The organism is Paenibacillus lacisediminis (assembly GCF_046567315.2).
Window position 1 is genome coordinate 1 of sequence record NZ_JBKIAX020000012.1, and the last position, 57671, is coordinate 57671.

The following is a 57671-nucleotide window of genomic DNA, read 5'->3' on the forward strand; positions in this document are numbered from 1 at the left end:
ATCTACATGCCCGTTGATGAACGCAGCGAGTTCGTGACGGTTTGCCCTTTGTCCGTCTCCTCTTTTATGCGGCACCAGGCGGATTTTGACCTGCTCCGGCTCGCCCGACTCCGTGACCGTGCAGCCCGCTACGACCGCCGAGGCATACGGATGCGAAAGCTGACACCGGGACGGGTCACGCCCATACAGATCGCTGTTCACCTTCACGTCTCCGCTCAGCAGTTCCCGGGCATCGAACTCCCCGACGGCATGGCGTATTTTGTGCAGCATCAGCCAGGCGGTTTTGTAGGTGACCCGGGTCACCTGGCTCAGCCGCATCGCCGAGATGCCGCCCTCAAGCAGGAACAAATCCAGGGCCTCGAACCACTTGAGCAGGGGCAGATGTGTTCCTTCAAAAATCGTACCGACCAAAGCCGACGTTTGATGCTTGCACTTTCCGCATTCGAACAAGGGGATATGCCTGGAAGTCAGACGGCTGCACCGGGTGTGAGCGCAGCGCGGGCAGACAAAGCCGTTCGGCCACTTCATCGCGATCAGCGCCTCCATGCAGGACTGCTCGCTGTTAAAACGGCTGGTGAATGGTTGAAGTTCCGTTCCCGTATTGACCTCCATGTTCATTCGCCCCCGAATCAAGAATTTACGAACATACGTTCTATTTACTTTATTATACCAAACGTACGTTCCTTTTTCAAGCCAAAAATCTCACCTGAACCGCCTCATTTTTTCCTCCTCTCTTTTTCTTCTCTCTTTTTTGGGAACCCTTGCTCTAGCTCCCCCCACCCCCAGCTCCCTGAACGAAAGGTATAATCGTGCAAAGGCAAGCAGCAGGCAGGGACATCTAGAAATCAAGACACCAAGACACGGCAATGGAATGGATTGCTTCTTTACCCAGCTACATCAAGGCTTGACTGCCGATTTTTTGCCGCGAAAGTTGAATTATTATTTATTGCTTTCAAACTACTGAATGTCCAAAGAGCACTTCTAATGAACATATTCATTGCACCAGCAAATTCTTTTGTGGTAATTGTCTGTTATGGGGGATTATCAAATCAAAGGAATTGGGAGCGGAATGCAAATGGTGTACCCACAAAATGCCTCGGCTATTGAAAAATACGCTGTTCTCGTATCCGGAGTAGGCAAAACTTTGAATCACAGAAGGATCATTAATAACGTATCTTTGGCTGTTCCCTGCAACAGTATATACTCAATCATTGGTCCAAACGGAGCAGGCAAAACTACGTTGCTTCGCCTGATGAGCGGGTTGTTAACCTTGGATGAAGGTACAATCCGTTATGCTAATGATGAGCATCAAATTGCGGCGCTGCTGGAGAACGATTATTTATTCGAAGCCAAAACCGGACGAGAGAACATTCGCGATTTTGGCACCTACTTTTCGCTAGATCTTGGACAAACTTCTTCGGCGGTGGAACGTTACTCCTCCTTGTTGCAGTTGGACTCAGCGCTCGACAATAAGGTTGCTACCTACTCAAAGGGTATGAAAAGAAAGCTCTCCTTGCTGATTACATTGCTTAGAAATACACCGATTTTGCTGCTGGATGAGTTGACCTCCGGCGTTGATCCCGAATCCAGACGGGTGATGCGCAGCGTGTTGAGCCAACTGAAGGAAGAGGGCCGAACGGTCATCCTTACCTCGCACGATCTGGCCGAGGTTCAAAAGATCAGCGACTGGATTACAATCTTGAACGGTGGTACGGTTGTGGAAACTATCAATAATCAGGAGTTTAATGGAGATCTGGAGAACAGATTTTTTGCTGTTTTGGAGGAGATCAAATGATCGGCATTCACCCGATAAATAAACTCAATATCAGAGATGTTCTTAAAAGTCCTTCCTATTGGGCCATGCTCATCATCATGTTGGTTGTACCTTTTAATTCTATGCTGCAAATTCTGAAAACGAATTCCGGCCCGCTGGAATTTATCGTGATTTATATTTTTTTAATTTTGAATGTCTCCATCTACTTCTTTTTAAATATGCTCACCATCAGTCTAATTGTAATATCCGAAAAAAGCTCGGGGCGCTGTGAATATTACCTGGCTAACCAAGTGGATGTTCGCCGGCTTACCGGCATATACAGTCGTTCCTCCTATAGTTTAAACATCTTCCCCATCCTTTTGTTTGACACCCTTATAATAGGTTATGCTATTGCCAGCAACGAGACCGTGCTGCTCCATTTGTTCCAGGGTGTGTCTTTCGTTTGGTTTGCGGCAACATACCTTCTTTTTACATATCTCGTTACTAGTACATTGACCTTCATCTCCATGCTGTCTAAATCCCCAGAGCGGATTCGAACATATCTTTCGGTCAGTTCCGTTTTGTTTATTTTTGCCGCTACGCTTCCTGCTGCTTTAATTAAGAAACTTGGTTTCATTCCCAGTGGCGAAACAATTGTATGGTTTACCGGCAGCACCCTGCTTGTTCTGGCGATGATTTGTGCATCCGTACGCATGTTCCTGTCAAATAAGCTGAACAATGAGATCGTTATCTTGTCATATAAACAGTAGCTTTCAATTGAAAAAAGGTTCATGACGTTTCCGCAACGCCATGAACCTTTTTAACACTCAATTATCCATTCCGGGTGTTGCCTACTTCACATATTCCAGAAGCTTTACAACGAGCGTTACGGCTTCCGCCCGGGTGGCAACTTGCTTAGGAGCAAAGCGATTGTTGCCGACTCCGTCCACAAGTCCGGCATCAACGGCGGCCGCCACATACGGCGCAGCCCAGGCCGGTATATCCTTCGCATCGCTAAAGGCAAGCTTGGCTTGCGAAGCGGGACGGATCCCGCCGGCGCGGACAATCATCGCTGTCAGCTCCGCCCGGTTGAGCGGCTTATGCGGACCGAAAGAGCCGTCCTTGTAGCCGCTGATAATGCCTGCCTTCACGGCCTCAGCTACTGCATCCTTCGCCCATGAAGGAATTTTGCTTGCATCCGTAAATGAAAGCTGCGTGCCGTCCGCGTTCAGTTCGAATGCGCGTCCCAGCAAGGTAACGAATTCCGCACGCGTAACTTGTTGATTCGGCCGGAAGGTTTCGTCGCCGTAGCCGTTCACGAAGCCTGCCGCCACGGCCTGATCAATGGCCGTTTTTGCCCAATGCTCTTGAATATCCTTAAGCACCGGTGGATACTCAATGCCCGATCCGGTACCCGGATTGCTTCCGGGCTTCGCTCCTGCATCTGCCCCACTATCCGGATTTGTCCCATTCCCTGAATCCGCATCTTTCTCCAAGCCCGCTCCTGATCCGCTTCCCGAGCCGGGACTCGAAACCGGGTTATTCCCTTTTCCTGAACCGGAATTTCCCGAACCCGAATTCCCCGAACCAGGGTTTGGCGTTGTGGCATCCTTCTTCACGATGCCGAATTGATCAATAATAAATGGCTGCGCTCCATTCAGGTTCTGATCAATTTCATACGTAACGGCTGTCAGCTTGCCGCCGTCAATCGAAATGCCGACGAAATTTTGCACCTGACTGCGTTTCGGACGCCGGTTATCTTTCGGATCGGGGCCGTATTTGGCCGCATGATTTTCTTCCGCACGTTCGAACAAGCTGTAATACGCATCCCCAAGATCGGGGCTTGGGTTTTTATAATAAACCTTGGGACCTGCGGTAGCCGGGATCAAATAGATCGTACCGTCCGGGTTTACCGAGTATTCCAGCTTCTCCCCATTCAGCATTTCCGTAATTTTGACAGGCCCTGTTGCTTTACCATCCGCTTTGATCGGTTTAGTACGCGCATAAATATGATCATGACCCTGCAAAACAAGATCGATATCCAGTTCCGCCATGATCGGGGCAATTTTGTTGCGCACACCATTCGCGCCCATAATATCGGAATCCGTTGCATGATTCGAAGTGGTGTACGGACCTTTGTGAATATTCACGATTATCCACTGAGCTCCGGCCTTTTTGGCTTGCTGAACATCTTGTTTGAGCCACTCTACTTGCTCTACCGAGAAATTATCATACGTATCCGAATTCTCGTTGGAATTCAAAATAACGAAATGCGTTTTGCTGTAATCGTATGAATAATACGCGCCGGTCTCGGTTGCCGAGTTTTCCGGAACCTGCAAATTAAAGTGCTCAATAAACGCGTAGTTCTCATCCTCGTGATTGCCCGCGGAAGGCGCTAGCGTCGTATGAAGCAAGCTTTCCTGCGAGTGTCCAAGCAGCCAATTCCACTGTTCTTCCTTGACGCCTGTATCGACAATATCGCCATTGTGCACGACAAATTGCGCTTCCGGCACGGCAGCCAAAGCTTTGGCCAGCGTCTCGGAGGAAAGAACTGCTTCCTCCTCATCCTTCGCCTGCGTGTCGGCCAGATCGATAAACGCGAACGCGCCCTTCTCCGGTGCGGTCCGGAAGGTTCCCGTTTCGCTCCAAACGCCAAGCGCCGCATCGCCTACCCGGAAATAATAGGAGGTACCTGGCTTGAGTCCTGCTGCCTCCGCTTTATGCACAAGTTCTGCCGGCGAATTTGTGGAAGATGCGGAGCGCCCTTGGAACGAGATCGCCTTCGTAAAATCAGGGGCGGCGGCGGACTTCTCCACAACCTGAAGATCGCTGCCGGTTACCCGCTGGGAAGTATACCAGGTGAAGCCCTTGGAGGTTGTGGCATCGCCGTGGAACGTAACCGTCACTTTGCTCACTTTTTCCGGAACAGGATTCGGCTTCGTCTCCTTCATAATCCCAAACTGATCCACAATGAACGGCTGTGCGTTGTTTTGATGCTGATCGATTTCGTACGTCACGGCCGTCAGCTTGCCGCCGTCAACTGAAATGCCAACAAAGTTCTGAACCTGGCCTCTGGCTAAGCTGGTGGTATCTCCGTACTTGCGGGCATGGTTCTCTTCCGCGCGCTCGAACAAATTGAAATACGCCTCACCCAGCGCCGGCTTCGTGTTCTTGAAATACACCTTGGCGCCTGCGGTAGCGGGAATCAGGTAGATCGTTCCATCCGGTTTGACCGCATATTCGATACTCTGGCCATTCAGCGTCTCGGTAATTTTAATAGCATCTTCTGCGGTTCCGTCTTGTTTGATCGGCTTCGCCCGGGCATAGATGTGGTCATGGCCCTGCAACACCAGATCAATCCCAAGCTCGTTCATCAGCGGAGCGATTTTGTTTCTTACCCCGTTCGCGCCGATGATGTCGCTGTCGGTTGCGTGATTTGAAGTCGTATACGGACCTTTATGGATATTGACGATGATCCATTCCGCTCCCGCCGCCTTCGCTTGCTCTACATCCTGTTTCATCCAGGCTACTTGCGCTTCGGAGAAGTCGGCGTATTCCGCCGAATTCTCATTGGAGTTGAGCACGAGGAAATGCGCATTGCTGTAATCGTATGAGTAATACGCGCCGGTAATCGTCGTTGCGTTGTCCGGCTGTTTTACATTGAAATGCTCGTAGAAGGCATAATTGTCGTCCTCATGATTGCCTGCGGCCGGCACAATCGTTGTATTCAAAAGACTAGGCTGCGAATGGCCCAACAGCCAGTTCCATTCCTGCTCCGCTGTGCCATGCTCCACCACGTCCCCGTTATGAACGACAAATTTAGCGTCAGGGATGGTGGCAAGCGCCTTGGACAAGGTGGCTGCGGACAGCATGGCCTCGCTTTCGTCTTTGGCTTGCGTGTCCGTCAAATCAATGAATGTAAAAGCTCCGTCCTCCGGCGCTGTCCGAAAGCTGCCCGTTTCGCTCCAGAGGTTCAAGCTGGCATCGCCGACTCTGAAATAGTAGGAGGTATCCGCCGCTAAACCTGTCGCCTCCGCTTTATGAACATGCTCTCCCGGGGAATTGGAAGAGACGGAAGTACGTCCGCTAAATGTTTGGGCCTGACTGAAATCCGGCGCTCCCCCGCGATTTTCCACCACCTGCACATCGCTCTGGGAGGAATCGAGCGGCGTATACCATGTAAATCCTTTCGCACTTGTAGCATCACCGTAGAAAGTTACGGTCACCTTGCTGATTTCAAGCACCGGAGCTTGAACTAACGCTTTCAGCTCCATATCGAAATAGAGGTCCGAACTGCTGTCGCTTTGTTGATGAACCTCGACCGCAATTTCGTTGTCGCCGTCCTTCAAATAGGACTTCAGCGGTGTGGTCAAATCCACATCTTCATACAATACGGGAAGATCTTGGCTTGAGGTGGCTTTGGTAGAATACGTGATCTCGCCTGCCGGCATACCGAAACGAACCACCTCATGTCCGTTCACATAAACAACGGCCCCATCGTCTATGGCGAATGTGCCGAGCAGTTGACCGTACCCGTCGATCTCATCCTTATTGACTTGCAGATGCGTACGGAAATATGTGGTGCGATGCTTGAGACTTTTATCCGGACCATAGGTAACCTCCGTATTGGGCGGTCCAAAGGTAGAGGTTTCAATACCGCTGCCGTTATCCTTGTATCCAAAAGGAGCAAACCCCGATTCCCAAGAGGAATCATCGTACGTGGCTCTCCATACGGACATTAAATCTTGACCCTGATCAAAATATTTCCACTCGCTGTTTCGCTGCAGCAGAATCAAGGGTTCGTCTGGCTCGTCTTGCGCGGCCGCTTCGGCTACGGGCAAGGCTCCGAATCCTGCCCATAAACCAAACGTCAGCGCTGTACATAACAACATGGATAATAGCTTTCTAGACACGTAGTTGATCATCTCCTTCGATTTTGTTGGATATGTACCCACACTCCAAACAGGTTTAACATAACAAAAGGAGATTAATCGCTTGTCATCCCAGCGTAAAACTTATGTAAAAATGATTGCACCATTTATCGCATGTAAAAAAAATTTCTTTTTTGCACATGACGCCTCCTTGGCTATTAGGGAAATTCTTCCTCCCCTATTAAAGCCGCCTATGTTATATTTAAGAGAATAGTCCTATGATTTTGAAACCAATTACATAAAGGAGATGTCATGAAAAAAATAGTTTACTTAACGCTTACGGGGTTCCTCGCTGCATTTATCGGTCTTTTCGCTTTCACAGCCCCAACTTCAGCCGCCGCACCTGCTTCTTACATGCTTTATGTGGACGGCAAAGTTTCGTCGGCCAAATTCCCGACGGTTGTAGAAAAAAATGTCACCCTCATTCCGTTGAAACCGGTGCTTACCGATCTAGGTTATAACACGACCGTCGATAGCAAGGCGAAGGCTATTACGGCCAAAAATGCAGACGGCTCTTCTATCACCGTCAAGACGGGAAGCAAAAAAGCTCAAATCAACGGGGCCGATGTTACTCTGCCCGCCGTGGTCAAGACGTTGAAAGGAACTACGTATATCCCTTTATCGGCCATCAAGCAGTTAACCGGAAAATCGATCGGACTGGACGCCTCTCAAGGAATCGCCTGGATCGGGGAAAAGCCGGCGGAAACCGTCGCTACTCCGCCATGGGGAGCGACCCCGGAGCAAATGAAGGCGGTCTTCAGCCATAAGCAGCTGATCGAGGAAGGGCAAGAGGGCGATATTTATATCCTATGGTACCAGGAAGCACCCGATTACACAGATGAAATGTACGTGTTTTATAAAAACAAACTGGCCAAATGGATGTATAACCCGCAAATTCCCAGCTATAACGAAGACGAGTTACTCAGTTTTTACGAAGGTATGGTCGCTAGTGTAGTTGACAAATATGGGGAACCGGAAACCAATATCGCTGCTGCCGATAAGAACAATCAGCCAATACCTCTGGCCAACGGAGGTTACCTCATGAGCGAGTGGAATCTGGGAAGCACAAAAATCACTCTCTTTTTAAAACCAGCGGACACCGGATACGTTATAAGCATGCAATTTGTGGATTCGTCGGTGGAAACAAAAGTCGATGCCGCCTTGGATGCGATTTAATCAAAATAAAAACGCTGCTGACATCCATTTGTCAGCAGCGTTTTTTTATTTATCGCTTAATTCGACGGATGGACCGCCCCGTGCGACACGATAACGCGGCGGATAAACAGCGCCATCACCAACCCGATCAGCGTCACGATCATGGCGAATTGGAACACGCCGTGCGAGCCGAATGTCATCGCTTTCGCCACCTCGGTGACTTCGGTCGGGGCCGCGGACGCGCCGAGATAACGCTCCATGCCGTGCGTCAGGATGCTGATCGCAACGGCGGTGCCGACCGCGCCCGCCACCTGCTGCAGCGTGTTCATCACCGCGGTGCCGTGCGGGTACAGCTCCGGCGGCAGCTGGTTGAGGCCATTCGTCTGCGCCGGCATGAACACCATCGAGATGCCGATCATCAGGCAAATATGCAGCGCAACGATGAAGAACACCGATGTTACCGGAGTAACGCCGGAGAAAAACCATAACGCGGCCGCCACAACGGCAAGTCCGGGCAGGACGAGCCACTTCGGACCGTACTTGTCGAACAGCTTGCCCATCCGCGGCGACAGGAAGCCGTTCAGCGCGCTGCCCGGCAGCAGCATTAGGCCGGCGGCAAATGGCGACAGCTTCATGCCCTGCTGCAAGTACATCGGCAAAACAATCATGCTGGACAAGATGATCATCATACAGGTGAGCACCAGCAGCAGCCCGACGATAAACATTGGGTACTTAAACACGCGCAAATTCATCATCGGCTCGCGCATGAGCAACTGACGCAGCACGAACAGCACAAGGGCAGCGAGACCAACGGCGACCGATGCGATGACGACCGGACTTGTCCATCCCGCGTCTCCTTCCCCCGCCTTGCTGAAGCCAAACACGACGCCTCCAAAGCCAAGCGTTGACAGGATGACGGATAGCAGGTCGATGCGCGGTTTCGTCACTTCGGTGACGTTTTCCAGGTACTTCAGACCAACGAGCAAGCCGAGCACCAGGAACGGCAACGACAGCCAGAAGATGAAATGCCAAGTCAAATATTCAATCAAAAGCCCCGCCACGGTCGGCCCGGTCGCCGGCGCAAACATGATCACGAGACCGACGAAGCCCATCGCCGCGCCGCGTTTTTCCGGCGGATAAACGACCAGAATCGTATTGAACATCAGCGGAATCAAAAGGCCCATGCCGATCGCCTGCAGGACGCGCGCGGCCATCAGCATCTCGAAATTGAATGCAAGCGCGGCGATCAAGGTGCCGATGATCGAGCTCGTCACCGAGCCGACGAACAGCTGCCGCGTCGTGAACCATTGCAGCAGCAAACCGGACAGCGGCATGAGAATACCTAAAGTCAGCAGAAAGCCCGTCGTCAACCACTGCGCCGTCGCCGCCGAAATTTGGAACACTTCCATCAGATTGCTGATGGCGATGTTGAGCGCCGTCTCGCTGAACATGCCGATAAAACCGCAGATAAGCAGGGACGCCATAATGGCGCGTGTATTATACTGCTTCATAACTCCTCCTCTTCACTATCCGTAGGTGTCAATAACACGAGGAGTTTTTGTGCCCCCGCTATCTGCTTATTATACATGAAATGCGCAGGTGACATTTCTTATGGATTGCGGAATTAGAGCAGTTTTGCGCTAACGGTTGTAATCGCCGCTATTTGGCCGAAAAGGCAGGGGTTCAAGTTTTAACGGTTGTAGACGCGCTTATTGGGCTGAAAAAGGCTCGAATCCACAGAAAAAGCACTAGCGTTGCATTAACTTTTGCTCAAGGTTTCTTTACAAGCGTTGGCTTTCGAATCGATACTGTCCGCCCGCCGGAAATCTAACGGCTGCAGCAGCGGTTATTTGCCGAAAAAAGACCTTTTCTAAATTCTAACGGTTGCGAGCGCCGTTATTTGCCTGAATCCAAGCAAAAATTATCGGTTTTCAGCGAAATAAGCTCCATGGCAACCGTTAGAATATTGGTGTGCCCAGAAAATGTATTTTTGAGGATCGTATACACTTTAAATCCCTCTGCTTTCCCTCCGAGCAACTCTGTCTTATTCACTATACCGAACTTTTTTCCTAGCCTCTATATAAAATGAAGCCAAAAATGCCGACATGGTATAGGTAGAAAAATAGAATGCTGGAGTGAGACTACCATGAAACAGTTACTGGGAATAGGTGGCGTATTGCTGATCGCCGGCATGCTGCTGGGGGCGTGCGGCCGGGCGGATGTGCCCGGGAATAAAGCTCAGGCGGACGAAGATGCCGCGCTGAAGACAAATTTCAATGCCGCGTCTTCCGATACTAAAAAGCCTGCCGAAACTAAAGAACCAATCGCTGCTCAAGAAAAATGCGAGTCTTTTTATCCGCAAGGCGGAGGGACGGCCGATACCGATATCGTGTTGGATGACGAGGGGCCAACAGTCATACTAAAGGCCGAGGACGGCACTCGAACGGAATACGGGATATCCGGTGCGGCAATGAACGCAAGCGTGGAAGCTTTGAAGAAGCTTAAGGCCTGCGGGGTGAACTTGAATACGCCGGACGAACAAGGAGAAACGGCCTTGATGTTGGCCGTTGGAAACAAACCGTTTGCATCTGATAGTCAGGAAGCGGCAAAGTATGACCAAGCTGTGGATTATTTGCTGGAGGAGAAGGTGAATGTAAATGCCAAATCGAAAGCCGGCAAAACCGCCTACACGGTCGCTTATGTCAACCGGGATCAACGAAATGTAGAGAGATTGGAGCCCTATGCAACCAGTGAAGAACGCGCTACGGCAAAATTGTACACCGAGCTCGACAAATTGACCCTAGAAGAGGTAACTAGGTTGGTAGAGCAGGATCGCGCCGACGTGAATGCGGGATTCGGCCAACTGGAATATCCGTCCATTTTCGTTGCCGTGGAGCATGGCCGGACGGATATCGCGGCCTATCTGATCGGGCACGGAGCCGATTTGTCCCTGCGGCCGGGCGACGAAGGCGGGATATCGATCCTCCATTATGCGGTGTCATTTGGAAACCTGCCGCTAACCAAGCTGCTGCTGGAAGGAGATTACGGCTTTGATGCCAATGAGACGGATGGCTTGGGAATTCCCCTGTTATCCCGGGCCGTAAGCCAGTCGGATTATGAGATGGCAGGCTATCTGATTGAGCAAGGGGCCGAAGCTAACGTGACGTATTGGGATTTTGGCGAAGAGCTTACGATTCTGCAAGATGTCGACGAAGAAAATCCGGACGGACTTAAAATCAAACAACTGCTGATCGAACATGGCGCCAAATAAAGGAATGACAGCCGCTTCGCAAATCTAAAGCAGACTTGCGAAGCGGCTGTCTCGCATTTATCAAGATTGCAAAAATGACGGGTAACGCGCTCCCGCCGCAGCCCCTTTCGGCGAAATGCGTTCGATTTCCGCCAGTTCCTCTGCGCTAAGGGTTACCTCCAGGGCACCGAGATTTTCCCGAACTCGGTCCAGCCGCTTCGTACCGGGAATCGGCACGATCTGCTCTCCCTGCGCAAGCAGCCAGGCGAGCGCCAGTTGAGACGCCGTACAGCCTTTGCTTGCGGCAAACTTTTCGATGAGAGCCACGACCTCCAGGTTTTTATTGAAGTTTTCGCCCTGAAATCTCGGGTAATAGCGGCGATAATCATCCTCGGGCAGATCGTCGAAGGAGCGGATTTGTCCGGTCAGGAACCCGCGGCCAAGCGGACTGTACGGAACAAAACCGATGCCGAGTTCACGCAAAACGGGCAGCACCTCATCCTCCACTTCGCGGCTCCAAAGCGAATATTCCGTTTCCACCGCAGTAAGCGGATGCACCGCATGCGCGCGGCGAATCTGGTCGGCCGTCGCTTCCGACAAACCGATATAGCGTACCTTGCCGGCCTGAACCAGCTCCGCCATAGCGCCCACCGTCTCCTCAATCGGCGTATTCGGATCAATGCGGTGCTGGTAATACAGGTCGATATAATCGACGCCAAGTCCCAGCAGGCTCGCGTCTACCGATTTTTTTACATAGGCGGGGTGTCCGTGTGCTTTCAGATCCGGCGATACAATGCCAAATTTGGTCGCAATTACGGCCTTGTCCCGGCGTCCTTTCAAGGCGCGGCCAACCAGCCGCTCATTGCCGCCGAACTTTCCCTTCATAAATTCCTCGCCGTAAATATCCGCCGTATCGAACATCGTAACGCCAAGATCAAGCGCGCCGTGTATGGTACGAACCGACTCTTCGTTGTCCGGCATCATCATCGTGCCCAGGCCAAGGGCCGACACTTCAAGCCCAAGGCTTCCGAGTTTCCTTTGTGTTATCGTATTTCCCAGCTTAATCCCCTCTTTTCCGCAACTTTAAAAATGGATCGTTAAAACATGATCTTATTCTAAAACGCGGTTCAAAGCGCAGCCACAGTACGCTTTTACTGGTAATGGCATTAACAGGCTGACACCGGGGTATAAATGCAAAGGTGCAGATCAGGATGATCCGTCATAAACGATAGCGAATTGATATCGTAAGCAAAAACTTGATTTTCGTTAGATCCACGGTAAAAAGCCCGGATTACTTTTTTCACTTCCACATGATGCAGCTGCCAAAGGGCCGCAAATTCAGCGCTTTCCCTAGATAGCTCGGCTACGAACTGCGCGAACCACGGGTCATGCGCGTATTTGTCATAGGAGGTGCGGAAAATGGCAACCGAATGCACCGCCATTTCTTCCCAGTTGATCAGGCTCTTCCGCATCTCCGGATCGGTGAACAGCAGGGTCATCATATTCCGCTGTCCCTGCGGCCGCGCCAAAAAGTCCGCTAGGCGTTCATCGACCGCACGGTTCCAGACCAGCAGTTCGGCCCGATCATTGCTGATAAAGCAAGGGAAAGCCATCGCGCCTACGATCTCTCTCCACTGCGGTTTTACTTCCGTCGTAATCGTCGTCACCGCTTCAGGCTCGTTGGCATTCCACAGCTCAAGCAAATGCAGATGCTCGTCCCGGTTCAGCTGAAGCGCCTTGCCGATGCTTTCGATCACATCCCGGGATACGGCAACTTCCCTTCCCTGCTCCAGCCACGTGTAATAGGTTGCGCTAACGCCCGCCAAAATCGCGACCTCTTCACGCCGCAAGCCCGGTGTCCGGCGCTTGCCGTGCGATCTTGGCAAGCCCGCCTGTTCCGGCTGCAGCCGGGCCCGGCGCGATTTCAAATAATCGCCCAGCGTTTTGGCGCGGGTGCTGTTCAAGTCCGTTCTTACGAGATTACCGTTAATCCCGTTTTGGTCGAGCATGGGATCCACCTCTTTCTCTTGACTTGGTTCTTAAACCAAATTGTATCATGGCTTTATGCACCGACAACAGCGTTAAGGAGAAGGAGGTCACGATGAAAGCGCTATAAAAAATCCCATTTTCAAAAAATTCTCCTATATCCTAAGCTCTCCCCTTCTTAAATAATGAAGGAAGCGCTGCAGAACGCTAATTTTGGAAGTGCAAAGGAGAATGCAGATCATGCCGCAATCGTTTCAATCCATCAGCGAAGCTTTGGCGCAGCCCAAAAGCCGTTACTTTGGCGTCGTCTACGAGAACGGGCAGTTTGCCGCAAATGACGAGTTGAGTTTTTTTGGGCGCAAGCTGCCCGACCCTGAACTGACTTTCGACATTTCCAATAACAAAACACTCGTCAACGTGAACATGAACGGTTCGATCAAATACGTTACCGTTTATAACGGACAATACGCCAGCGATAATATTCCGGGTGTATGGATGTGCAAAGACTTCCGCCAAACGGGACCATACGCTTTTGCGTTGAAGCTGGGTGAACAGCGGGTTGACCTGGGCCGGGACGATCTTCCTTACGCCACCTCGCTGCTCGATAATTTGTTCCCCATTACCGAATACCGGCTCGGAGACGTAAAGGCAACGCTGCTCACCTACGCCCCCATCTCCGCCGACGGTACGGCGCGCTTACGGGGAGCGGTTTACGGCCTGCATGTGGAAAACCGGTCCGGGCAGGATGTGGATGGCGAAGTGACACTGCCGCGCCCGGATACCGAAGAGGACCGGTTATTTACCGGGCCGGACCTCTGCATTCATCCTTTGGAAATGGATGATTGGAACGCAGCTAGCGGAGCAGTTTCCTTTCATCTTGCTCCAGGGCAAAGCATCTGGGTTCCGACGGTGATTTGCCCTCCCGGGGAAGAGACGCTCCGGCTTGTCGGCGAGAAAGGTACGCTCTATTGGCTTAATGAGACCTGGGCGTATTTCCGCAGCATGTTTGGTCGGCTTGAGCTGAGAGACGACCCGTTCGCGGCGGAATTCCATGAACGGGCGTTGCTGCAATGCTTTGGCTCGATCGCCATGGATCGCCGAGGCGCTGTCATCGGAGCGAACTGGGGTACGTATCCGACGATGGAGTTCACCTGGAACAAAGATATGTACTATTCCTTCCTCCCCTTTCATACAGCCGAACCGAAGCTGTTCAAGCAAGGTATGTTGTGGTTTCTGGAACACGGGGTACGTCCGCCCGGCAACCGCTATCCCGGCGGCGTTTCCCACTCGCTTAGCAACTCCCTGTCTTCCGTAGTCATGGCCGGTCTTTACTACCGAACTACTGGGGATAAGCGGTTTTTCCTGGACCATCCGGATATCGATTTAAGCATTCGCAGGCTGTTGAAGGAGACGCTTCGGACCCGCAAGCAAGACGGCCCATGGTTGTTTCCCTCGGTTTGGCTGTCGGACGCCTATTCGCTCGGCGATTATCATACAGGCTCAAACGTCGTGGCCTGGGCTGCTTTCTACCATTACGCCCGCATCGTCGGCGAGGTGTTCGGGGATACGGAAACCGCCAAGCAATACCAGACTATCGCCGCGCGGATCAAGGAGGATTTGCAGCGGATCAATACGGTGGAGGGCCCTTTTGGCCTTCAGTATACGGAAGGAACGAGTTCCGGGAGTAATGCATTAAAAGACGACGCGAGCAGATACGCTGGGGATTACGCGGATTTCGGCATGCAGTTCATCGGCCATTTGACGAAAGGCGGCTCCATCGACTTGTTCCATCATGACGGAGAGGAATCGGATACGATTCTCATGCCGCTGTACGGATATGCCGCCTATGACGATCCGGCGTACCGGCATTATATGCAATTTTCGCTAAGCCCCCACAATCCGACCTATAATCCGGAATCCAGAGGCATTCAGTGGGGCGATCACGCCGCCTGCACATTTCCCGGTTATATGAGCGGCCTGGGCATGATTACGGACTTCGCCGCCATGTCCGGGAAGGACGGCTATTTTACGCAAATCCGCAAGCTGACCGACGCCGATGGCTCGCTCTGGTGGTGGCCTTATCTTAACGGCGCCCGGTACGGGGATGTGGTCCGGCACCACAACTGCGGCAAATGCGGCTGGGCGTCAGGGGTATTTTCCGGTTTGTTCGTCTCGCAAATTCTGGGGATGGCCTATGATGCTCCCGCGCGCCGCTTGTCTTTTCGCCCTCTTCGCGCCGCCGGCTCCTTCGCCTGGGATGGCATCAGGCTCGGCAGCGGCGTGTTTAACCTATCCTATCGCCAGGAGGGGAACGTTGCGGAAGCGATCGCGGCCAACTTCGGCGCCCAGGCGGTGACCGTGCTAGTGGAGCTTCCCTGCGAACAAGCCGCGAGCGCCCAGGCGTTCGTAAACGGCAAGCCGGCTAACGGAAGCGTAGAAAAAGGCTATCACAACGGCAGCGAGACCGTCATTTTTCAAGACACGCTGCTGCCGGAGGAAAGCAAATCCTTTATCATTATCCTCAGATAATAAGATGATTTGCGGCACGGATTTTTGCTATAATGACAATATTAAGGGAGGTGCTTACCATTGGAGAATCTCTTAAGATTGTCCGCTACTTTGTCCACTCATGCAAAGCCTGTTATTAGGAAGGCGATACTTTGCATGGGGCGAAACAACTAGTTCATCGCCGAACAAGCTTTTCTAATATTTTGGCTTTGCACCTTATTTTTTAGAAAACTAAAATAAGGGGCGGGCAAAATGAAATATACGAATGCAACGAAAGTTTTACCCGAAAAGCTGATCGTAGAGATCCAAAAATATGTCCAAGGGGAAACTCTTTACATCCCCAAGCAGACAACAGAATATAAACATTGGGGTAGTTTAAGCGGCGGAAGACGGATGCTGGACCGCCGAAATGCCGCCATCAGAGCTGCTTTTAGGAATGGCTGCCGTATCGAACGGCTAGCGGACGAATATTACCTTTCAACGGAAACGATTAAAAAAATTGTTTACTCGCATAAAAAATAACAAAAAGCACTGGTGAAAATGTTGTTCATCAGTGCTTTTCATATTATATCAAAGTAAATTCAAAGCTTTCAGCAGGGCGTATTCGCTTGATTCGGCACCTTCTTTGGAAAAATGCGCATCTGGAAACATCGGGGACAAATGATGGTACCCGGGATAGACATACAATTCCGTTAAGACTCCATCAAAGACAAGTTGTTTTGCAAAAAGCAAGGCCTCCTCGATAAATAAATCAATAGTACCTATATTTATATAGGTGGGGGGTAATCCGGCCAACGATTTTGCACGTGCAGGCACGTAGTATTCGCTTACCTCCTCCTGCCCCGGTTCATGCCCCAACACCGATTTCCAGCCAAAATAATTGCTTTGTTGGGTCCAAACGAACTCACCCGCATACGGATGCTCCGGCCCAATACTCGTGCGGTCATCCAGCATCGGCCGCAATAATCTTAGATGATGGACCTCGAATTCCTTCCGATCGCGAATGTATAAGGCTAGACCGGCAGCCAAGCCGGCGCCGGCGCTGCTGCCGCCAAGGGCGACTTTTTGCGTATCGATTCCTAATTCCTCCGCGCGTTCAACACACCATTTCAGCCCTGAATAGCAATCCTGCAATTGACTTGGCTGAACATGCTCAGGCGCTAATCGGTAATAAACGGACACACAACAAAAACCATGCTGTGCGGCCAGCGCCGCGTTCCCCGGACGATCCCCGACCGGACTCCCTAAAACCATGCCCCCGCCATGAATCGAATAATATAACGGCATTTTAGGATACTTTGGCTGGATTGGCTTAATGATTTCTATTTGAATATCCGGACCGCCAAAATAACTTGGCACCGCCTTTTTTTCAAACGTAACCGGGAACATCTGCGTTACATCCAGTTGCCGCATCATTTGCGCTTGATTCTTTCGCGACTCCATTAGCGTAGATGCAGTGAGATTGGTTGTCGGGATTAAATCAATCGCGCTAATAATCTCCGGATCAACCAGATGTCTGCTTCTGCTTGTTTTCTCTTTCATAGTTAATGACTCCCCGCTTTCCTTGCTTTTCAGACACTCCTATTTTAAAACGTGCACAAAGCATCCAAAATATCAACATTGACTTAGAATCATTTTTGCCATACAAAACACGGAAAGCTCTTTGACCCCAGCGAAAAAACAGCGGCAAGTCGGGAATTTCCCGGCTTGCCGCTGCTTTTAACTGTTTAACTTAGAACGTGCGGTAGAACAACCTGGCGCTTTCCTTCTCCGGAATCGGCAGGCGCTGCGAGACGGGCAGCATCTGCGGAAAAGCCTTATGCGGCTCGCGCTGATACCAGTAGGCGACCGACGCATAGTCGTTCGATTGGGAGTTTCCGTGCCCGTGCTCGATGCTGAAGCGCAGTGACTTGCGAAAGATAACGGGATCGACGATATGAAAGCGGTATTGCGTCATTTTGCCGGAATAATCGTTAAACGAAATCGTGTTGCTCTCTTTCCAGGCATCGCCGTTTTCCCGGATCGGCGCGTACAGCGACAGGCCGTGATATGGAGCATCATATTTTCCGGCGGGATAACCCCAAGCGGCGCAGAAGTAATCTTCCGTTCCCGTCCCGTGCAGGCGGGGCGGCCACGGTTCGCCATCGATAAAGAACATATCGTCCCCCTCCCCCGGCCAACTAAAGCCCGGCATCGGATTGAGGTGGTCGATGCTTAAGTTGCAGCCCACATAGTGACCTTCGCCCACCGCATCCAGCAGCACGTAATTGTCGTCTCCGGTCAGATTTTTCAGCTCATATACTTTCTGGTCGGCATAATTGGCCTTGTCCTGCTGATCGTGTTCCACTTTCAGCGCGGCCAAGTCCACCAATCCCTGCGTCGGATTCTCCCTGCGCCACGAAGCGTGAAAATAAAAGCTGTCGTCCGGCACCTCTTTTTCCACATAGTCCACGTAAAAGTACAAGACCATCTCGTCCTCGCACTCATTGACAATTTCGATCCGGGCTCCCTTGCGGAACGGCATTTCAAAAAAGCAGTTCATCGCCGCTTTATCTTCGATCACACCCTGGGTCGTGATCATATTGAGCGGCGCGGACACATAGTGGCTGGCCACACCATGCCCGACCCCGAAAAAGTCACCGACCGGTGAGTCCACGCTTGGTTCCTGTTCGTCATCCCAAAACATGCGGATCAATACTTTGCGGAACGCGTATTTGTTTTTGGCCGCGATGGTCATCCAAATATGCTGAATCACGCCCGAACCGGCGATTTCCGCAATCGCCGCCGTTTGCCCGGCCCCAATCACAATGAAGTCCCTGTTGCCTCCCGTTTGATCCCAACTCGACAGCCGCCGGGATGTCCCTTCCTTACGCAAATATAACTGGTTCATTTCGCTTCCTCCCACTCATTTAAAATCAAATCAAGCCTTAATCCCCGTTAACGTAATCCCTTCGATGAAATATCGCTGCCCGATGAAAAATACGATAATCGCCGGCAGCAGTACCACGGTGGCCGCCGCCATCATCAGATGCCACTCCGCCGAATACATGCCTTTGAACTGCTGCAGACCGAGAGCAAGCGTATATTTGGTTTCGTCGTTCAAATAAACGAGCGGACCGAGAAAATCGTTCCACGCCGCCAAAAACGAAAACAAACCTACGACAATCAGCGCGGGTTTGGTGAGCGGCAGGATGATCGACCAGAATATCCGCAAATGGCCGGCACCGTCCACGTAAGCCGCTTCATCCAGATCCCGGGGGATGCTGAGGTAGAACTGGCGCAGCAGAAAAATGTTGAACGCGCCGCCGCCAAACCACGCCGGAGCGATCAGCGGGATAAAGGAATTGGTTAACCCCACTTTGCTCCAGCCGATAAACGTCGGGATCAAGGTGACCGCGTACGGCAGCATCATGCTGGACAGCAGCAGGCCGAACACCAGGTTCCTGCCTTTCCAGGTCATCCGCGCGAAGCTGTAAGCACTGATCGAGCTGGTCACGACCACGCCCAGCACCGAAAAGACGACGATGATCGCGGTGTTCACGAAATACCGGCCAAAAGGCAGGATGGTCAGCGCCTCACCGTAATTGGAAAATTGCACGGGGTTTGGAATCCACACCGGCGGCAGCTCGAAAATTTGCCCCATATTCATCAGCGAACTGCGGACGAGCCACACCAGCGGCAGCAGGCTAAAGATTCCCCCGGCCGCCAGCACCAGGTAGATTAGTCCTTTTTCAAACCAAGCCTTGGCTCTCATCGCGCGCCATCCCCCTCGTAATAAACCCACTTGTTCGAAGTTCTGAACACGACGTAGGTCAAAATCATAATGATGGCGAACAGCACCCAGGCGATCGCGCTGGCACTCCCCATCCGCGAGAACTGAAACGCTTCCCTATACAAATAGAACACATAGAACAAGCTGGCGTTATTAGGCCCGCCGTTCGTCATAACATAAGCCTGCGAGAACACTTGAAAGCCGTTGATGATGCCCATGATCAGGTTGAAAAAAATCGTCGGCGTCATCAGCGGGATCGTAATATGCCGCAGCTTATCGAGCCGCGTTCCGCCGTCCATCTCGATCGCTTCGTACAGCGATCTGGGAATGTCCTGCAGACCCGCCAGAAAAATAATCATCGTCCCGCCCGTCGTCCACAGATTCATTAAAGCCAGGGAGGGCACGACCGTTTTCTCGCCGAAAATCCATTGGCTTCCCGGCAGGCCCAGCGAGCGAAGCAATTCGTTGGCGAGGCCGAGATCGGGATTGAGCAGCCACAGCCAAATAAACGAGATTGCGATGATCGGCACGATCGACGGCAAATAAAAGATCGTGCGGAAGACCGCTTTCCCTTTCACGTTCTGATTCAGAAGTATCGCCAGCAAGAAGGAGTAGATGATACCGGTTGGTACGCTAAGGACCACGAAATAAAAAGTAACGGCCAGCGACTTGTAAAAATATTGATCCTCGCCGCTGAACATTCGTCTATAATTGTCGAGACCCGTAAAGGTCGGCGAATTCGATCCGGTGTAGTCGGTAAAGCTCATATACAGGCTGTAAAGCATCGGGCCCAGCGTGAAGATCAGCAGGCCCAGAATCGCCGGCATGGCAAACAGCCAGCCGTAAAGGTCTCTTCGGTTTGCGCGCACAAGCAAGTCCCCCTCCGTCGAAACGCTTCCGAAGTCCGCCGCCGCTAGCAACGTGCTTTACGGCGACGGCGCTTCGGGGCAGCGCTTCGTTATTTCAAGTAGGTGCCCTGTACCAGCGGCTTCACTTTCGTCTCTACTTCTTTCATCGCCGCTTCGGCCGTTTTCTCGCCAAGCCACACCTGATCGAGCGCGGCCGATACCGCGGCGTCGATTTCCACGAAGTTTTTGACGTTGTTTTCCGGCGACGGCTCGGCATGTTCATAGGTGGAGCGCATCACGGCATCCTGGAAGCCGGCCGGTCTTCCGGGCAGCTCCTCATTAGCCCACTCATCGATCAGCTGCGGATCCTCGTACCATTTATTGAGCTGCGGCATCCACAAACCTTGGTGCAAGTCGAGTACGTTTTGCGGATCGGTAAGGAATTTGGAGAACTCCCACGCCTCCTTAGGGTGCTGCGAACTTTTGAAGATGATCAGGGAACCGCCAAGGAAAAACGTTTTGTAGTCCTTGATGACCGGAAGAACGCCGACGCCCCAGTTAATGTTGGTTTTGCTTAAATCGAGGTGGTTCCAGCTGCCGTCGATGACCATCGCCACTTTTTTGGACTGCAGCGCGGTCGCCGGAGCGGGAATGCTGCTGGCCTGCACCGGCGATGGCGAGACGTGGTGCACGTTAATTAAATCGGCTATTCTCTGCAGCGCTTCGGTCGCCTCCGGTTTGGACAACCCGAATTCCTTGCCATCCGCCGTCAGATAATCCCCGCCGTTTGAGAGCACCATCGGCATATAAGACGACCAGCCGAGGCTGAGTTTAACGCCGTATTGCTTGATGTTCTTCGGATCGAAGCCCGGATCGTCCGGATGCTTGCCGTTCCGGTCGAGCGTCAGCTTTTTGGCCGCGTCCACGAATTCATCCCAGGTCCACGCTTCTTCCGCTTTTGTAGGCGGAAGCTCCACTCCCGCTTCCTTGAACATATCCGCGTTGTACATCAGAGAGGGAACCACGGACGCCTGATACGGCCCGGCGCTTTTATCCTTGTCCCAGTTCCACCAGGCATACTCCAGGTAATCCTCTTTTTTGATGCTCGGATCTTCTTTCATTAAATCGAAGAAGTTGTAGATCAGACCCTCCTCGCCCATTTTCAGCTTCCAGGCGGCCGAATAGCTAATATCCGGCGCTTCATTGCCGGCGACCATGGCATTGAGCTTTTGCAGAAAATCCGTGCCCGGAATGTGGACCGGGTTGATGGTGATGTTCGGATGCTTCTGCTCAAAGGCTTTGATCGCCGATTCCACCGCTTTCTTTTCCTCCGGACTGCCCCAGAATGTGAACTTCAGCGTTACTTTTTCTCCGTTTTTCCCGCCGTCCGCTTTGGTGTCCTCGCTGCCTTGTTCTCCCTGGTTCGCTTGCGAACCGCTTCCCCCCGTTCCGCAAGCGGTTACAAATAACGCCAAAATGGTTAGGAAAACAAACATCACCTTTAATTTGCCGGATTTTGCTTTCATGTGCTGATCCCCCCGCTTAGAAATGTAAGCGCTGCAGTCGCTTGTTCTTATTGTAGAATCGCCGCTCCCGTAAGCCTATGGGACGTTTTTTCGTTTCCTGGACGATTTTTCGATCAATCCGTTTTCTTTAAGTGCAAGTTCAAAAAGTCGGGTTTCCAGGACCGAGAAGGTTGGATGAAGCTAGGGACTGAGGAGCGCAGCGTACGTATTGGGTACGTGAGCACCGGAAGGCCCGGCTGAATTCAAGATTCGACGTCGATTCCGCTCCCTGAAACTACTTCGTCATGGGAAGACGACTTTTTGAACATCCTCTTTAAGGCTTTCGGTACGGGATAACCAGCTTTACCCGCGTCCCCAACTCCGGAACGGATTCGATGCCGATGCCGTAACGGCTGCCGTAAAGCAGCTTGACCCGCTTATCGACGTTTTTGATCCCGATGTTGGCGGAGTTTTCCGCCAGCACCTCCTTGAGGCGCTCCGGCGTGATCCCGCAGCCGTTGTCCTCCACGCAGAACTCAATATCGTCCCCCTGCCGGCGCCCGTAGATCGTAATCAATCCGCCGCTCTCCATATCCCCGAACCCGTGAATGATCGCATTTTCCACCAGCGGTTGCAGAAACAGCTTCGGCACGCTGGCTTCGATCAGCTCCGGCTCGATGTCGAAGTCGACCCGGAAACGGTGTTCGTAACGGTTGGACATGATGACGATATAATCCTTTAGCCAGCCGATATCCGCGGAAAGCGGCATCGAATCCTTGCGGTTATCCGTCGTATAGTGCAGCATGCGCGACAAGCTGACCAGCATTTTGCTCACCTGCTCCTTCTCCCCGTACACGGCCATCCAGTTGATGATATTCAGCGTATTGTACAGAAAATGGGGGTTAAGCTGGACATTAAGCGCCATGATTTCCGTTTCGCGCTCCCTTAGTTTGACGACATAATTTTCTTCGATCAGCCGCTTCACTTTCTCGTTCATGCTGTTGAACTTCATCAGCACATGCCCCAGCTCGTCTTTCCCTTCCACCTTGATTTTGGCGTTGAAATCGCCGCCCCCGACCCGCTTGATCGCAAGCAGCAGCTTGCTGACCGGCGAAGAAATCCGCATGGAAATCAAATAGGCAAACAACAGCGAAAGCAGCAGCAGCGAAGCGCCCAACGTGATGATAAAAAAGGTGATCGTTTGTCCGATATCCTTCGTCAGCGCGCCGGGAGGAATCAGCACGACCGAGGTCCAGCCCGTGGTCCCGGATACCGCGTAACAGGCGATCATCCGTTTTCCGTCCACCGTAACGTAGGAAGCTCCGCTGCCGCGGCTCCGCACTTCGGCCAGCCAGGGAATGGACAGCTTGTGTCCGACGAGCTCCGTTTTTGCATGGGAAATGATCGTGCCGTCTTGGCTAGCCACCAAAAATACCGCGCCTTCAATCGGAACGCTATCCCGGAAAATATCGGCATAGACGCCGTCCCGGAAATTCATCACGAGAATCGGCTTCTCCGTCCCTTCCCCGGCCCGCACGATCGCGTCATTACGAACACAGGAAGGATTCATCTGCCGGACGGCGGAAAATAAATAGCGGTAATCGATGTCGGCGCCGGCCAAATCCGGCAATTGGTGCATCCGGCTGTACTCATAGGTTGGAATCCAGGCCAGACGCCCCTTTTGCTCCGCCGCCTGCTTGTACAGCTCGGAATCGTAAAAATGATCCGGCGGGTACGTATTGCGCGCCTTGCTTCCGTAAACGAAAGCATGGGTCACGAGCTCCACCGAATACAGATCCCGGGATTGCGCAAAATAGCGACTCAAAATTTGCGTAACCCGTTTATTCGTCTGCAGCAGTTCTCTTTCGGCCGGGGCGGGGCCGTTGAAAATTTGAAACAAGTCGCATTCCACCATCAAGGAGAGGCTGTCGTCCTCGATGATTTTCAGCCGTTCGTCGATGATTTGGTTGTTTTTTTGCACGATTTCCGTCACGTTATCCCGGGCCAGCTTAAGCATGATATTTTTGCTTGCATAAAAGGCTCCCGTTCCCAGGGTGGCGAGGGGCAGCGTAATCAGTACGATGTAGGATAAGATCAGCTTGTTTTTCAGTCTCATGGCGTCACCTACAGCAGGTCTTTCCTGCGGTATTCCTCCGGTGAAAGGCCGGTTTCCCGCTTAAAGATCCGGGTAAAATAACCTGCGTCCCTGAAGCCCACGTTTAGGGCAATCTCGGAAATTTTCCGGGTCCCGTCCCTCAGCATTTCTTTGGCTTTGTCCATTCTGAGCCGCAGCAAATATTCGGTAAACGTCATGGACGTATGCGCTTTAAAGAAGCTGCTGAAATAGGCCGGGCTGAAAAAGAACCGCCTGGCTACCGTTTCGAGCGCCAGATCCTCCATATAATGCTCCGCCAAATAAGCCCGGCACAGCTCGATAATCCGCTCGTTTTTATGGTTTTTCCGGTCCGCGATCCCGTCGATGATCCGGCCCGCATAATCGGCCGCTTTCGCCCGGAGTTCATCCAGCGTGGAACAGGCCGGAATCCGGAATTCCATCTCGGACACGATATTGCCCGCTTCTTCCCTCCGCAATGCCGCTTCATTGGCCTTAACCAGGTTGACCAGCACATACAAAATGTTGCGCTTGAACTGAGCGGGAGCAGGATAACCGCCTTCCAGAAGCCGCCGCACCAGCAAGTCCAACGCCTCCCGCGCCTTGTCCCGATTCCCGCCCGCCACCGCGTCCGCGATGCCGAAATCGTCGGGAGCCCATGGCAAAGACGGCTTTTGCGGATTGTAAGCGATTTCAGAATTGATGACAAGTTTCCCGCTCCCGCGATAAAACGTAAAGTCCAGCGCATTCAACGCTTGTGCGAAGGAACGGGGCGCTTCGCGGCGCAGATCATTAACCCCGTCGCCTACGCCAATGGATATGGTAAGGCCGAATTCCATGCGAACCTGCTCGATAAATTGAGATAGCCGCTCAACGTCCTTTTTCATCAGCCATTCCAAGGAATGGGCAGGGGTAATGACAGAAACCAGCATCTGCTCGCCCCCTTCCAAGTAGAAAGAAATAGCCGGGCCGAGCGGTTCGGTGACCTGGCGCATCCAGCTCTTGAAGCTGGTTTTGACTTCGGCGAATTCCTCGCCTAGATACATCTGTTCGACCTCGGATTTGGAAAACTTGGAGATCCATATAAATCCGACCTGTCCCTGCGGGATCAAACGTTCAATTTCCCGCAGCTCGTCTTCATTCGCCGCCGACCGCACCCAACGGCTAAGCAGATGCTGTTCGTAGACAGGAATGGCCGAGCTCAGCTGCTCCTTCAGGCTCGCTCCATCTTGAAGGCGCATCCGCTCTTGCTCGATGACGGCGTCCAGCTTGTCCAGCATCTCTGCCATATCTTTGAGCTCCAGCGGTTTGAGCAAGTAATCAAACGCGCCGAGCTGAAGCGCCTGTCTGGCATAGTCGAAGTGTCCGTACACGCTCAGGATGACGATTTTGATCGATTCGCTCCGCGCTTTTAACTGCTCGATCATCGTCAGACCGTCCATATTGGGCATGCGAATATCCGTAAAAATCATATCAATCCGGTTACCCAAAGCGATGCGCAAGGCCTCCTCCCCATCCTTGGCCATAAAGATACGGTAGTCCGGCCGAAGCGTCTTGATCATGTCGGCAATCCCGCGGCGATGCCGCGGTTCGTCATCCGCTACAAGCACATGGAACATCATATCCCTCCCCTAAAACTGCAAGTGCTTTCACATTTATTTTACTATTTTGACAAACGTTTTACTATACTGTTTTTTATATCTGATAGCAATTTATATAACTACTTCTAATTTGGCAGATGTAAACGTTGACAACTCAAAAACTTATGTTATTATGATTTTGTAAAACGTTTTACCAAATGGAGATGACAAGATGAAAAAAGTATTTTACAAACCGCAAGACGGATGGGTCGGCGATGTGATCCCGTTCTATGACAATGGAGAGTACAAACTCTACTATCTCCATGACCAAAGAGCCGGTGGCGATTATGGGAACCATACTACGTGGAACCTGATCACCACCAAAAATGGCCTGGATTTTGAAGATTACGGTGTGGCTCTGCCCAACGGCAGCGAAACCGAACCCGACCGCAACGCCTACACCGGTTCGGTGATCAAGGACCAAGACGGTACGTATCACCTGTTTTACACCGGGCATAATCCCAACCCCGAATTTTGCGTGGATGGAAAGCCCTTACAAGTTGTATTAAAAGCCACCGGCTCCGACGGTATCCACTGGACGAAAGACGAAAATTTCAAGCTTTATGGAGACGGGGTGATTTACGAGAAGTTTGATTGGCGTGATCCGTTCGTGTTTTTCAACGATGAGCGGCAAGAGTACTGGATGCTGGTCACCTCGAGGCTGATGAATTCCTCGGAAAAGAAAGGCGGCTGCATTGCCCTCCTCACTTCCGGCGATCTCGTGCACTGGCAATACCGGGAGCCGTTTTACAGCCCGGACAAGTATATCACCTTGGAATGTCCGGATTATTTTCAAATGGGAGACTGGCATTACTTGGTCTACTCGACGTTCAGCGAAAAGTTCGTAACGCATTACAAAAAAAGCAAAACCATCGAAGGCGTGTATACTTCCCCAATCCCGGACACTTTTGACGGCAGAGGATTTTACGCGGCGAAAACGGCCTCGGACGGCCGGCAAAGATACGCTTTCGGCTGGGTGCCTTCCAAACGGGGGGCAAGCGATTACGGCGATTGGGAATGGGCCGGTACCCTGGTCGTGCACGAGGTTTATCAAAGCGATAACGGCGATTTGCTGGTGAGGATGCCGCAAGCGATCTATGAGCATTTTAATAGTGAGGCGAATCTCATTCCTGAAGCAGAGAAAAACTGCCGCCATGCCGAAAGCCAAAGCGGCTTCGAACTGGAATCTCCCGACGGGCTGGCTTACCGCGTTTTCAATGAACTGCCCTCCCAAGTCCTGATCGAAGCGGTGTTTACGGACTGGAATCAGACGAAAGACTTCGGCATCGCGCTGCACACCGACAAAGCGCTGGACACGGGTTATTTCATTAAATTCGATCCGTTCCATAACCGGATCGCGTTCGATATGTGGCCGAGAACCGAACCCGGGTTCTTTCAATGGCAAATTGCCGGCGACAAGCCGCAAATGATCGAGCTGGAGCGTCCTTTCCGCTTCGCGGAGCACGACCGGATCAGCATCAAACTGATTTTGGAGGACGATATTTTGTGCCTTTACGTCAACGACATGGTCGCGATGACCACGCGGATTTATAACTTCAAAACTGGACATCTTGGTTTTTTCGCGAATGAAGGTTCCGTCACGGTTGACGGCGTCAAGCTGAAAATAGCGAAATAGCGGCAAAGCATAACCCGTTTTTGGATTAAAAATCTGCTGCAGATTTTTAATTATATAAGAAAAAATGGAGGGGTTTTGAAATGGCAAGTAACAGAAATAGGTTAAAGGTCTTCTCTCTTATCGTTATCTCCGCATTGCTTGCAACCGCTCTCGCCGGCTGCGGCGGCTCGGCGGGCAAGAACGCCGGGAGCGGCGCGCAGAATCAGGGAAATTCATCCGAGGCGAACTCAGGCAAAACGATCACCTGGCTGACGGCCCGGCCGGAAAACGGGGCGATCATTCAAACCGTTCGGGAGCTCGCGGACCGCTATGCGGAGGACCATCCCGGGTTCAAACTGGACATTCAAGTGACGGCGGACAGACCTTCCTATCTGACCAAGCTGAGAACGCTCATCGCGTCCGGTGAAGTACCGGAATTTATCGATACGGACGCCGATCCGTACGCCCAGGAACTGGCGGATGCCGGCATGCTGGTCGACATGAAGCAGTTTTTGGAGGAGCAAGGCTTGTACGATCAGTTCTACGAACCAGCGTTGAAATACCAGGAGCTGCCCGACGGGCGTCTGTACCTTCTCCCCCTGGAATACCATCTGGAGATGACTTGGTACAACAAGAAAATTTTCGCGGAAAATAACCTTTCCGTGCCCAAAACGATCGACGATATGCTCACGGTCAGCAAGGCGCTTAAAGATAAAGGCATTACCCCGATCGCCGTGGACGGCGTCGATGTCTGGCCCGTGCTGCGCTATGCGGCAATGATTCCGTTCCGCGCCTCCGGGAACGAATTTGCCCGCAATCTGAGCCAGGGCAAGGCCAAAATGAGTGACGAAACCGGCATGCAAGCGGCGAATTTCGTCGCCAATATCGGCCAATACTTCCAGCAAGGGTTCGCCACAACGGATTACACGACGGCCAAAAACATGTTCCTTAACGGCGAAGCAGCTATGTACCGGATGGGCACCTGGGAAATTCCGTCCTTCGTGGACGAAAATCTGCCGGATAACATGAAGGGCAATGTCGACTATTTCTATCTGCCGACCATCGCGGGCGCCAAAACGCCGGACAACGAGTTTTTCGGAAACAGCGGCATTGGCCTGGCCGCCACGGCCAGCAAGTTCGACGGGACCGCCAAGGATTTCCTAAGTTACGTCCTGAAAAATTACAGCGACGTCTACGTGGCTAAACAGCAAATGTCTCCGCTCAAATTCACGATTGAAGACGAGTCCAAGTTCTCCGAGTTGTTCCTGCGGATCAAAAAGGATATGGACAACTACGGTACGGAATTTGCCAAGCCTTGGGACACGCTGCTGGACGCCAACACGAACTCCGTCATGAGCGATTTGATCATGAAATTGGCCATGGGAGCCATGACGCCAGAGGAGTTCGCCAAACAAGTCGACGACACCATCGCTCAAAACGCAAGCAACTAGTCGGCAACTGACCGCTTACGTTCGGACAAGCTGTCCCCCCCGCCCGGCCCGCTCAAGGTCCGGGTGGGCACCTTTCATCCTAAGTTTGTCAATCTAAACTAACGGGGAGATTCTACATGAATGTACTCAAGGACAAAAAGGCATGGTTGGTATTTATCACGCCCGCCCTGCTGTTTTATTTGGGAACCGTCTTTGTCCCGATCATTCAGTCGCTGAACTACGGGTTTCAAGATTGGAACGGAATCAAGGACGCCAAGTATATTGGGCTGGGCAATTATATCAAGATGTTCCATGACCCTTACTTCTGGAATTCCGTGCAAAACAACCTGGTGTACGTCGTGATCGTCGTGCTGATGCAGGTGTTCATCGGGCTGTTTTTCGCGCTGCTGCTCTCTTACGTTAAAAAAGGAGCCGGCATTTTCAGAACATTGTATTATTTGCCGGCCGTCGTGGTCACCGTCGCCATCGCGCAGATGTTCCGCAACTTCTATTCCCTGCAGCCGCTGGGCCTGCTCAACATGTTCTTGGGATGGATCGGCCTCGGCCATCTGCAAAACGCCTGGTTATCCGATCCGCACACCGCACTGATCGCCGTATCCATTCCCGAAGGCTGGCGTTTTACGGGGATGTACATGGTGATCTTTTACGCAGCGCTGATCGCGATTCCGAAAGAAGTCGAAGAGGCCGCCACCATCGACGGCGTAAACGGCTGGCAGTTGATCCGTTATATCAAATTGCCGAGCATCAAGCATGTGCTGAGCCTGGCCCTCATCATGTGCACCACCGGGGCTTTGCGCGGTTTCGATATTCCTTATATCATCGGTGTCCCGGGTTCGACGACCGAACTGGTCACAACTTATATGTACAAAAAAGCGTTCTCCACCATCCAATACGGTTACGGCAGCGCGATCGCCGTATTTATCGTCGTCGAAAGCCTGCTTGCCGTCCTGATCATCCGGGCCATATTCAATTCCAGGAAAGGAGAAGCGTAACCCATGAAATCCAAAAAAACGGCTTTGTCCTTCCTGCTGTATTTTATCGTGATCGCAATCCTGATTGTGCAAATCTATCCGGTGGTCTGGCTGATGTTGTCCAGCTTCAAATCGAGCATCGAATTGACGACAAAGCCGTTTTCGCTGCCGACGGTATGGTCGTTTGCCAACTACGCCGACGTATTTCGGGAAAGCGATCTGCTGCTGTATATCAAAAACACCGCCATCGTCACCTTCAGCTGTCTGGTGTTGATTATCTTCCTAAGCGCAACGGCGGGCTTTGCCCTCGTCAAAATGAATTTCAAGCTGAATTCGAAACTGTTGTTGTTCTTTACGATCGGAATCATGATTCCGATTCAGGTTACCTTAATACCGTTGTTTATTATGTACAAAGACTTTGGGCTGTTGAATTCCTATCTGGCGCTAATCCTGCCGCAAGTCGGGTTTGCCCTGCCGCTGTCGATATTGATTTTCACCAGTTTTTACAGCTATGTGCCGAATGAATTGATCGAAGCTGCCGTCATCGACGGATGCAACATTTATCAGGTGTTTTATAAAATCATTTCACCACTGACCATCAACACGACGGTTACGGTTGCCTCGATCAATTTCATTTTCATTTGGAATGATTTTATTTTTTCCAATACCTTTACGAATGACAAGCGATACAAAACGATCGCCGTTGGGCTTCAGGAATTCATCGGGGCGTTTGGCGCAACGGATTGGGGCCAGACGTTTGCGGCCATCAGCATCAGCATCATCCCGATCATCATCACGTACCTGTTCCTGAACAAATACGTGATGGCCGGCGTGTCCGACGGAGCGGTTAAAGGATAAGAGGATAGTAGGATAAGGGGAGATCAAATCATGCAATCGATGAATCAACTTTTTGGCAGAATCAAAGGACAAAGCAGAGCGATCACGGCGGAAAATCCGCGTGGCCTGAAAGGCGAAGGCGGGAAAGCCGCCGGTCCCTTGGGCGTCGCCCGGAAAGGCAAAGCCTTTATCCCGCTGGCTCAGGGCGAAACCGCCACGCTTGTTGACATCGAAGGCCCCGGCATCATCCAGCACATCTGGATGACCGTAACCGACCAGACCGAAGCCGGCTGGTTCGTGTTGCGCGACCTGGTGCTGCGAATGTATTGGGACGGTGAAGATTCCCCGTCCGTGGAAGTTCCGCTGGGCGATTTTTTCTGCAATGGCTTCGGGGCCAGAGCGGTCGTCAACTCCATGCCGATCGTGGTCAATCCGGTCGGCGGTATGAACAGTTACTTTGCGATGCCTTTCAAAAAATCCGCCAAAGTAACGGTAACGAATGAGCATCCCCAAGAGATCGAGGCGTTTTTCTACCAATTTGATTATATGCTGGTCGATGAGCTTGCGGAGGATACGGAATATTTTCACGCCCAGTTCCGCCGGGAAAATCCGACCAAGCTTAAGCAGGATTATACAATTGTAGATGGAATTAAAGGAAGAGGGAAATACGTTGGCACTTATATGGCCTGGACCTCGTTGTCCCGGTACTGGTACGGCGAAGGGGAAGTGAAATTTTATCTCGACGGCGACCGGGATTGGCCGACGATCTGCGGCACGGGAACCGAGGATTACTTCGGCGGCGCCTGGGGTTTCGTGAAATCCGACAACGGCAATCCGGTTGAGGAGCAGACGTACTCCACCCCATTCATGGGTTTCCCGTATTTTGCGGTAAAAGATACGACAAGAGCGCATATTTACGATGGAGCAGCTTGCCCGATGCGCGGCTTCTATCGTTGGCATATACTTGACCCCATTTTGTTTGAAGAGGATTTGCGGATCACCGTTCAACAGATCGGGCATGACGGCAAGGCGTTGTTCGAAAGAAGCGATGACCTAAGCTCCGTATGTTACTGGTACCAGACCGAACCGCATCAAGCGTTTCCCGCCCTGCCCGGCGTACTGGAAAGACGTCCGCGCTAATCAGGGCGAATCTTCGCAACTCATATAGAAGCAGAGGTTTAAAAATGGCTAAAAAAAGGGTAACTTTAGTTCAAGTCGCAAAAGACGCGGGCGTATCGCCCGCGACGGTCTCCCATTTTCTAAACGGCAATTTTCAGAAGATGGGCGCGGAGACGAAAGAAAAAATCAGTCTCTCCATCGAGAAATTAGGTTACCAAGTGAACCCGGTTGCCAAAAGTCTAATTACCGGCAGAATGCATACCATTGGGCTTGTTTTATCCGATAGCACCTATGACGGAGACGGTTACTTTGAGGACTTATACTTCCTCCATTTTGCCAAAGTCATCAAGCAGCAGTTAAAGGCCTTGGGATATAAAATTATTCTGCTGGACTTTGAAGAAATTTTTATGAACGTCCAGATGGTCGACGGAATCATCGTCAAAGCGACTCTGGAAACAGAGAAATTCATGCCCAAATTAATGGACCTCAACGTGCCGGTCATTACGGTAGGACGCCACAACTTATCCTACGGAGCGCACGTGCTGCGCGTCAACGACTATCAGAGCGGCCAGACCGGAGTGAACCATTTGTTATCCCGCGGCTATGACAAGCTGGTCATTTTGACTTATCCGCACGGCCATGTTCCCGGTTTCGACGACCGGCTCAACGGAGCCAGCGAAACCTTGCAGCAAAACGGCAAGCTGCCGACCGTGATCACCGGCGATATGACGGAAACTTTTGGATACGAGACGGTGATGAACCTGGCCAAAAGCAACCAACTGCCGCAAGCGTTGTTTTGTTTAAACGACATCTCCGCCATCGGGGCGTTAAAGGCCTGCAAAGATTTGGGTCTTTCCGTTCCGGAGGAGCTTGCCGTGCTGGGCGTGGACGATATGCCTACCGTTTCCGAACTGCTGAGTCTATCGACAATCCGGCACCCCATCAACGAATTGGCCGAGGCCGCTTCCAAGCTGATGATCGAGTCCATTGAAACCGACGGCCAGCGCCTCGATCCTGTCGAAGAAGTGTTCCCGACGGAACTGATGGTGCGGCGAACCAGTTGATTTTTGATACATCTCGGCCAGATCATTCAAAAAAATCGGCAGGGGATACAGTTATCCCCTGCTCGATTTTTACCGGAATTGTATTTCGACAAATATTAGATTGCCAAAATCAACGCTAAACGGAACCATTCAGCAAATAACTGACCGCGATCGTATTCGGACCGGTATGCGAACCTATCGCACATCCCCCTTCAATTACAGCCACTTCCTTGAAATGAATATGGTCGAGCAAATGAGAGCGAACCCTTTCTGCCATTTTCTCCGCCAGCGTCTGACCGATGATCACCAGGTTCGGACAAATCCGGCTTTTTTGACTGACTACTTTTTGCAAAATCGGCTCCAGCGCCTTTTCCATTTTACCACGGTATTTTTGAACGGAACGAACCTCGCCCTTAACGATGTTTAAGACTGGACGCACTTTCAGCACATTGCCGATGAGATGTTGTAAACTGGTAACGCGGCCTCCCTTATGAAGATAATCCAGCCTATCCACCAGGATTTCGATCTTGACCTTCTCTCTCACATTCTCTATATCCCCGATTACTTCATTTAGGGGCTGCCCGGCTTCAAGCGCACGTGCGGCACGAATAACCAACAAGGCATAGCTGGCTGATAGGTGCATGGAATCCACGATGTGTACCCGTCCGGCCGGGAATTCTCTGGCTGCTATAAGTGCGTTTTGATTGGTGGAAGATACCTTGGAAGACATGCTGATATATAAAATATTTTTTCCAGCACTGATCTCTGGCTCGAAGGTACGGTAAAAATCAGCAGGGGACGGAGCGGCAGTTTTGGGAATGATTCTTTCTTCCTCGACACGACGGTATAATTCGGCTGTTGTTATCTCCAAGGTATCTTTATAGGTTTGGCCCCCCAGGGTCACATAAAGCGGGACGATCCCGATATCGTATTGTTTAATCCAATGATTTGGAAGATCCGATGTGCTGTCGGCTATTAACTTTATGACATTCTTTACGCTCATTACGTTCTCCCCTTTCGATACTCGGCCCATACCATCCTCGACCCTTGTATGCTCATTGTACTCTCGGGCGGATAATGATACATCGTCCAAAAGGGTAAGCTCATTCCGTACTTTCGGGCAATAGTCCCTCATATTCCCCCTTTATGCTGTCACACAAGCATTTTAGCCATTCTAAATAACGAAAAAGCCGGCTTGTTGATTTCCCCTGTAATTTGATAGCCCACACGATTGTACAATTTAAAGGCCCGTTCGTTTTCCTTCCTTACGGTCAGGGAACATTTAGTGAAGCCTTGCAAAACGGCTTGTTCCTCCGCAAACGCCAGAAGCCGCGAACCTATCCCGAGGCCTCTGCTTTCCGGCAGGGCGGCGATGGTTCCAATATGAAATTCGTCATCTTCCCCTTCTTTCATGGTGATCATTGAATAAAACGATTTAACATGCCGAAGATGGTATCCAATAAGTCCCAACCTCCGATGGGCAAAAAGTTGTTTAATGGTTGGCCACTCTAGGCGTTTTAACACCGGAACCGGATAACAGGTGATCAGGCCCAGAGTCTGTCCGTTCGCTTTGGCCTCAAAGGCATATTGATGACTAAAGCGGTTCCCCTGCCCTTTCCACAGCTTGCGAAACGTGCCGGAAACGATGCTCTTCTTCTCGGACCCGGCTAGTGGGTATGCCATATAATCCAATGCCATTTGATTTAGTTTGGCGCCGGCCTCGGACCGGGCTACAGCTTTTATGATGGTGATTGCTTCTTTTGAAATGTTGCCCATCGCAGTTTGATTAAACATGTGCATCCCCCGCTTCTCGTATGATTTTTAATTCACAATTGATACATTTATATATCTTTTGATATAAAAGTATATCATTTTTAGACAATAGTCAACTTTCAGTCATAAACCAAGAGCCTATCCGATTTTCCGAACAGGCTTTGCAAGCTTTATAATTAGTTCTTCACCATAAAACCGTGGTAAAACGTATCCACAACTAACGCAGCCGCGGATTTTCTGGCGATATTCCCTTCTACGACCTGCTGCCATGTGAGGAACAGAAGTGAATACAGGACATTGACAATCCAGTTCTTATCTGCATCCTGGCGAAAATACCCTTTCTGCTGCAGTAAACCGACCGTACGCAGTACCGGCTCTTGCAGTTTCCAATACGCTTCCTCGATCTCCGGATGATAATTGATGGTGGTGTCATGGGCGAGGAAATAAATTTTGTCACCGAGCGGAATAAGAGCTTCAATCAACTCCGGGATATAACGCTCACAGTTCTCCTCATCCAACCGAATGTCTTTCATCGTCTCGCTGACGACCTTAATCGCGCGTAATCCCAAGTAAATCATCAATTGCTCCCGGCTCTCCACATACCGATGCAGCGTTGCGACGCCGATCCCGGCCGATTCGGCAATTTCCTGCATGGAAGCGTTCGGCTTCTCGACCAAGAGCTTAGTCGCTTCATCCAAAATGGTGTTCAGCCGCGTTTGCTTGATTGATGTCAGTTCCTTTTTCATCCTATTACACCTCTTAATGAGCTTTGGATTGCCAATTGATATTATGATCAATCATATGATAGTATAGCATACAGCCCGGAACCGATAATTATCGGCCCGGGCTGTGCTTTTTACCTTATGATTTTACGAGACGCTGCAATAAATCCGATCAAAAACACGCTGCACATCACTGCCATGAAGCCATACCCGCCGAACACGTCATACCGGACGGACAAGTAGCCAAACCCAAGTCCCGCCAATATCGTGACCAGCTTCTCCCCCAGCGATTGGAACGAATCCATCGTCGCGCGTTTGCCGGAATCGATCCGATGGTGCAGGTAACCAGAGGCAAGCGGCTCCATGACGCCGGCGAACAGGCAGATGACGAGCATCGCCGCAAGACCGGTGTAGTCCTGATTGGCGGCGGCATAGGCGAAGCCGATCGCTTGAACCGCCAGCACGATTATGATCAGCGTTTTCGGGCCGAAGCGGGCAATCAGCGTATGAGCCAGCAGACTGCCGGGCAGTTGAAGCAGCATGATCGCGGCGGACAATGCGCCGAAGTAAGCAAGCGGCATCCCTAAGCGGTCCACATACAATTGCCAAAATTCATAGATGTACACCATAGCTGTCCCTGTAACCATTCCGGAGCAAATGACCAGGCAGACGCCCGGATGTTTCCGGAAGAAACGCAGGGAATCCGTGATGTATCTTTTGAATGGGATCGTCTCACCCACCATTTGGACATCGATTGTCACAGGTTGGACATCGGCTTTCCCAGGACCGCCATCAGCTTTCGCACCCTGCTCTCCAACCTTTACCGCCGGTTCAACCAGCAGCAAAGTGAGCAATAGCGCGGCCAGCGCGCTTCCGAGCGAAATCCAGTAGTTCAGCTCCAGACCAAACCTCCCGGCAAGGAGGCTGCCGCACAAGGCGGCCAGCATGGCGGAAACAAAGTCGCAGGCGTTCAGGCGGCCGAGCCGTTTTTCGAACGAAGCGGCCTCCCCTTGCCGCAACAAGGAATCATACAGCAGAGCGTTCTCCGAACCGCTGCTGGCCGAACGGGCGATCCCCGCCAGGAACACGGCCACCGCGAAATGCCAAAACTCCGTGGCGAACAGCAGAATCAGAAATTCGCAGCAGACCAGGATGGCGCTTGTTACGAGCATTTTTTTGCGGCCCCATCTGTCGGACAGTACGCCGGACGGAACCTCCAGCAGAACGACCGTCAAAGCATAGACGATTTCGGCATAGATCACCATGGGAATGGTCATCCCACGTTGTTCCCAGTACAGCCGTTCGATCACATAAGCCGGAATGAGGCTGGAAAAAAATCGAACCGCATAAAGTACTTTCAGATTCACCGTGTAATTCACCTCGAAGCACCTCTTTCGTATCTAATGGGTATTGGTTTGATCCATTAGATTGGAGGCGCCCGGGGCGGCCGGACGAATCCGGATTAACAAGGAGGTCTTGCGATTGCCGCCATGGCGTTCCACTCCTTTTCCTCGATTTGTTGGTTCTATCTTAAATCAGGGGCAAGCCCCGGTCAAATGCACACCAAACGCGTAAAGGTGGCAATGACGCAGTACATCAGAAAAGAAATGAAGCTCATCAGGTTACCTCCATGCAGCATTTTAATGCATGATACACCCTCCGCTTCATGACCGTATAGTACGATATTGCAAAGTTAGTAACGCCTCCGCTATTTTATCTCCCCCGCCCGCTATATCATACGCCAAAAGGCCATCGCCAAATTTTTGCCCGGCGGATCATGCAACCATTCTATCGGAACGCGGATTATGCAATAGTTAACGATGACTTCTTTGTTTCAGCATCACAGCTCATTCAAAAATTAGAACAGGAGGTTTTTGTATTGAGTAAGCGGTTACGCCCTTTCTGGTATCTTGTTCTCGGGTGGCTTGTCGTTCTCTCCTTCGTTTGGTCCGCGTACATGCCCCTCTCTACCGCGTCGGCCGCAGCCCCCAGGCAAGCGGAAAAACTCAGCCGGGGACTGGTGGCGGTGAAGGTCAGCGGCGGGGTGTATGTAAGCTGGCGGCTGCTTGGAACCGAGGAACTGTCGGTTTCGTTTAATCTGTACCGGAACGGAACCAAAGTGAATTCCAGCCCGATTACGAACAGCACGAACTATCTGGACTCGGCGGGTACGACTTCCTCCTCGTATACGGTCAAGGCCATCGTCAACGGAACGGAGCAATCGGCCTCCCCGGCGGCCAGCGTATGGGCGAACAATTATCTGGACGTGCCGATCCAGATTCCGGCCGGCGGTACAACCCCGGACGGCGTCAGCTACACCTACAGCGCCAATGACGCCAGCGTCGGGGACCTGGACGGGGACGGGGAATACGAAATCGTGCTGAAATGGGACCCGTCCAATTCCAAGGACAACTCGCAAAGCGGATACACGGGCAACGTCTACCTCGATGCGTACAAGCTGAACGGCACGCGCCTATGGCGGATTAACCTGGGCAAAAATATCCGCGCCGGCGCCCACTACACGCAGTTTCTCGTATACGATTTCAATGGGGACGGCAAAGCCGAAGTCGTCTGCAAAACCGCGGACGGCACCGTCGACGGAACTGGGGTGACGATCGGGAACGCCAGTGCGGACTACCGCAACTCGAGCGGGTACATTTTGTCAGGGCCCGAATATCTGAGCGTATTTAACGGACAGACGGGCAAAGCCTTGACCACCATCGACTACGTTCCGCCAAGAGGAACCGTATCCAGCTGGGGCGACAACTACGGCAACCGCGTGGACCGTTTTCTCGCGGGCGTAGCTTATCTCGACGGCGTCCATCCGAGCATCATTATGGCGCGCGGTTATTACACGCGCACGGTCGTGGTCGCCTACAACTGGAACGGCAGCACTTTGACGCGGAAATGGACGTTTGACAGCAACAGCTCCACCAACCCGGGAACCGCCGGCCAGGGCAACCACAGCTTAAGCGTGGCCGACGTGGACGGCGACGGCAAGGATGAAATCGTTTACGGCGCCCTAACCATCGACGATAACGGAGCCAAGCTGTACAACACGGGACTAGGGCATGGAGACGCGCTGCATGTGGGAGATTTAAATCCGAATCGTTCCGGCCTGGAGGTTTTTAAGGTTATGGAAAATACCAGCTCCCCTTACGGTGCCGCCGTGTGGGACGCCGCGACCGGGCAAGTGCTGTGGGGCGTTCATACCGGCAAGGATACCGGGCGGGGCATGTCCGCCGACATCGATCCGAATTATCCCGGAGAAGAAGTATGGGCCAGCGGCGGAGTTGGCTTATATTCCATAACAGGCAGCAAAATCAGCAGTTCCACGCCTTCGATTAACTTCGGCATCTGGTGGGACGGCGATCTGTCCCGGGAACTGCTCGACGGCGTCAAGATCGACAAATGGAATTACTCCAGCAACTCCATGTACAATCTGCTAACCGTATCCTCCGTTGCTTCCAACAACGGCACCAAGGCCACCCCAACCCTGCAGGCCGATCTGCTTGGCGACTGGCGTGAGGAAGTGATCTGGCGTAAATCCGACAACACCGCGCTGCGGATTTATACCACCACGGATGTCACCAGCCACAAAATTTACACGCTGATGCACGATCCGGTGTACCGGCTCAGCATCGCCTGGCAAAATGTCGCCTACAACCAGCCGCCGCATCCCGGATTTTTCCTTGGCAACGGCATGGGCCCCGTCACGAAACCGAATATTTATGTTGTGCCGTAAATAGGCAAAAAGCCGGGGCGCACGCCATGCGCTCCGGCTTACATTAAAGTTGATTTCCTTATGAAGGGGACAAGGAAATTGCCGCCGGTTCTTGAGCAGCCAGCTCCGGCCGCTTGGCAGGCAACAAATTTTCCGCCGCCAAGATTTGATCAAAAAGGCCAAACACTTCTTCCGGATCGTAAAGATTTTCAAGGACGCTGACTTCCGCCATTAAACGCCCCGAAAACGTAGCCATGGTGAGCAGCAGAGACTGATTTTTAATCGAAAAATACATGGAATCCATCCATTCCTCCATCAGCGGATCGGCGATCACCCCCAGGTTGGACAAGGTGATGGAAAAGTCCCACAGAGGGTACCTTTCAGGCATCGGTTTCAAGGTCAGCTCCAGACACTGTTTTTTATATTTCCGATAGGAATGGGTCAGCGAAGCCACGGACAACGCCAGCGCATAAGGAACTCCCCTTTTGAACCATTTGAACGTTGATTTCACCTGTTTCTCCAAATTACCGCCCCGGAAAAATTGCATGGGCAGGCTGGCAACATGGTTGCCGCACATCGTCTCCGGCGAATAGTTGTTCAGCGGCTGCAGGTCCATCGGCATGGAGACCAGCACACGCCGTTTTCCGGGGGCATGCTGCAGCAAACCGTCGGTTAACCGGTAGCAGATATATTCGGTTAATGTCATTTTTTTACTTTTGCATTGCCGTAAAATTTCCCCAGTCTCTTCCGGGCTGAAGCAATAAGCCTTTTTGACGTGTCTTCCGCCTGGCTCCGGCTTTCTGCCGTGACTCAGATCCACGGTTTTGCCGCGGCCTCCAGCTTTGCCCATCACCTTGAACAGAAGACCTATCACAAAAACCGGCATCCATAAAAAAGCGGACATCCGTTTTTTGATCCGCAGCAGCCGGTCTCTATAGCCCGAGCTCTCCGCCGCCCTTTCGAGCGGCTTGGGCTCCGTCTCCGCTGCCCCGGCATAATATTCCAGCCAGCGTTTAATCCAATAAACCAGGCTCCGCCCGTTGGCCAACGCATGGTTCATAGCGAAGATCAACCTAAATTCATCGAGGCGGAAAATACGAAACGGCAGCCTGGTATTGGTAGGATCGTATTGGGCCAGCGCCTCTTCCTCCGTAAAAAAACGGGAAAACCTCATCTTTTCGAGCAACAGCAAACACTCCAGTTCTTCCGGCGAAAAACGTCCCCATTCAAACATGTCTTTTTCGGATGATTCCACCCTTTTGGATTGCAGCAAAGGATGGTTCATAATCAGCAAACGGTAGCTGGAACTCAGCTTTTCGGCGTCGATTTTCCGCTTAAACGTGACCGTTGCGATCATGCTGTTGGCTGACATAAATTGCTCCGTTCCGAAAAAGTAAGTACTGGCCAATTTGATGACATCCATCTTTCCGGTTCCTCCCCCCTACTGCCTGTTCTCTAGATAAACCCTACCTTTTTGCTATGCTCCATCATCAGCCTCACTTTTTGTACGTCCAGCCTGGACCAGGAAAACCCAAGCGCCTGCAAAAGACCGTCGGTTTTGCGGTTCATCAGCATAAACGACGTTTTGCTGGCCCCTTCAAAGAAAATGTTGGAGTGGACAAGAACCCGGGCAACCTCCTGCTGCGTCTCCGGTTCCTCGTATTTTTCAAACATGTATTCGCTAAAGTCGGCCACCGGCATCGTCCCGACACGGACATCCGCTTGCTGCAACAGCTTGGCGAAGGCCGCCATACTCACTTGGTGACTGTTAAACAGATGATAGGTTTCATTGGCAAGATGTTTCCGGTCAAACAGCAGGACAACCGCTTGGGCTACCTCATCCGCAAAGGAAAAGTTCATCGTTTTATCATGAATGGCCGGGAGCTGTCCAAGCTTGATCAGCGCTTTAATCAAGGAGTAAAACCCGTTATCCTCAATATTTTCTTGGAAAATCCCTGACTTGGAATCAAAAACGAGATTCCCGACTCTGAACACATTGGCTTCGATCCCTTGTTCCCTCGCGCTTAGAATCTCTTTCTCGGCTTCGAGCTTGGTCATCACGTAATAGTTGTCCGAGCTTTGGCCGACGTTGCAATCGTATTCGGTGAACAAGGCGCTGCTTTGGCCTTCAATCCATCCGCTCCCCACACTGGTCGTGGAAATGAAATTGTAAGCCTTCTTCCTCCCGGTACCGGCAAATTGGAGCAGCCGTTCATTGCCCTCCACATTAACCGCATGAAAATCCCCGTAATTTCCAAAATGCTTCACGTTTGCCGCCGAGTTAATGATGACATCGATTTCGCCCGCCAAATGTTCATAGCGCTCCAGGCTTAGTCCAAAGCGGTCCTGGGTTAAATCTCCCGAAAATGCACAGACTCTGTCCTCCCAGATGGGCTGCCCGCCACGAGCAAGGCCAAAATGGAATTCCAGCTTCGCCCGCAGTCTTTCCAGCGCATTGCCGTCACACGTTGCTCGCACAGGCACATAAACCTTAAGGTCCGTATTTTGCAGCAGTTGATGCAAAATGTGAATTCCCAGATACCCGGTTCCGCCGGCCAGCAGCACATGACGGTAGTTCGCCCGCTTGGAAAGATCAATCGTTTCGTATGCCTGATTTTTCATCCGGTATTCTCTTAGCCTGCTGCGTATTTTGGCGTCAAAAACTGCGGTGCTTCTTTCCCGGGCCGTTGCCGCTTCATTTACGGCGTTCACGATTTGTCTTAATCTGTCTTTGGAGTGTTTGATGTGATCCGCCAAGGCACGTATCGTCGGATATTGAAAAATATCGTTGATGCCTACTTCAAAATCGAGCGCCAGCCGCGAGACGGCCTGAATCGCCTTAATCGAATCGCCGCCAAGACTGAAGAAATGCTCATCGATTGCAATCGGTTCAATGCCGAGAACCTCCTGCCAAACCTGCTGGATTTTCAGCTCAGCTTCATTTCTTGGACTTCCGCCCACCCCGCCTTCTCTCTGCCATTCGGGTTCGGGCAGCGCTTTGCGGTCGATCTTTCCGCTCGGCGACAACGGCATGGCCTCCAGCCGCATAAAGCTCGCCGGCACCATGTAATCGGGCAGCTCCTGCAGCAGCAACTCCCGCAGTTCTTCCGCTCCCGGTTCGCCCTCCGCCGTATAGTACGCCGCCAGATATTTCTCGCCGCGCTTATCTTCCCGGGCGATCACCACCGCCTCCCGCACCCGCGGATGCTTCAGCAGCCCTGCCTCGATTTCGCCCAGCTCGATCCGGAAGCCGCGGATTTTCACCTGATCGTCGATCCGGCCGAGGAATTCAATGTTCCCGTCCGCCAGCCAACGCACCAAATCGCCCGTCCGGTACAGCTTCTTCCCCGCTTCATAAGGATTCGGCACGAACTTCTCCGCCGTCAGCTCCGGCCGGTGCAAATACCCTCGGGCCAGCCCGTCTCCGGCAATGCACATTTCCCCCGCCGCGCCCAGCGGCAGCAGCCTTTGCCGGCCGTCCAAAACATAGATCCGCGTATTGTCGATCGGTTTGCCTATCGGGACCGACGGATAGTTCATCTCCTCGTCCCGGTAGGTCCATGCGGTGGCGATGACGCTCGACTCGCTCGGACCGTAAGCGTTCATATACTCCACTCGGTCCTTCCACCGCGCGACCAGCGGCTTGGTGATCGCCGATCCCCCGGTCACCAGTTTTTTCAGCGCCGGCAGCGCGTCCGCTTCCAGCCCCGCCAGATACGTCGGCGGAAGCAGGGCGATCGTAATTTCGTTTTCGTTCACGAAGGCGGCGAAATCATTCAGGTTGTTGATGATATCCCGCGACACGAGATACAGCGTTCCGCCTCCCAGCAGGATCGTGAACATTTCCCACACCGAAGCGTCAAACGAACTGCTGGCAAACTGCAGCATCCGCTCCGCACCGTTCACGCCCCATTTTTCCTGGAAAAAGTGTTGAAGGTTGATCACGCCCCGGTGTCCGACCATGACTCCTTTCGGTTTCCCGGTCGATCCCGAGGTATAGATGATATAGGCCAAATCCTCCGGCTTGTTGACCGGCTGCGGATTGGCGGCGCTATCGGCTCCGCCGTTTTGGCCGCTATCCCCGGCACTGGCCCCGTCCAAATTCACGCTCTGCCCCCGATAGGCGCTAAGCTTGTCACGCAGATGCTGAGGGGTCAGCAAAATCGAAGCCCCGCTATCCTCCAACATGTACTGAATCCGTTCCTCCGGGTAATTCGGGTCTACCGGCAGGTAAGCGCCCCCGGCCTTCAGCGTGCCCAAAATGCCGATGACCATGTCCATGGAGCGCTCCGCCATGATGGCGACGATATCGTCCGGCTTCACGCCCCGCTCCCGGAGCGCTTTCGCCAGCCGGTTCGCCCGTTCGTTCAGTTCCCGGTAGGTCAGGGTTCGCCCGCCGAAGACTAGGGCCGGATGATCAGACCTTTGTTCCGCCCGTTTTTCAAACAGCCCGTGGATCGTTTGCTCCTTCGCGTATTCCGTCTCCGTGCGGTTGAAATCGCCAAGCAGCACGCGGCGTTCTTCCTCCGGCACAACTTCGATGTCTTTGATCCGTATTTGCGGACAACGCACGATTTCACGGATGATCATTTCGATCTGCCCGGCTACTCGCTCCATAAAGCTTCTATCATAGGCCAAGCTATTGTAGCGGAACTTGATCTGCAAATCTTGCCCAGGCACAACAATAAAATTAAAATCAAAAGTGGTCTGTTCGGAAACCTGCGCGGACAGGACCTTAAAACCCGTTCCGCGATCGCCAAGCCCTTTGACCGCTTCCTGCATCGGATAGTTTTCGATGGCCAGCAGGTTCTGAATCAACCCGCTTCCATGGAAGATTCGCGACTGAATTTCCGCCAGCGGATAATAGTGATGCCGCTCCGTCGCCCATGCCTCCCGCTGGAGCTTGGCAATGAGGGACGAGAAGCTGTCTTCCTTTTCCGCCCGGACTCTGACGGGAATCGTATTGATAAATAGACCGATCATGGCTTCAATGCCCTGGATTTCCGCCGGTCTTCCCGAGACCACCGTTCCGAACACCACATCCCGGGTATTGTTGTATCGCTGCAGCAAGATCCCCCATACGGCCTGCAGCGCCGTACTTAACGTCGCGCCGCTCTCTCTGGCGATCCTCTCTAAACTAACCTTCATTTCCCCCCTTATCGTAAAATCGTATTCTTCCTGGACGTATCCCGGATGAGCCTTGCCGTCTTTTGTTTTGGGCAGCGGCGCCGGCTGTTCGTATTCCGCGAGAACATTTTCCCAGTAAACCGCCGTCGCCTTGTCTTCCCTTTGTTCAAGCCACTGGATATATTGACGGTAAGGGTACACCGCACCCAATTGCGGTATGCTTCCTCTCCGGAGCGCCCCGTAAATTTCCAGCAGCTCTTGAAAGATAAGGCCAAGACACCATCCATCCATAATGATATGGTGGAAGCTCCAAATCAGCCGGTACCTGTCGGCGCTTATTCTAATGAGAGCCATTCGGGTTAGCGGATCACGGGTAAGATCAAAGCCCTTTGCCCGATCCTTATCCAAATAGGTTTGCAAATAGCGTGTTTTCTCTTCCTCCGTCAAGAAGGAAATATACTCGAAAAAGACTTCAGCCAGCCTTTCCTTTAAAACAGCCTGAAGCGGTTTGTCCAGCTTTTCGTAAACAAAGGCGGTCCGAAGAATGTCGTGCCTTTGTATCACCTGCCCGAAAGCTCGCTCCAGCAAACCTCGATCGATTTCGCCCTCAAGTTCGAGCACGGCTTGTTCAAAGTACGCCGGTGAATCAGGCTCGCGCAGGTAGTGATACAGCATGCCTTCCTGCATCGGGGTCAGCGTATAAATATCCGTGATATTGGACTTCGCGGCCCCCATCGCCCGGTAGACCGCTTCGACCTCCGCCATCGTAATGCGGCCGGAGCTTACATCGCTGGCCGTCAACTCCGTGTACTCCCGTGCAACGCAATGCTCGATCATCCGCTCCAAATGGCGCTTGAAGCCTTCCGCCACCCGGATCACCGTGGCCCGTTCGTATTCGTGCTGGTGATAACTGAAACTCAGCCGCAGCCTCCCATACGTCACTCGTCCGTTAATGTCCAGGCTGTAAGGACTTTGCATGTCGGGGGAAACCGCCTCGCCCTCTAGAACATCGGCGATGGTAAACATGCCGGTATCGATGTCCTGGTCAAACTGGCCCAAATAGTTAAAGCTGATTTCCGGGCGCAAATCAAACTTTAAGATACCCTCGTCCCGCAGAAACGTATGGTATTTTAAAATGCCGTAACCGATGCCTTTTTGCGGAATGCGCCGCAGGCTTTCTTTGACCGCTTTCAGCCGGTAAGACACGTCCCTGGCGCCCGTCATATCCAGAATCACCGGGTATTGAGCGGTAAACCAGCCTACGGTTCTGCTGATATCCATGTCCGGAATGATGTCTTCGCGGCCGTGCCCTTCCAGATTCACAAGCACCTTGTCTTCTCCCGTCCATTCCCGCACAGCCTCTCCCAGTGCCGTCAACAGCACATCGTTGATTTCGGTATTGTAGGCTTTATTCACTTCTTTAAGCAGCTTGGCGGTTTGGGCTTCATCCAGTTCGATTTCGATATGACCGTAATCCGCATGTTTTCGGTCATGAACGGTTTGATCCTTCGGAAGAGGCTTGATCTCATGCTGCTCCAGCGCGCGCCAGTAGGGGATTTCCTGCTGAAGCTCTCCGCTGACGGCATACGTATAGAGCCGTTCCGACCATGCCCGGAAAGAGTCCGTTTTCTCCCTAAACGTGATTTCTTCGCCCCGCTCCGCCTGCCGGTAACCCACTCCAATATCTTCAAAAAGAATCCGCCAGGATATCCCGTCAACCGCAAGATGGTGAACGCTCAAGCACAGGTAGTCGCCGTCATTCGTTTTGAACAAGCCCGCATGCAGCAAGGGGCCGGATGCTAAATCCATACCTGACTGAAGCTGTGCGGCTGCTTCTTTTACGGAGCCAGTGTATTGGTCATTCTTGGTGAAATCCTTGACCACCAGCGAATATAACTCGCCTTCCATGCCCCGGTTGAACAGAACCGTCCGTCCCGCCTTCTCCCGGACAACAATACGCAGCGCGTCATGATGTTCAACCAGTCGTTCAAGCACTTTTCTTAAACTTATTTCGTTAAAGCCCTGTTTTCGATGCAGCACAACCGATTGGTTGAAGTGATGCTTTGCCGTAAAAGGCCGCTCGAAAAACCAGCTCTGGATCGGCGTGGGCATAAATTCCCCTGTGACCGTTCCTTGATCGGCAACATGTTCGGCGGATTTTACGCAAGCGCTCAGTTCTTCGATCACGGGATGTTCAAAAAGATCCTTCAACTGCAGCTTTAGCTTATAATCGTGAAGCCTGGACACAACCTGAATGGCTTTAATGGAATCACCGCCCAGATTCAGGAAGTTATCCTTAATGCCTACCCGCTCAGCTTTAAGCACCGTTTCCCATGTCTTAGCCAAAATCTCCTCAATTTCATTTCTCGGCGCAACGTATGCCGCTCCCGCATCCACACTCAGGTCAGGCTCGGGCAGCGCCTTGCGGTCGATCTTTCCGCTCGGCGACAGCGGCATGGCCTCCAGCCGCATAAAGCTCGCCGGCACCATGTAATCGGGCAGCTCCTGCAGCAGCAGCTCCCGCAGTTCTTCCGCTCCCGGTTCGCCCTCCGCCGTATAGTACGCCGCCAGATATTTCTCGCCGCGCTTATCTTCCCGGGCGATCACCACCGCCTCCCGCACCCGCGCATGCTTCAGCAGCCCTGCCTCGATTTCGCCCAGCTCGATCCGGAAGCCGCGGATTTTCACCTGATCGTCGATCCGGCCGAGGTATTCAATGTTCCCGTCCGCCAGCCAACGCACCAAATCGCCCGTCCGGTACAGCTTCTCCCCCGCTTCATAAGGATTCGGCACGAACTTCTCCGCCGTCAGCTCCGGCCGGTGCAAATACCCTCGGGCCAGCCCGTCTCCGGCAATGCACATTTCCCCCGCCGCGCCCAGCGGCAGCAGCCTTTGCCGGCCGTCCAAAACATAGATCCGCGTATTGTCGATCGGTTTGCCTATCGGGACCGACGGATAGTTCATCTCCTCGTCCCGGTAGGTCCATGCGGTGGCGATGACGCTCGACTCGCTCGGACCGTAAGCGTTCATATACTCCACTCGGTCCTTCCACCGCGCGACCAGCGGCTTGGTGATCGCCGATCCCCCGGTCACCAGTTTTTTCAGCGCCGGCAGCGCGTCCGGTTCCAGCCCCGCCAGATACGTCGGCGGAAGCAGGGCGATCGTAATTTCGTTTTCATTCACGAAGGCGGCGAAATCATTCAGGTTGTTGATGATATCCCGCGACACGAGATACAGCGTTCCCCCTCCCAGCAGGATCGTGAACATTTCCCACACCGAAGCGTCAAACGAACTGCTGGCAAACTGCAGCATCCGGTCCGCACCGTTCACGCCCCATTTGTCCTGGAAAAAGTGTTGAAGGTTGATCACGCCCCGGTGTCCGACCATGACTCCTTTCGGTTTCCCGGTCGATCCCGAGGTATAGATGATATAGGCCAAATCCTCCGGCTTGTTGACCGGCTGCGGATTGGCGGCGCTATCGGCTCCTCCGTCCTGACCTCCATATCCGGCGCTGGCCCCGTCCAAATTCACGCTCTGCCCCCGATAGGCGCTAAGCTTGTCCCGCAGATGCTGAGGGGTCAGCAAAATCGAAGCCCCGCTGTCCTCCAACATGTACTGAATCCGTTCCTCCGGGTAATTCGGGTCTATCGGCAGGTAAGCGCCCCCGGCCTTCAGCGTGCCCAAAATGCCGATGACCATGTCCATGGAGCGCTCCGCCATGATGGCGACGATATCGTCCGGCTTCACGCCCCGCTCCCGGAGCGCTTTCGCCAGCCGGTTCGCCCGTTCGTTCAGTTCCCGGTAGGTCAGGGTTTGCCCGCCGAAGACTAGGGCCGGATGATCAGACCTTTGTTCCGCCCGTTTTTCAAACAGCCCGTGGATCGTTTGCTCCTTCGCGTATTCCGTCTCCGTGCGGTTGAAATCGCCAAGCAGCACCCGGCGTTCTTGCTCCGGCACGATTTCAATTTGCGAAATAAGAGCATCACTTTGGTCCAACGCCTGAGCAAATAAATATTCAAAGTGGCGAATGACGTTCTCAATGGGGATGAATTTCTCAAAAGCCTGTATCCGATAGTCAAAATTTACGGTTACGTCGGCTTCACCTTCCTGCCCCCATATCAGCAGGGTAAGCGCATTCCGTTCATGATGATGCGTCATGCTTACACTCCGGGTTGCCGTCCCGGTAAAGGTTTTTCTCATTTCCTGTTCTTCGAAAGAAAGCGAGATATCAAACAGATTGCCTTTCTCACGGTTATTTTCGTAAACGGCCCTGTAGATTTCGCCGAAAGACATTTTTTGATGCCGGTAGCATTGCATAAGCTCACGTTTGATCAGCTTCATCAACTCTTTGAAGCTTACATCCTGCCCTGGGCTGATCCGCAGCGGAAGCACATTGGCGAAATGCCCAAGAGTCCGCTTATATTGCACTTTGCTCCGATTGAAAACCGGGACCCCGATCACCATTTCGTCCCGCTGGCAAACCCGGCTGAAATAAAGAAACAGGATGCCTAAAAAATAGTGAAACGATGAGCATCCTTCCGCTTTGCAAAACTCCACCATGCGCTCGTATAACGCCTTGTTTATCGTTAAAGTGCGCCGATCGCTCCAAACAGTATCGGCGTCTCCCTCGGCGTTGTTCGCCCCTTCGCTCAAGAGAGGTTCCGGAACGGTTTGGTATTTGTTCTGCCAGAACTCCCTGTCTTTGATAAAGGCCGGAGAATGCAAATAATTTTGATTATCGGCAATGAAATCGGTATAGGAATAAACTGTCCTGCTTAATTCACCGGTTCCTTGCACCAATTCGTTGTAATTGTCAATGAGTTCACTGACGAGAAGAGCAAATCCCCAGCCATCGATCACGAGATGATACACTTTCAGCAAAATAAAATATGTATTCGAGCCGCCTTTCAAAATAGCAAACTGAAAATAATCGTCTTCCGGTTGAAATGGTTTGAGAAATTCCGTTTTCATCCAATGCATGCAATAAGCGTTTGGATTTTCCTTGAGCGAAAAATCATGAACGGGAACCTCATATTTAACGTCCGGCTGAATGGTTAAAAAGGGTTCCCCTTTCTTCTCGATGACACGCGTTCTGAGAGAATCGTGTTGTCCGATCAATAGTTGCAAAGACTCCTTAATGACAGAACAATCCGGATTTCCTTTTATCTCAATATACCCGCCTAGATTATAAATCGGTTTGCCGGGGTACATACACTGTTCGAACCATATGTCTTTCTGATAGGAGCTTAACGGATACTCAGTGATACGATCCGCACTTGTTTTCATCATTCATTCCCCCTTGTCGTTTAGCATGTCAAGCTCCCGATTTTCCCGCTGAAAATAAAGAAAGCCTATCCCCGTATAAAGGCACAGGAACAGACTTAGACTCCATCTTGTTTCCTTCGGCAACCTGGCAATCATGGCTGTTATACACAACTTTAGACCCATGGCTTTGTGTCCACCACTTTCGAGGTGTTTACGATTAAACGGGAAAATAAGTAAATTGCTATTCATTTTTGAGCGTGTGCCGATTGGATACTTCTAAGCTATATTACCTACAACCCCCTCACATCCCTAAAACTATTTTCATTTCCTAAAATACCCTATTAGAACTAGTTTTACAAGTATTTTTCTACTTTTTTCTACCTTTTTCTACTTTTTTCTATTTAATCTCGGTCAAACGTACCGGAAAACTATTTTTCTCAGGTTATTTCATTTTCAGCACCTGTTTGGAAACATGACTAACCTGCTCAAGCTCACCAGCCGTCAAAGTAAACCGCATCGCCTTCGCATTTCCTAAAGCATGATGCACTTTTGATGCCCCTGGAATCGCAAATACGTTTTCTCCGTGAGCGTTAATCAACCAATTCAAGGCAATCTGCGTTGGCGATACGTCATACTGCTGAGCCAACTGGGCAAGTGTCTCAATCAGCGGTCTTGATCTTTGCAGGCCCGATTCCCTAAACGCTGCAGTCCACTTGCGCGGACCCGTGATCTCCTTGACCAGAGACGGATTTTCGTGGAATTTCCCGCTTAAGATCCCCTGCTCCAGCGGAGAGTAAGCAATGATCGCCACACCGAGCTCTTTGGCCGTATCCAGAATTCCGTTCTGTTCGATTCTCCGGTCGAGAAGACTATATTTCACCTGATTTGAAGCCAGGCGAAGACCATGCTCTCGCAGGACCTGATCGGCTTCCCGCATTTGTGCCGCGGAAAAGTTGCTGACACCCACATGCTTAATTTTTCCCACCTCGGCTAATTTAGCCATTGCCCTCATCACGGCGCCGACCGATGAAAAGGAATAAGGCGAATGCACCTGGTAAAGGTGAATCGTCCGCTGATGCAGCCGGCGGATGCGTTCATCAATCGTCGCGGGAATGCTGCTTGCGGTACGCAAGGCCGGCCACCATTTCGTAGCGATATGCGCCTGCTGCGCGAGCGGCCCGCCGAGCTCCCCGAGCGCGCCGGCCAGCAGTTCTTCAGACTGTCCCCCACCATATGCTTCGGCGGTATCAAACCAATTGATCCCGCCTTCCAAGCTGGTCTGTATGATTTGCCGCATTTCCTCCTTGCTTAGCGCCGGCCAAAATTTGCCAACCACTCCCTTTCCGTTGCTGAACTGCCAGCAGCCAAGTCCAAGCGGCGACAGCATTAAATCGGAGTTGCCCAGCTTGCGCAACCGCAGTGAATCTGTCATCGTTATCAGCCCTTCCAAAAAAAAGTTTACATTCAAATAATTTCCTGCTTGTTTAATTATATAGTAAAACCTGTTATTCCTTCCTGGTTTTACTTGACATTTGTATACTCCGAGACAACGATAGGTGCTCGCCAGCCCCCGTTCGGGACTTTTCACCCTAGAGATGGGAACCCTGCTGAGCGAACTGCGAAAAGCCGGTGCGCAACCAAGTCGCGCACCGGCTTTTCGTTTTAGAAACAATCAATCCGCCCTTTCAGGCAATCTTAATTCCAACTTGTCCAAGTCAACAATAAAACCATTCGTCTTCAAAATATCCAAACCAAGCTCCTCCTTGTTGAAATAAAGCTCAGTTAAAACTGTCTTGCATTAACGCTTAGATCGTATTTGGCCCCAGTTCTATTATAAGTGTAAATCTTCCAATCTCCGCTTAAGCCGTCGGCAGCGAGCTCTTGATAACTTACCGTTTGTTGTTTACCCGGCCCTAATTCATAATCAGATAGCAACTCGACCCCATTGCGGCTGATTTCTAAGTAAACGGATGAAGCGGAGTTGTTTTTCACCCAAACCTCCATGTTTTTACCGTATTCCGGTACGGTTGTAAACGAGCGGGTATACCCGCTGCCGCCCGATTGACGAACACCATCGATCAGAATTACATCCGTCGGATCACTTGCAACCTGATCATCCGTATCCTTAATAGCAGATGCTGACGCCACGAAAGTAAGAAACAACATAGCTGCTGTGAGAAATAATGCAGGAACTTTTAATTTTTTCATGCTCTCAATCTCCCAAGTTTTCAAAATAAGATATGTAATAAACATACTGCTCTTTATTATACAAAATTTCCTCGCACAAAATATAGTTCAATCCAGAAACCGGAGCCCATCAACACTCACCTTTTGGTAAGTTGCTGTACTAAAAGTGCATACTTACATATTTACAGCGTCCCCATTATACTCAAAAAATAAATCATCCTTAAGGAGGACAAAGCTTTGAGAACTCTTGTTATCGTAACCCATCCCAACATGGAAGAATCCGTCATCAATAAGCGATGGGCAGAAGAACTCCGCAAATCCCCGGAGAAATATACCGTACACGAATTGTATAAGGCATACCCTGACGGGAACATTGAACCGAAAAAAGAACAACAGCTCATCGAATCGCAAAATTGCCTTAGCTGTGTCCGCCGGAATCAGAAAGGAAGATTACAGTAAAGAGGGGAGATATCGTTACACCCTTGAGCAATTACTAACTCCATTTGAAACGACCTTCCTATACTGCAGCGCGGACTATCGTTCGTTTTTTGCATACTATGGCAAAGAAAATGAACCCGGCGGAAATGAGCCCGGTGCAGAAAATGTAACGCAGGTAGACGAGTTGGAAAAAAGCGCGCGCGACTACCTGAATTTCATCGATGGCCTATGAGAAAAGACCACCGGGGAAGTTCGTACCGGCGGTCTTGTTTAGAATTTTCACCCTCTATACGGGCCAGCGAAAAACATAAGGACAAAAAATGTCGCTATTTCGACGATATCATCCATTTTGAGCGCAATAGAGACATTTTATGTCGCTATTTTCCCCCATCGCCAGGGAATGCCCGCGTTCTGGGCCATTCACAGGAAAATAAGGACCAAAAATGCCGCTAATGAGGATGAACACGCCTGGCTCCGGATCATAAGTACATAAAGTTCCGCTATTTTGCAGGCCCAACCGACACGTTCGTCGTTCCAGCAGCCGGAAAGCCGTTCAAGCTGTTCTCCTCCCCCCATTCGCACATCATATTTAACAGCGGGAGGAGAGAATGACCGCGTTCGGTTAAGGAATATTCAACTTTAGGCGGCACTTGGGGAAAATCCTCGCGCTGGATCAGGCCGTCGGCCTCCATCTCTTTTAGCATAACGCTCAGCGTTTTAAAGGGAATGTTCCCGATACTTCGTTTCAGTTCGTTATGCCGCATGACCTTGTTTTCGGCCAGCCAGTACAGGATGATCATTTTATATTTACCGCCTATTACGGACAACGTGTATCCAAAGCCGGTGTCTTTTAGCGCCACGCCGGATGGAACGCAGGTTTCGCGCATCAATTACACTCTCCTTCAGGTTAAGCTTCCGCTCTAGCTTCGCCTTTGATGTTAACGCGGTGGATGTTCGGTTTGTACGCCAAGCGATCCTAGCCCGCCGGAGTGCACGGAAATGCGCCGCAACCTCCGCTCACCGCATCGCGCGCGCCAGCTCCGTGAAGATGACGCCGAGCGCATACGCGCCGGCATCCGGGTAACCGAGGCTGCGCTCGCCAACGGCGCCGGCCCGGCCCATGCGGGCGACGATCGTCTCGGTGTGCTTCGCGCCCTCCACGGCCGCTTCCGCCGCCTTGGCCGCCGCGCTCTTCAGATCGTCGCCGGCCCCCGCGCTGCGCTCCCACGAATCCGCGAACGGAACCAGCGCGTCGACCAACGTCTTGTCGCCAACGACCGCGCCTCGGCCAAAGGAGCGTTCACCGGTGGCCTGGATGCCTTCCACGGCCGCCTGCATCATGGCCGCGAACTCCGCCGCCGAGAGGGCCGTGCGGTCGCCGGCGTATTTGCCCGCCGCGCGGAACGCCGAGCCCCAGATCGGGCCGGACGCTCCTCCGCAATGCTCCATAATCACCAGCGAGCAAGCCTCCAGGAAGCCGCCAATCGTGCCGGCGTGATGCTCGATAATCTCCGGCCATTCCCGCTTCAATTGCTTGAAGCCTTTGGCCACGCTCATGCCAAAGTCGCCGTCGCCGGCATGCGCATCGAGCTCGCAGAACGCGACTTCATGTTCAATAATAATTTCGCTCATTTTATCCGTCAGATAAATGATATTGCGCAGCGTAAACGCGCCGTTCCCGACCTCTGCATCCGCCGGATCGGTCTCACAGCGGAAAGACGGCTCACGCTGTTCCGCCACGTCCGTCGCCTCTTCGGCCGGCAGCGGCGCGAATGGTCCGCGCACCTGCAGCGCCGGCGTATCGCATTCCGCTTCCAGATACCGCTTCAACTCTTCGTCCAGCCTCATAAGCGTGACCGAAGCGCCGGCCATATCGATGCTGGTCATATAGTTGCCCGCAAATAATTTAAAAATCGACTGGCCCCGGCCGCGAATCTCACGCACAACCGCGTTCGCCAGCACATAAAGCTCCTGCAGCGGCGAAGCGCCAAATCCGTTCACGAGCACCACCAGCTCCTCCTTGCCGGAACCGCCATCCAGGTTCATGTCGCGGTACAAATCGTCAACCATCTTGCGCGCCAATTCGTCCGCCGAAGCGATTTTCTCCCGGCGAATGCCCGGCTCGCCGTGAATGCCAACGCCGTATTCGATCTCATCCTCGCCGAGCTCAAAAGTCGGCGTACCCTTAGCCGGCACCGTGCATGACGTCAAGGCGAAGCCGATGGTGCGCGTGTGTTCGATCGCCTTTTGCGCGGCCGCCTTCACTTCGGCCAGCTCCAGCCCCGCTTCGGCAGCGGCGCCGGCGATTTTGTGCACAAGCACGGTTCCGGCCACACCCCGGCGGCCGACCGTGTACAGGCTGTCCTCGACCGCAATATCGTCATCCACCTTCACATAATCAACCTGGATGCCATCTTCAGCCGCGAGATGAGCCGCATTTTTAAAATTCATCATATCGCCGCTGTAATTTTTAATGATCAGCAGCACGCCTTTACTCCCCGCGGAAGCTTTGATCGCCTGATAAACCTGAATCTGCGACGGGGAAGCGAACACATCGCCGCAAACCGCCACATCGAGCATCCCCCGCCCGACGAATCCGGCATGGGCCGGTTCATGCCCGCTACCCCCGCCGCTAATCAAAGTGACTTTGTCCTGGTTCTGTTGTTTTCTCTTCACAATTTTGTACTTGCTGTCGAATTCCAGTTCGGGATGGGCAAGCGCGAGACCCCGCCCCATTTCCCGGACCAGCGTTTCCGGCTTGTTAATGATCTTCTTCACGTTTCAATCACCCTTTATGCTTGATTTTCTACCGCTACTCAATGATCAATGAACGACCTGAAAAAATGGAAAAAGCTGTGGGCCTCGCTTCATTATACAATATATGGCGTGCACTCAAAAGTTATCTTCGAACGCCGCTGTCGCCACGTTGAACACCGCCCCGTCATATTTGTAACGCAGCCGGATCGACACCGGGAATTCGGCCGGCGACACCTGGATCGGCACCAACGCATACAGGGTATTTCCTTCTATGGAATATCTAACAATGCTGCCAAGTGCCGGCTGGTCCATCCAAAATCCGGCATCCTCTTCCTTGTAATCGAACGTGCGCGTATCGCTGCCCAACGTAAATCGATACGTGCGCTTGCCCGCTTCTGCCGTCATGCTTGATTCCAGCTTGGATTTCGCCACCAGCACCGGATCCGCTGCAGATACTTCCGTTAAATCACTTCTGAGCAGCTTCAGTGCCGATTCGTATACCCCGGTTCCGTATCCAGTCGTCAAGATGACGGCCAGCACCTGCCCTTCCCTGCCTTCAGCCAGCAGTAGCGCCACTTCCGGATAATAGGATTCGTTACTTACGTTGCTCCAACCGCCAAACGTTTTGTCCGCATTGCCATACTGGACACGGATCGAACGAATCATCCCCTCATCCTTGTGCAAGGTTCCCGTAATCTTCAAACCAAGTGCGGAATCCTTTTTCAACAAGACGGTTTCTCCTCCGCCATGGTCAGCCTTTCCTTTATCCAGCGGCGTCCCGGTTTCATCCGTAATTACTTGCTCGATGCGCGAGATTTTTTGCGTATCGGTGCGGATGTAAACGTCAATCGTTTCTTGATAAACCGTGGGAATCGAATCCCGCAGCCCCAGCCGGAGCGAATACACGGTTTGTGCATCCGTGGTGCTGATCGAATCGACGTACACTTCATATACCCAAGGACTGGAGACGTCGTAACGTTCCAGCGCCTGGTTGACCTCGGGATTTTCCCAAATGTCCGGCGTCGGGCCGCCCCACACGCCAAGCTGCCGCTGCAAAAGCGCTTTGGCCAGCGTCACGAGCGTGCGGTCGCTATCCTGCTTGGCCGCATTTTCCGCGGAATTCCACCAGTCGAAATCCCCACCTTGCCCTGGCTCAAAACTGGAGCGAAACGTCTCTCCTCCCTGGGTAACTGAACCCGGGCCATTGCCGGAAGGAAGCGGTACAGGCTCCGACCTGCTGCCGAACCAAATGCCGCCGCCCAGCACCAGAAACAGGGCCGGAACGATCACCACGACCGCTTGAATCCATGCTTTCCGGGAGCGTTTCTTTTCCGCAGCTTGCAGCCTTCGCTCGACCCGCTCCATCATGTCGGTCCTAAAACGCCGCTGCTTAAAAGGCGGTCTGGCCAATCTTTGATCCCATTCCTGCTTCCATTCATGCATCCTCGTTCGCTCCTTTCCATGCGGCGGCAAGCTTCTTTTTGGCCCTGTGAATCCTTGACCTCACCGTACCCGGCGAAAGGCCCGTTATCGCGGATATTTCATCCATGGACAACTGGTGGTGCACACTCAACACCAGCGGGTCGCGAAACTTGCCGGGCAGCTTCAATACTTGCCGCCACAATTCGTCCGCCGCTTCCCGCTCCAAATATTGCGATTCGGCGGATGGCGAAGACAGTGAAGACACTGCCCCGCTTGGCCCATCACCCGGCGAACGCTCGCCAAACAGCACCACTTTACGCAAAAAAGCCCGCTTTTGATAGGATAAGGCGGTATTGCGCGCGATTTTCAGCAGCCAGGTTTTGACGGAAGCCTCCCCGCGAAAAGAGGCATAATGTTGATATACTTTAATAAACACATCCTGCGCGACATCATCCGCCGTATGCGTATTCCCGGTGATGACATAAGCATAGTTCCATACGTCCTCCCCGTACGTTTCCATCAGCATCCGAATGCCAGGTACGCTCATCTCCGCAAGATGCTCTAGCTGCATCTCCCTCAAGCTGTTCTCCTCCCCTTTACCCAAACAGACTCCTTCCAGGCAGGGAAAGTTCCCAAATTGGCACAAAAATTACTCCTTCACCTTAAACCCTTCCACAAATTCCGGCAAAATCAAATTCTGCTCCAGGATCAGCAGCAACTGCTCAACCATTTCTTCCGGAGTGTAGGGCATCGCTTGGACCATCCACCACTCCATCAAACCGGCGGTTGCGACGGCCAGAAACTGGACGAGAATCTCCGGTTTGATCCCCGCGCCGATGCCGCAGTTTGTGATGATCTCTCCAATTCTCCGCTCCATCATCGCCTGCATCCGGTTGCGGAATACGGGAACCCCTTTGCTCGTCATGAGCGTGGAATAGATGGAGGCGTTGCGCTGCAAAAATTCAAACGTACGCAGCAGTAAAGCTTTTACCGACACCTCATTTGGCTCCCCGTCGGGCAGACAGGTTTCATTCAAAAGCTGCAAATACGTTTCGATGCATTGATCGAGCAGATCGTATTTGTCCGTGAAATGCAAATAGACCGTTCCCCGGTTCACATCGGCCCTGTCCGCGATTTCCTGAATCGTGATTTTTTCAAAGCTTTTTTCCCCCAGCAACCCGACAAAAGCTTCCATAATGGCCTGCCTTGTTTTTGCGATTCGTCTGTCCATCACTCACTTTGCCCCTCTTTTTTAGACATTTGCGATAGCATTTGTTGAATTCTCAACAGAATCAAAAATATTACCGATTGATACGGGATTTCAACGGATGTTAAGGTGATTGTAATCAACAAACGTTATTTTTTCAACAAATGTTCATTCAATTGGAAGGTGAGGAGAGAAATATGAGAGTATTGGTTTACGGAGCTGGCGTTTTAGGAAGTTATTTGGCCCATGTTCTTGTGCGCGGGGGCAATCAGGTCACCGTATTGGCGAGAGGGAAACGGGCAGAGGAATTGGAGCGGGATGGCCTCGTCATCCGCCATTACTTTCAGCGGAAAACGACGGTGGATCAGGTGCGCGTCATTCGGACACTGGAAGCGGGCGATATTTACGATCTCATTTTTGTCGTTATGAAATATTCCGATTTTCCGGCGGTCCTGCCAATTTTGGCCGCTAACCGGAGCAGCAACATCATCATCGTTGGCAATAACACCGACGCCCGCGACATGCAAAATTTCCTAAAGGAGCATAGCGAAA

General features: G+C 52.1%; 39 protein-coding genes, 1 pseudogene and 1 riboswitch (1 of these 41 running past the window's edge). Of the genes and pseudogenes, 15 read left to right on the plus strand and 25 right to left on the minus strand.

Features of this window, described 5'->3' with window-relative positions:
* Positions 1–612 (minus strand): transposase (locus tag ACLD72_RS21370; protein WP_458476145.1); only part of this gene is annotated, 612 nt, incomplete at its 3' end.
* Between the two features lie 463 nt (positions 613–1075).
* Here ACLD72_RS21370 and ACLD72_RS21375 point away from each other — a divergent pair.
* Both ACLD72_RS21375 and ACLD72_RS21380 read left to right on the plus strand, forming a co-directional pair.
* Positions 1076–1795: an ABC transporter ATP-binding protein gene (locus ACLD72_RS21375; protein ID WP_411003592.1), complete on the plus strand. Its 720-nt coding sequence runs from the start codon at positions 1076–1078 to the stop codon at positions 1793–1795.
* Positions 1792–2523, plus strand: a complete 732-nt coding sequence (locus ACLD72_RS21380) for a hypothetical protein (protein WP_411003591.1) — start codon at positions 1792–1794, stop codon at positions 2521–2523. Before ACLD72_RS21375 ends, ACLD72_RS21380 begins: the two co-directional genes overlap by 4 nt.
* 81 nt (positions 2524–2604) lie before the next feature.
* Here ACLD72_RS21380 and ACLD72_RS21385 read toward each other — a convergent pair whose 3' ends face one another.
* On the minus strand, positions 2605–6666 hold the full coding sequence (locus ACLD72_RS21385) for an S-layer homology domain-containing protein (RefSeq protein WP_411003590.1): 4062 nt from the start codon (positions 6664–6666) through the stop codon (positions 2605–2607).
* A 270-nt stretch (positions 6667–6936) separates the two neighbouring features.
* On the opposite strand from ACLD72_RS21385, the gene ACLD72_RS21390 reads away from it, so the two are divergent.
* Positions 6937–7860, plus strand: a complete 924-nt coding sequence (locus ACLD72_RS21390) for a copper amine oxidase N-terminal domain-containing protein (protein ID WP_411003589.1) — start codon at positions 6937–6939, stop codon at positions 7858–7860.
* Between the two features lie 56 nt (positions 7861–7916).
* On the opposite strand, the gene ACLD72_RS21395 is transcribed toward ACLD72_RS21390, so the two are convergent.
* On the minus strand, positions 7917–9350 hold the full coding sequence (locus ACLD72_RS21395) for a DHA2 family efflux MFS transporter permease subunit (RefSeq protein ID WP_411003588.1): 1434 nt from the start codon (positions 9348–9350) through the stop codon (positions 7917–7919).
* 635 nt (positions 9351–9985) lie between these two features.
* Between ACLD72_RS21395 and ACLD72_RS21400 the strand changes: the two genes are divergently transcribed.
* A complete protein-coding gene (locus ACLD72_RS21400; protein WP_411003586.1) occupies positions 9986–11110 on the plus strand; it encodes an ankyrin repeat domain-containing protein in 1125 nt (374 codons plus the stop codon).
* Between the two features lie 60 nt (positions 11111–11170).
* On the opposite strand, the gene ACLD72_RS21405 is transcribed toward ACLD72_RS21400, so the two are convergent.
* Together ACLD72_RS21405 and ACLD72_RS21410 are read right to left on the minus strand one after the other, a co-directional pair.
* Positions 11171–12136 carry an aldo/keto reductase gene (locus ACLD72_RS21405; RefSeq protein WP_411003595.1) on the minus strand — a complete coding sequence of 322 codons (966 nt, stop codon included), beginning with the start codon at positions 12134–12136 and terminating at the stop codon, positions 11171–11173.
* Between the two features lie 119 nt (positions 12137–12255).
* A complete protein-coding gene (locus tag ACLD72_RS21410; protein WP_411003585.1) occupies positions 12256–13098 on the minus strand; it encodes a helix-turn-helix transcriptional regulator in 843 nt (280 codons plus the stop codon).
* Positions 13099–13315: 217 nt separating this feature from the next.
* Between ACLD72_RS21410 and ACLD72_RS21415 the strand changes: the two genes are divergently transcribed.
* Together ACLD72_RS21415 and ACLD72_RS21420 are read left to right on the plus strand one after the other, a co-directional pair.
* Positions 13316–15604, plus strand: coding sequence for a hypothetical protein (locus ACLD72_RS21415; protein WP_458476146.1), 2289 nt, complete (start codon positions 13316–13318; stop codon positions 15602–15604).
* Positions 15605–15835: 231 nt separating this feature from the next.
* Entirely contained in the window at positions 15836–16105 is a 270-nt protein-coding gene (locus ACLD72_RS21420; protein ID WP_411003582.1) for a CD3324 family protein, read from the plus strand.
* Positions 16106–16153: 48 nt separating this feature from the next.
* On the opposite strand, the gene ACLD72_RS21425 is transcribed toward ACLD72_RS21420, so the two are convergent.
* The 7 genes from ACLD72_RS21425 to ACLD72_RS21455 all read right to left on the minus strand — a co-directional run bounded on the left by ACLD72_RS21425 (position 16154) and on the right by ACLD72_RS21455 (position 25440).
* Positions 16154–17125 (minus strand): alpha/beta hydrolase, encoded by a 972-nt coding sequence (locus tag ACLD72_RS21425; protein WP_411003581.1) that lies wholly within the window; start codon positions 17123–17125, stop codon positions 16154–16156.
* A 190-nt stretch (positions 17126–17315) separates the two neighbouring features.
* Positions 17316–18473, minus strand: coding sequence for a glycoside hydrolase family 172 protein (locus ACLD72_RS21430; protein WP_411003580.1), 1158 nt, complete (start codon positions 18471–18473; stop codon positions 17316–17318).
* A 30-nt stretch (positions 18474–18503) separates the two neighbouring features.
* Entirely contained in the window at positions 18504–19337 is an 834-nt protein-coding gene (locus ACLD72_RS21435) for a carbohydrate ABC transporter permease (RefSeq protein ID WP_411003579.1), read from the minus strand.
* Positions 19334–20182 (minus strand): carbohydrate ABC transporter permease, encoded by an 849-nt coding sequence (locus tag ACLD72_RS21440; protein WP_411003594.1) that lies wholly within the window; start codon positions 20180–20182, stop codon positions 19334–19336. The genes ACLD72_RS21435 and ACLD72_RS21440 overlap by 4 nt, the downstream gene beginning before the upstream one ends.
* A gap of 131 nt (positions 20183–20313) precedes the next feature.
* Entirely contained in the window at positions 20314–21729 is a 1416-nt protein-coding gene (locus tag ACLD72_RS21445) for an ABC transporter substrate-binding protein (protein WP_411003578.1), read from the minus strand.
* Between the two features lie 313 nt (positions 21730–22042).
* The gene (locus tag ACLD72_RS21450) at positions 22043–23824 is read right to left on the minus strand and encodes a sensor histidine kinase (RefSeq protein WP_411003577.1); all 1782 of its coding nucleotides are present in this window, start codon (positions 23822–23824) and stop codon (positions 22043–22045) included.
* An 8-nt stretch (positions 23825–23832) separates the two neighbouring features.
* On the minus strand, positions 23833–25440 hold the full coding sequence (locus tag ACLD72_RS21455; RefSeq protein WP_458476147.1) for a response regulator transcription factor: 1608 nt from the start codon (positions 25438–25440) through the stop codon (positions 23833–23835).
* Between the two features lie 193 nt (positions 25441–25633).
* Here ACLD72_RS21455 and ACLD72_RS21460 point away from each other — a divergent pair, with 193 nt between their 5' ends.
* The 6 genes from ACLD72_RS21460 to ACLD72_RS21485 all read left to right on the plus strand — a co-directional run bounded on the left by ACLD72_RS21460 (position 25634) and on the right by ACLD72_RS21485 (position 32518).
* Positions 25634–27097, plus strand: coding sequence for a GH32 C-terminal domain-containing protein (locus ACLD72_RS21460; protein ID WP_411003575.1), 1464 nt, complete (start codon positions 25634–25636; stop codon positions 27095–27097).
* Between the two features lie 80 nt (positions 27098–27177).
* Complete coding sequence (locus ACLD72_RS21465) at positions 27178–28527, plus strand: ABC transporter substrate-binding protein (RefSeq protein WP_411003574.1); 1350 nt, start codon at positions 27178–27180, stop codon at positions 28525–28527.
* Between the two features lie 116 nt (positions 28528–28643).
* Positions 28644–29519, plus strand: a complete 876-nt coding sequence (locus ACLD72_RS21470) for a carbohydrate ABC transporter permease (RefSeq protein WP_458476148.1) — start codon at positions 28644–28646, stop codon at positions 29517–29519.
* A 3-nt stretch (positions 29520–29522) separates the two neighbouring features.
* Positions 29523–30356 (plus strand): carbohydrate ABC transporter permease, encoded by an 834-nt coding sequence (locus ACLD72_RS21475; RefSeq protein WP_411003572.1) that lies wholly within the window; start codon positions 29523–29525, stop codon positions 30354–30356.
* Positions 30357–30386: 30 nt separating this feature from the next.
* On the plus strand, positions 30387–31475 hold the full coding sequence (locus ACLD72_RS21480) for a glycoside hydrolase family 172 protein (protein WP_411003571.1): 1089 nt from the start codon (positions 30387–30389) through the stop codon (positions 31473–31475).
* A gap of 44 nt (positions 31476–31519) precedes the next feature.
* Positions 31520–32518, plus strand: coding sequence for a LacI family DNA-binding transcriptional regulator (locus tag ACLD72_RS21485; RefSeq protein ID WP_458476149.1), 999 nt, complete (start codon positions 31520–31522; stop codon positions 32516–32518).
* A gap of 115 nt (positions 32519–32633) precedes the next feature.
* On the opposite strand, the gene ACLD72_RS21490 is transcribed toward ACLD72_RS21485, so the two are convergent.
* The 4 genes from ACLD72_RS21490 to ACLD72_RS21505 form a co-directional block, all read right to left on the minus strand.
* Positions 32634–33500, minus strand: a complete 867-nt coding sequence (locus ACLD72_RS21490; protein ID WP_458476150.1) for a DegV family protein — start codon at positions 33498–33500, stop codon at positions 32634–32636.
* A gap of 149 nt (positions 33501–33649) precedes the next feature.
* The gene (locus ACLD72_RS21495; protein ID WP_411003568.1) at positions 33650–34291 is read right to left on the minus strand and encodes a GNAT family N-acetyltransferase; all 642 of its coding nucleotides are present in this window, start codon (positions 34289–34291) and stop codon (positions 33650–33652) included.
* Positions 34292–34446: 155 nt separating this feature from the next.
* Entirely contained in the window at positions 34447–35016 is a 570-nt protein-coding gene (locus ACLD72_RS21500) for a TetR/AcrR family transcriptional regulator (RefSeq protein ID WP_411003567.1), read from the minus strand.
* A 110-nt stretch (positions 35017–35126) separates the two neighbouring features.
* Entirely contained in the window at positions 35127–36359 is a 1233-nt protein-coding gene (locus ACLD72_RS21505; RefSeq protein WP_411003566.1) for an MFS transporter, read from the minus strand.
* A 512-nt stretch (positions 36360–36871) separates the two neighbouring features.
* Between ACLD72_RS21505 and ACLD72_RS21510 the strand changes: the two genes are divergently transcribed.
* Positions 36872–38737, plus strand: a complete 1866-nt coding sequence (locus ACLD72_RS21510; RefSeq protein ID WP_458476151.1) for a rhamnogalacturonan lyase — start codon at positions 36872–36874, stop codon at positions 38735–38737.
* A 58-nt stretch (positions 38738–38795) separates the two neighbouring features.
* Here the strand turns inward: ACLD72_RS21510 and ACLD72_RS21515 are convergent, their stop codons facing one another.
* The 4 genes from ACLD72_RS21515 to ACLD72_RS21530 form a co-directional block, all read right to left on the minus strand.
* Entirely contained in the window at positions 38796–40139 is a 1344-nt protein-coding gene (locus ACLD72_RS21515) for a hypothetical protein (RefSeq protein WP_411003565.1), read from the minus strand.
* Positions 40140–40171: 32 nt separating this feature from the next.
* Entirely contained in the window at positions 40172–49129 is an 8958-nt protein-coding gene (locus tag ACLD72_RS21520; protein WP_458476152.1) for an amino acid adenylation domain-containing protein, read from the minus strand.
* 115 nt (positions 49130–49244) lie between these two features.
* Positions 49245–49334, minus strand: a riboswitch (cyclic di-GMP riboswitch).
* Positions 49335–49550: 216 nt separating this feature from the next.
* The gene (locus ACLD72_RS21525; RefSeq protein ID WP_411001959.1) at positions 49551–50540 is read right to left on the minus strand and encodes an aldo/keto reductase; all 990 of its coding nucleotides are present in this window, start codon (positions 50538–50540) and stop codon (positions 49551–49553) included.
* Positions 50541–50890: 350 nt separating this feature from the next.
* Positions 50891–51316 (minus strand): hypothetical protein, encoded by a 426-nt coding sequence (locus ACLD72_RS21530; RefSeq protein WP_411001960.1) that lies wholly within the window; start codon positions 51314–51316, stop codon positions 50891–50893.
* Positions 51317–51532: 216 nt separating this feature from the next.
* On the opposite strand from ACLD72_RS21530, the pseudogene ACLD72_RS21535 reads away from it, so the two are divergent.
* Positions 51533–51965: pseudogene (locus tag ACLD72_RS21535) on the plus strand (NAD(P)H-dependent oxidoreductase).
* Between the two features lie 268 nt (positions 51966–52233).
* Here the strand turns inward: ACLD72_RS21535 and ACLD72_RS21540 are convergent.
* From ACLD72_RS21540 to ACLD72_RS21560, 5 genes are all read right to left on the minus strand, one after another.
* The gene (locus tag ACLD72_RS21540; RefSeq protein ID WP_411001961.1) at positions 52234–52620 is read right to left on the minus strand and encodes a winged helix-turn-helix transcriptional regulator; all 387 of its coding nucleotides are present in this window, start codon (positions 52618–52620) and stop codon (positions 52234–52236) included.
* A 130-nt stretch (positions 52621–52750) separates the two neighbouring features.
* Positions 52751–54511: a dihydroxyacetone kinase subunit DhaK gene (gene dhaK / locus ACLD72_RS21545; RefSeq protein WP_411001962.1), complete on the minus strand. Its 1761-nt coding sequence runs from the start codon at positions 54509–54511 to the stop codon at positions 52751–52753.
* A 114-nt stretch (positions 54512–54625) separates the two neighbouring features.
* The gene (locus ACLD72_RS21550) at positions 54626–55933 is read right to left on the minus strand and encodes a hypothetical protein (protein WP_411001963.1); all 1308 of its coding nucleotides are present in this window, start codon (positions 55931–55933) and stop codon (positions 54626–54628) included.
* On the minus strand, positions 55926–56483 hold the full coding sequence (locus ACLD72_RS21555; protein ID WP_411002061.1) for an RNA polymerase sigma factor: 558 nt from the start codon (positions 56481–56483) through the stop codon (positions 55926–55928). The genes ACLD72_RS21550 and ACLD72_RS21555 overlap by 8 nt, the downstream gene beginning before the upstream one ends.
* Positions 56484–56561: 78 nt before the next feature.
* Entirely contained in the window at positions 56562–57143 is a 582-nt protein-coding gene (locus ACLD72_RS21560) for a TetR/AcrR family transcriptional regulator (RefSeq protein ID WP_411001964.1), read from the minus strand.
* Between the two features lie 173 nt (positions 57144–57316).
* On the opposite strand from ACLD72_RS21560, the gene ACLD72_RS21565 reads away from it, so the two are divergent.
* Positions 57317–57671, plus strand: the 5' end (the start) of a protein-coding gene (locus tag ACLD72_RS21565; protein ID WP_411001965.1) for a ketopantoate reductase family protein. It continues 578 nt past the right edge of the window; only the first 355 of its 933 coding nucleotides appear in the window; it begins with the start codon at positions 57317–57319; its stop codon lies beyond the right edge, outside the window.

What these genes read in the sequence shown, in the direction of transcription:
- ACLD72_RS21515 (WP_411003565.1), bottom strand. Translation starts at nt 40,139, where the DNA reads ATGGATGTCATCAAATTGGCCAGTACTTACTTTTTCGGAACGGAGCAA.
- ACLD72_RS21485 (WP_458476149.1), top strand. Translation starts at nt 31,520, where the DNA reads ATGGCTAAAAAAAGGGTAACTTTAGTTCAAGTCGCAAAAGACGCGGGC.
- ACLD72_RS21410 (WP_411003585.1), bottom strand. Translation starts at nt 13,098, where the DNA reads ATGCTCGACCAAAACGGGATTAACGGTAATCTCGTAAGAACGGACTTG.
- ACLD72_RS21395 (WP_411003588.1), bottom strand. Translation starts at nt 9,350, where the DNA reads ATGAAGCAGTATAATACACGCGCCATTATGGCGTCCCTGCTTATCTGC.
- ACLD72_RS21475 (WP_411003572.1), top strand. Translation starts at nt 29,523, where the DNA reads ATGAAATCCAAAAAAACGGCTTTGTCCTTCCTGCTGTATTTTATCGTG.
- ACLD72_RS21560 (WP_411001964.1), bottom strand. Translation starts at nt 57,143, where the DNA reads ATGGACAGACGAATCGCAAAAACAAGGCAGGCCATTATGGAAGCTTTT.
- ACLD72_RS21530 (WP_411001960.1), bottom strand. Translation starts at nt 51,316, where the DNA reads ATGAAAAAATTAAAAGTTCCTGCATTATTTCTCACAGCAGCTATGTTG.
- ACLD72_RS21415 (WP_458476146.1), top strand. Translation starts at nt 13,316, where the DNA reads ATGCCGCAATCGTTTCAATCCATCAGCGAAGCTTTGGCGCAGCCCAAA.
- ACLD72_RS21390 (WP_411003589.1), top strand. Translation starts at nt 6,937, where the DNA reads ATGAAAAAAATAGTTTACTTAACGCTTACGGGGTTCCTCGCTGCATTT.
- ACLD72_RS21480 (WP_411003571.1), top strand. Translation starts at nt 30,387, where the DNA reads ATGCAATCGATGAATCAACTTTTTGGCAGAATCAAAGGACAAAGCAGA.
- ACLD72_RS21490 (WP_458476150.1), bottom strand. Translation starts at nt 33,500, where the DNA reads ATGAGCGTAAAGAATGTCATAAAGTTAATAGCCGACAGCACATCGGAT.
- ACLD72_RS21500 (WP_411003567.1), bottom strand. Translation starts at nt 35,016, where the DNA reads ATGAAAAAGGAACTGACATCAATCAAGCAAACGCGGCTGAACACCATT.
- ACLD72_RS21450 (WP_411003577.1), bottom strand. Translation starts at nt 23,824, where the DNA reads ATGAGACTGAAAAACAAGCTGATCTTATCCTACATCGTACTGATTACG.
- ACLD72_RS21440 (WP_411003594.1), bottom strand. Translation starts at nt 20,182, where the DNA reads ATGCCGGCGATTCTGGGCCTGCTGATCTTCACGCTGGGCCCGATGCTT.
- ACLD72_RS21550 (WP_411001963.1), bottom strand. Translation starts at nt 55,933, where the DNA reads ATGCATGAATGGAAGCAGGAATGGGATCAAAGATTGGCCAGACCGCCT.
- ACLD72_RS21375 (WP_411003592.1), top strand. Translation starts at nt 1,076, where the DNA reads ATGGTGTACCCACAAAATGCCTCGGCTATTGAAAAATACGCTGTTCTC.
- ACLD72_RS21520 (WP_458476152.1), bottom strand. Translation starts at nt 49,129, where the DNA reads ATGAAAACAAGTGCGGATCGTATCACTGAGTATCCGTTAAGCTCCTAT.
- ACLD72_RS21400 (WP_411003586.1), top strand. Translation starts at nt 9,986, where the DNA reads ATGAAACAGTTACTGGGAATAGGTGGCGTATTGCTGATCGCCGGCATG.
- ACLD72_RS21430 (WP_411003580.1), bottom strand. Translation starts at nt 18,473, where the DNA reads ATGAACCAGTTATATTTGCGTAAGGAAGGGACATCCCGGCGGCTGTCG.
- ACLD72_RS21420 (WP_411003582.1), top strand. Translation starts at nt 15,836, where the DNA reads ATGAAATATACGAATGCAACGAAAGTTTTACCCGAAAAGCTGATCGTA.
- ACLD72_RS21465 (WP_411003574.1), top strand. Translation starts at nt 27,178, where the DNA reads ATGGCAAGTAACAGAAATAGGTTAAAGGTCTTCTCTCTTATCGTTATC.
- ACLD72_RS21525 (WP_411001959.1), bottom strand. Translation starts at nt 50,540, where the DNA reads ATGACAGATTCACTGCGGTTGCGCAAGCTGGGCAACTCCGATTTAATG.
- ACLD72_RS21470 (WP_458476148.1), top strand. Translation starts at nt 28,644, where the DNA reads ATGAATGTACTCAAGGACAAAAAGGCATGGTTGGTATTTATCACGCCC.
- ACLD72_RS21495 (WP_411003568.1), bottom strand. Translation starts at nt 34,291, where the DNA reads ATGTTTAATCAAACTGCGATGGGCAACATTTCAAAAGAAGCAATCACC.
- ACLD72_RS21555 (WP_411002061.1), bottom strand. Translation starts at nt 56,483, where the DNA reads ATGCAGCTAGAGCATCTTGCGGAGATGAGCGTACCTGGCATTCGGATG.
- ACLD72_RS21425 (WP_411003581.1), bottom strand. Translation starts at nt 17,125, where the DNA reads ATGAAAGAGAAAACAAGCAGAAGCAGACATCTGGTTGATCCGGAGATT.
- ACLD72_RS21460 (WP_411003575.1), top strand. Translation starts at nt 25,634, where the DNA reads ATGAAAAAAGTATTTTACAAACCGCAAGACGGATGGGTCGGCGATGTG.
- ACLD72_RS21445 (WP_411003578.1), bottom strand. Translation starts at nt 21,729, where the DNA reads ATGAAAGCAAAATCCGGCAAATTAAAGGTGATGTTTGTTTTCCTAACC.
- ACLD72_RS21455 (WP_458476147.1), bottom strand. Translation starts at nt 25,440, where the DNA reads ATGTTCCATGTGCTTGTAGCGGATGACGAACCGCGGCATCGCCGCGGG.
- ACLD72_RS21435 (WP_411003579.1), bottom strand. Translation starts at nt 19,337, where the DNA reads ATGAGAGCCAAGGCTTGGTTTGAAAAAGGACTAATCTACCTGGTGCTG.
- ACLD72_RS21540 (WP_411001961.1), bottom strand. Translation starts at nt 52,620, where the DNA reads ATGCGCGAAACCTGCGTTCCATCCGGCGTGGCGCTAAAAGACACCGGC.
- ACLD72_RS21380 (WP_411003591.1), top strand. Translation starts at nt 1,792, where the DNA reads ATGATCGGCATTCACCCGATAAATAAACTCAATATCAGAGATGTTCTT.